Origin of the sequence: Streptomyces sp. P1-3 (assembly GCF_050613155.1) — a bacterium.
Classification (GTDB): domain Bacteria; phylum Actinomycetota; class Actinomycetes; order Streptomycetales; family Streptomycetaceae; genus Streptomyces.
The window spans coordinates 4,838,566-4,896,236 of the sequence record NZ_CP192512.1 but is presented as its reverse complement, the minus strand read 5'-3'; the positions used below and the strand labels follow the sequence as shown (position 1 = coordinate 4,896,236).

45 protein-coding genes and 1 other RNA gene (2 of these 46 only partly in view) are annotated in these 57,671 nt (G+C 72.4%); 12 read left to right on the top strand and 34 right to left on the bottom strand.

Features of this window, described 5'->3' with window-relative positions:
* From ACQUSR_RS21180 to ACQUSR_RS21165, 4 genes are all read right to left on the bottom strand, one after another.
* Positions 1–438: the beginning of a 2Fe-2S iron-sulfur cluster-binding protein gene (locus ACQUSR_RS21180; RefSeq protein WP_431044159.1), read on the bottom strand. It extends 3,324 nt beyond the left edge of the window; only the first 438 of its 3,762 coding nucleotides appear in the window; the start codon lies at positions 436–438; the stop codon falls past the left edge of the window.
* A complete protein-coding gene (locus ACQUSR_RS21175; RefSeq protein WP_431044158.1) occupies positions 435–1,418 on the bottom strand; it encodes an FAD binding domain-containing protein in 984 nt (327 codons plus the stop codon). The genes ACQUSR_RS21180 and ACQUSR_RS21175 overlap by 4 nt, the downstream gene beginning before the upstream one ends.
* A 274-nt stretch (positions 1,419–1,692) precedes the next feature.
* The gene (locus ACQUSR_RS21170; protein WP_431044157.1) at positions 1,693–3,357 is read right to left on the bottom strand and encodes a beta-N-acetylhexosaminidase; all 1,665 of its coding nucleotides are present in this window, start codon (positions 3,355–3,357) and stop codon (positions 1,693–1,695) included.
* A 79-nt stretch (positions 3,358–3,436) separates the two neighbouring features.
* Positions 3,437–3,838 carry a winged helix-turn-helix transcriptional regulator gene (locus ACQUSR_RS21165; RefSeq protein WP_431044156.1) on the bottom strand — a complete coding sequence of 134 codons (402 nt, stop codon included), beginning with the start codon at positions 3,836–3,838 and terminating at the stop codon, positions 3,437–3,439.
* A gap of 59 nt (positions 3,839–3,897) precedes the next feature.
* Here ACQUSR_RS21165 and ACQUSR_RS21160 point away from each other — a divergent pair, with 59 nt between their 5' ends.
* Together ACQUSR_RS21160 and ACQUSR_RS21155 are read left to right on the top strand one after the other, a co-directional pair.
* On the top strand, positions 3,898–4,836 hold the full coding sequence (locus ACQUSR_RS21160; protein ID WP_431044155.1) for an MBL fold metallo-hydrolase: 939 nt from the start codon (positions 3,898–3,900) through the stop codon (positions 4,834–4,836).
* 37 nt (positions 4,837–4,873) lie between these two features.
* Positions 4,874–5,308: a hypothetical protein gene (locus tag ACQUSR_RS21155; protein WP_431044154.1), complete on the top strand. Its 435-nt coding sequence runs from the start codon at positions 4,874–4,876 to the stop codon at positions 5,306–5,308.
* 55 nt (positions 5,309–5,363) lie between these two features.
* Here the strand turns inward: ACQUSR_RS21155 and ACQUSR_RS21150 are convergent, their stop codons facing one another.
* The 10 genes from ACQUSR_RS21150 to ACQUSR_RS21105 form a co-directional block, all read right to left on the bottom strand.
* Entirely contained in the window at positions 5,364–7,544 is a 2,181-nt protein-coding gene (locus tag ACQUSR_RS21150) for an ArnT family glycosyltransferase (RefSeq protein WP_431044153.1), read from the bottom strand.
* A 10-nt stretch (positions 7,545–7,554) separates the two neighbouring features.
* On the bottom strand, positions 7,555–8,865 hold the full coding sequence (locus tag ACQUSR_RS21145; RefSeq protein WP_431044152.1) for a glycosyltransferase: 1,311 nt from the start codon (positions 8,863–8,865) through the stop codon (positions 7,555–7,557).
* 25 nt (positions 8,866–8,890) lie between these two features.
* Positions 8,891–10,507: a HAMP domain-containing sensor histidine kinase gene (locus ACQUSR_RS21140; RefSeq protein WP_431047750.1), complete on the bottom strand. Its 1,617-nt coding sequence runs from the start codon at positions 10,505–10,507 to the stop codon at positions 8,891–8,893.
* Between the two features lie 74 nt (positions 10,508–10,581).
* On the bottom strand, positions 10,582–11,319 hold the full coding sequence (locus tag ACQUSR_RS21135) for a response regulator transcription factor (RefSeq protein WP_431044151.1): 738 nt from the start codon (positions 11,317–11,319) through the stop codon (positions 10,582–10,584).
* 73 nt (positions 11,320–11,392) lie between these two features.
* The gene (locus tag ACQUSR_RS21130) at positions 11,393–11,848 is read right to left on the bottom strand and encodes a MarR family winged helix-turn-helix transcriptional regulator (RefSeq protein ID WP_431044150.1); all 456 of its coding nucleotides are present in this window, start codon (positions 11,846–11,848) and stop codon (positions 11,393–11,395) included.
* Positions 11,849–11,944: 96 nt separating this feature from the next.
* Positions 11,945–12,604, bottom strand: coding sequence for a hypothetical protein (locus ACQUSR_RS21125; protein ID WP_431044149.1), 660 nt, complete (start codon positions 12,602–12,604; stop codon positions 11,945–11,947).
* Between the two features lie 21 nt (positions 12,605–12,625).
* A complete protein-coding gene (locus ACQUSR_RS21120) occupies positions 12,626–13,180 on the bottom strand; it encodes a hypothetical protein (RefSeq protein ID WP_431044148.1) in 555 nt (184 codons plus the stop codon).
* A gap of 113 nt (positions 13,181–13,293) precedes the next feature.
* On the bottom strand, positions 13,294–13,698 hold the full coding sequence (locus tag ACQUSR_RS21115) for a hypothetical protein (protein WP_431044147.1): 405 nt from the start codon (positions 13,696–13,698) through the stop codon (positions 13,294–13,296).
* 129 nt (positions 13,699–13,827) lie between these two features.
* Positions 13,828–14,121 (bottom strand): DUF3039 domain-containing protein, encoded by a 294-nt coding sequence (locus ACQUSR_RS21110; RefSeq protein ID WP_304462018.1) that lies wholly within the window; start codon positions 14,119–14,121, stop codon positions 13,828–13,830.
* Positions 14,122–14,196: 75 nt separating this feature from the next.
* A complete protein-coding gene (locus tag ACQUSR_RS21105; protein ID WP_431044146.1) occupies positions 14,197–14,802 on the bottom strand; it encodes a YqgE/AlgH family protein in 606 nt (201 codons plus the stop codon).
* Positions 14,803–15,052: 250 nt separating this feature from the next.
* On the opposite strand from ACQUSR_RS21105, the gene murA reads away from it, so the two are divergent.
* Entirely contained in the window at positions 15,053–16,387 is a 1,335-nt protein-coding gene (gene murA / locus ACQUSR_RS21100; RefSeq protein ID WP_431044145.1) for a UDP-N-acetylglucosamine 1-carboxyvinyltransferase, read from the top strand.
* Positions 16,388–16,551: 164 nt separating this feature from the next.
* Here the strand turns inward: murA and ACQUSR_RS21095 are convergent, their stop codons facing one another.
* The 8 genes from ACQUSR_RS21095 to ACQUSR_RS21060 all read right to left on the bottom strand — a co-directional run bounded on the left by ACQUSR_RS21095 (position 16,552) and on the right by ACQUSR_RS21060 (position 26,721).
* Positions 16,552–16,833: an HU family DNA-binding protein gene (locus ACQUSR_RS21095; RefSeq protein WP_016645140.1), complete on the bottom strand. Its 282-nt coding sequence runs from the start codon at positions 16,831–16,833 to the stop codon at positions 16,552–16,554.
* Between the two features lie 335 nt (positions 16,834–17,168).
* Positions 17,169–18,593, bottom strand: a complete 1,425-nt coding sequence (locus ACQUSR_RS21090; RefSeq protein ID WP_431044144.1) for an NAD-dependent malic enzyme — start codon at positions 18,591–18,593, stop codon at positions 17,169–17,171.
* Between the two features lie 407 nt (positions 18,594–19,000).
* Positions 19,001–21,424, bottom strand: a complete 2,424-nt coding sequence (locus ACQUSR_RS21085; RefSeq protein ID WP_431044143.1) for a HelD family protein — start codon at positions 21,422–21,424, stop codon at positions 19,001–19,003.
* A gap of 132 nt (positions 21,425–21,556) precedes the next feature.
* Positions 21,557–22,372 carry an anti-sigma factor family protein gene (locus ACQUSR_RS21080; RefSeq protein ID WP_431044142.1) on the bottom strand — a complete coding sequence of 272 codons (816 nt, stop codon included), beginning with the start codon at positions 22,370–22,372 and terminating at the stop codon, positions 21,557–21,559.
* Complete coding sequence (locus ACQUSR_RS21075) at positions 22,369–22,893, bottom strand: sigma-70 family RNA polymerase sigma factor (protein WP_431047748.1); 525 nt, start codon at positions 22,891–22,893, stop codon at positions 22,369–22,371. The genes ACQUSR_RS21080 and ACQUSR_RS21075 overlap by 4 nt, the downstream gene beginning before the upstream one ends.
* Before the next feature lie 209 nt (positions 22,894–23,102).
* Entirely contained in the window at positions 23,103–23,699 is a 597-nt protein-coding gene (locus ACQUSR_RS21070; protein ID WP_431044141.1) for a CGNR zinc finger domain-containing protein, read from the bottom strand.
* A 176-nt stretch (positions 23,700–23,875) separates the two neighbouring features.
* Positions 23,876–25,093, bottom strand: a complete 1,218-nt coding sequence (locus ACQUSR_RS21065; RefSeq protein ID WP_431044140.1) for a uroporphyrinogen-III synthase — start codon at positions 25,091–25,093, stop codon at positions 23,876–23,878.
* A 203-nt stretch (positions 25,094–25,296) separates the two neighbouring features.
* A complete protein-coding gene (locus ACQUSR_RS21060) occupies positions 25,297–26,721 on the bottom strand; it encodes a nitrate/nitrite transporter (RefSeq protein WP_431044139.1) in 1,425 nt (474 codons plus the stop codon).
* Positions 26,722–27,299: 578 nt separating this feature from the next.
* On the opposite strand from ACQUSR_RS21060, the gene ACQUSR_RS21055 reads away from it, so the two are divergent.
* The 4 genes from ACQUSR_RS21055 to ACQUSR_RS21040 are packed head-to-tail and all read left to right on the top strand — an operon-like array spanning position 27,300 to position 33,473.
* Entirely contained in the window at positions 27,300–27,824 is a 525-nt protein-coding gene (locus ACQUSR_RS21055; RefSeq protein WP_431044138.1) for a hypothetical protein, read from the top strand.
* The gene (locus tag ACQUSR_RS21050) at positions 27,824–32,791 is read left to right on the top strand and encodes a putative T7SS-secreted protein (protein WP_431044137.1); all 4,968 of its coding nucleotides are present in this window, start codon (positions 27,824–27,826) and stop codon (positions 32,789–32,791) included. Before ACQUSR_RS21055 ends, ACQUSR_RS21050 begins: the two co-directional genes overlap by 1 nt.
* Complete coding sequence (locus ACQUSR_RS21045) at positions 32,782–33,042, top strand: CopG family transcriptional regulator (protein ID WP_431044136.1); 261 nt, start codon at positions 32,782–32,784, stop codon at positions 33,040–33,042. The genes ACQUSR_RS21050 and ACQUSR_RS21045 overlap by 10 nt, the downstream gene beginning before the upstream one ends.
* Positions 33,039–33,473, top strand: coding sequence for a PIN domain-containing protein (locus ACQUSR_RS21040; protein ID WP_431044135.1), 435 nt, complete (start codon positions 33,039–33,041; stop codon positions 33,471–33,473). Before ACQUSR_RS21045 ends, ACQUSR_RS21040 begins: the two co-directional genes overlap by 4 nt.
* A 29-nt stretch (positions 33,474–33,502) precedes the next feature.
* Here the strand turns inward: ACQUSR_RS21040 and ACQUSR_RS21035 are convergent, their stop codons facing one another.
* Complete coding sequence (locus tag ACQUSR_RS21035) at positions 33,503–34,468, bottom strand: LysR family transcriptional regulator (protein ID WP_431044134.1); 966 nt, start codon at positions 34,466–34,468, stop codon at positions 33,503–33,505.
* A 99-nt stretch (positions 34,469–34,567) separates the two neighbouring features.
* On the opposite strand from ACQUSR_RS21035, the gene ACQUSR_RS21030 reads away from it, so the two are divergent.
* Complete coding sequence (locus ACQUSR_RS21030; RefSeq protein ID WP_431044133.1) at positions 34,568–35,857, top strand: MFS transporter; 1,290 nt, start codon at positions 34,568–34,570, stop codon at positions 35,855–35,857.
* Between the two features lie 91 nt (positions 35,858–35,948).
* Here ACQUSR_RS21030 and dacB read toward each other — a convergent pair whose 3' ends face one another.
* The 7 genes from dacB to ftsE all read right to left on the bottom strand — a co-directional run bounded on the left by dacB (position 35,949) and on the right by ftsE (position 42,982).
* Entirely contained in the window at positions 35,949–37,562 is a 1,614-nt protein-coding gene (dacB, locus tag ACQUSR_RS21025; RefSeq protein ID WP_431044132.1) for a D-alanyl-D-alanine carboxypeptidase/D-alanyl-D-alanine endopeptidase, read from the bottom strand.
* Positions 37,563–37,738: 176 nt separating this feature from the next.
* Complete coding sequence (locus tag ACQUSR_RS21020; protein ID WP_431044131.1) at positions 37,739–38,971, bottom strand: hypothetical protein; 1,233 nt, start codon at positions 38,969–38,971, stop codon at positions 37,739–37,741.
* Between the two features lie 135 nt (positions 38,972–39,106).
* Positions 39,107–39,476: a transfer-messenger RNA gene (gene ssrA / locus ACQUSR_RS21015) on the bottom strand.
* 106 nt (positions 39,477–39,582) lie between these two features.
* Positions 39,583–40,062, bottom strand: a complete 480-nt coding sequence (gene smpB / locus ACQUSR_RS21010) for an SsrA-binding protein SmpB (RefSeq protein WP_431044130.1) — start codon at positions 40,060–40,062, stop codon at positions 39,583–39,585.
* 18 nt (positions 40,063–40,080) lie between these two features.
* Positions 40,081–41,304: a S41 family peptidase gene (locus ACQUSR_RS21005; protein ID WP_431044129.1), complete on the bottom strand. Its 1,224-nt coding sequence runs from the start codon at positions 41,302–41,304 to the stop codon at positions 40,081–40,083.
* 67 nt (positions 41,305–41,371) lie between these two features.
* On the bottom strand, positions 41,372–42,283 hold the full coding sequence (gene ftsX, locus ACQUSR_RS21000) for a permease-like cell division protein FtsX (RefSeq protein ID WP_431044128.1): 912 nt from the start codon (positions 42,281–42,283) through the stop codon (positions 41,372–41,374).
* 9 nt (positions 42,284–42,292) lie between these two features.
* Positions 42,293–42,982: a cell division ATP-binding protein FtsE gene (gene ftsE / locus ACQUSR_RS20995; RefSeq protein ID WP_431044127.1), complete on the bottom strand. Its 690-nt coding sequence runs from the start codon at positions 42,980–42,982 to the stop codon at positions 42,293–42,295.
* Positions 42,983–43,333: 351 nt separating this feature from the next.
* Here ftsE and ACQUSR_RS20990 point away from each other — a divergent pair, with 351 nt between their 5' ends.
* Positions 43,334–43,522: a hypothetical protein gene (locus tag ACQUSR_RS20990; RefSeq protein ID WP_431044126.1), complete on the top strand. Its 189-nt coding sequence runs from the start codon at positions 43,334–43,336 to the stop codon at positions 43,520–43,522.
* Positions 43,523–43,746: 224 nt separating this feature from the next.
* Here ACQUSR_RS20990 and ACQUSR_RS20985 read toward each other — a convergent pair whose 3' ends face one another.
* From ACQUSR_RS20985 to ACQUSR_RS20970, 4 genes are all read right to left on the bottom strand, one after another.
* Positions 43,747–44,466: a hypothetical protein gene (locus ACQUSR_RS20985; protein ID WP_431044125.1), complete on the bottom strand. Its 720-nt coding sequence runs from the start codon at positions 44,464–44,466 to the stop codon at positions 43,747–43,749.
* A gap of 310 nt (positions 44,467–44,776) precedes the next feature.
* On the bottom strand, positions 44,777–45,883 hold the full coding sequence (gene prfB / locus ACQUSR_RS20980) for a peptide chain release factor 2 (protein WP_431044124.1): 1,107 nt from the start codon (positions 45,881–45,883) through the stop codon (positions 44,777–44,779).
* Between the two features lie 113 nt (positions 45,884–45,996).
* Positions 45,997–47,355 carry a serine/threonine-protein kinase gene (locus ACQUSR_RS20975; RefSeq protein ID WP_431044123.1) on the bottom strand — a complete coding sequence of 453 codons (1,359 nt, stop codon included), beginning with the start codon at positions 47,353–47,355 and terminating at the stop codon, positions 45,997–45,999.
* 172 nt (positions 47,356–47,527) lie between these two features.
* Positions 47,528–49,207, bottom strand: a complete 1,680-nt coding sequence (locus ACQUSR_RS20970) for a serine/threonine-protein kinase (RefSeq protein ID WP_431044122.1) — start codon at positions 49,205–49,207, stop codon at positions 47,528–47,530.
* Between the two features lie 574 nt (positions 49,208–49,781).
* Between ACQUSR_RS20970 and ACQUSR_RS20965 the strand changes: the two genes are divergently transcribed.
* The 3 genes from ACQUSR_RS20965 to ACQUSR_RS20955 form a co-directional block, all read left to right on the top strand.
* Positions 49,782–55,103, top strand: coding sequence for an FtsK/SpoIIIE domain-containing protein (locus tag ACQUSR_RS20965; protein WP_431044121.1), 5,322 nt, complete (start codon positions 49,782–49,784; stop codon positions 55,101–55,103).
* A 207-nt stretch (positions 55,104–55,310) separates the two neighbouring features.
* Positions 55,311–56,669, top strand: coding sequence for an ABC transporter substrate-binding protein (locus ACQUSR_RS20960; protein WP_431044120.1), 1,359 nt, complete (start codon positions 55,311–55,313; stop codon positions 56,667–56,669).
* 24 nt (positions 56,670–56,693) lie between these two features.
* Positions 56,694–57,671 carry the 5' portion of a carbohydrate ABC transporter permease gene (locus tag ACQUSR_RS20955; RefSeq protein ID WP_431044119.1) on the top strand. The gene runs 399 nt beyond the window's last position, so 978 of the gene's 1,377 nt are visible here — the first part of the coding sequence; its start codon is at positions 56,694–56,696; its stop codon lies off the right edge, out of view.

Here is a 57,671-nt window from a genome sequence, read left to right as displayed (position 1 = left end):
CGAACCGGAGGCCGTGTTCCCGGGCATGGCGGTGCCCCCGGGCATGCCCGTGTTCCCGGGCAGGGTCCAGTGCCCGGTGGCGGCCGGGTCCGCGGTCGGTGCGGAGGTCGCGGCCGGGTCCTGCCCGCCGTACCCCTGGACGTCGCCGTGCTCGCCGTAGGGCTGGCCGGAGAACTGGCCGTGTGCCTGCGCCTGCTGCCATGACCCGCCGTGTGCGGGGGTCGCCGACGGCGACGCGCCGGGGGTCAGGGGCGGCGGGGTGTACCCGGTGCCGGGCGCGGCCAGCGGGTCCCAACCGCCGGCACCGGCGGCCGGGTCCATGAGCTCGGGGGGAAGCTGCACGAAGGCCGTGCCCTCCGCGTCGTACTCGGGACCACGCGGGATCGGCTCCCAGCCGCCCCCGGACGCGGGCTGCTGCGGCCGCTGTTCGTCACTCACGCGAGTGCCCTCCCCAGTGCTCGGCGGGCCAGGGCTGCCACGGTACGCCTCAGGTGCAGCGCGGCGGGTGGCAGGGTCACCGGTTCCCCGCCGTCCTGCGGCGGTGCCGGGTCGGGGATGCAGGCGGCGGCGACGTACTCGCCGAAGGCCGTGCACACCTGCGGGTCCAGGCCGCGGTCGCCGTCCCAGTCGATCAGCGAGGCCACCCACGCCTCGGCGTCCAGCGGGCGCAGCGGCATCGGCGCCACCGCGCCCACGGCGCAGCGCACATGGCGCCGGGCCGGGTCGAGTACGACGGCGACGGAGGCGGTGGCGCGGCCGGGCCCGGTGCGCCCGGTGGCCTTCAGGAAGGACTGGGGGGCGTGCAGCAGCGGTACGCGGACGAAGCCGACGATTTCGCCGGGGCGCAGCATCTCGACGCCGGCGAGGAGGTGGCCGACGGGGATCTCGCGGGTGGCCGCCGAGGCCCCGGCGACTCCGGATCCGGCCGCGGATCCGCTCCCGGCTCCGGCTCCGGCCGCGGCATCGGTCCCGCCCTTGGTCGGGCCCTTCGGCCCGAAGACGACGAGCACGGCGTCGAGCGCGGCGAGTACGGGCAGTGCGTCACCGGTGGGGGCGGCGCTGACGATGTTGCCGCCGAGCGTGCCCGCGTTGCGGATCTGCGGCGGCCCCGCGGCGCGCGCGGCGGCGGCCAGCGCGGGGATCAGCGCGGCGAAGTCCGGGCGGCCCATCCGGGCGTGGGTGAGACCGGCGCCCAGCAGCGCGTGTCCGTCCTGGTACTGCCAGCCCCTGATCTCGCTGATCCGCCCCAGCCCCACGAGCCCCGCGGGCCGCAGCAGACCGGAGTTGACCGCTGCCATGAGATCGGTTCCGCCCGCGACGGGCACGGCGGCGGGCATGGCGGTGAGCGCCGCCACGGCCTCGTCGAGCGAGCCCGGCAACGTCACCGTGTGCCCCGCCTGCGGTGCGTGCGTGGTCAACCGCTGCCCCTTCCCCGGTTGTCCCGGCCTGTTCCGCCGTACGGTACGTGCTGACGGCCCGGACGTGGCAACTCTGGCACATCTTCGGAGCCCGACGTCGCGAGGGTCCATGAAGCGGGTATCCGCCCCCGACCAGGACGATGGTCCGCATTGACCCACCTCCGGCATCACGCACCGATTGCCACATTTCGGGGACCCTTGAGCGGCTTGTGACTTCGCATAGTGGACAACCGTCGCAGGGCGCACCGCACGGCGAGCGGCTTCCGCGCCCGGCTCACACGATCGGGGGTGATCCGTCGATCGGGCGTCCGAGCACCCCCGGCCGCCGCTGCCAGGGGCGCGGGCCGTCCGGCGGCCGGTAATCGACTCCGAGCGCCTCCAACCGCGCGTAGTGCGCCCCCATGCGCTCCAGGAAGCCGGTGACGTCCCGCGAGGCCGGGCGGGGCAGCGGGGACCACACGGTCTCGGCGAACGCGGCAAGCCGCGGGAAGGTCTGGTAGTCCACGCGCTGCGGGCTCTCCAGCACCTCGGTCCAGACGTTGGCCTGCGCTCCGAGCACATGGGCGGCCTCGGCCGCGGTCAACTCCGGCGGGACCGGCTCGAAGCGGTACACGTCCTCCAGCGTGCGGACATAGCCGATGGGGACGGGCTCGTCGTCGCCGGGCGCCTGCCGGTGGTCGAAGTAGACGTGTTGCTGCGGGCACATGACGACGTCATGGCCGGATCGCGCCGCCGCGACACCGCCGGCGTAGCCGCGCCAGGACGCCACGGCGGCGCCTTCGGCCAGACCGCTGGCCGTCGCCCCTTCCAGGATCTCGTCCCATCCGATGAGCCGTCGGCCGCGTTCGGCGAGCCACCGGCCGAAGTGCCGGATGAACCAGCTCTGGAGCTCGTCCTCGCCGGCCAGCCCCAGCTCCCTGATCCGCGCCTGCGCGGCCGGGGAGGCGCGCCACTGCTCCTTGGGGCACTCGTCGCCGCCGATGTGGACGAAGGCGGACGGGAAGAGTCCGAGCACTTCCTCCAGCACCCCCTCGTAGAAGCGCAGGGTGGTGTCAGTGGGGGCGAGTACGTTGGTCGAGACGCCCCAGGTGGTCCAGACGTCGAGGGAGGCGGTGTCGATGACGTCGGTGTTGCCCAACTCCGGGTACGCGGCGATGGCGGCCTGCGAGTGCCCGGGGATGTCGATCTCCGGTACGACGGTGATATGCCGCTCGGCGGCGTACGCGACGATCTCGCGGAGGTCGTCCTGGGTGTAGTAGCCCCCGTGCGGCCGCTCGTCCCACAGCGGTGAGGCACGGTGCCCGACCTTGGTCCGCGCCCGCCGGGCCCCCACCTCCGTCAGCCTCGGATACCGCTTGATCTCGACGCGCCAGCCCTGGTCGTCGGTGAGATGCAGATGGAGCACGTTGAGCTTGTGCGCGGCGAGCAGGTCGAGGTAGCGCAGTACGCCGTCCTTGGGCATGAAGTGCCGTGCGACATCGAGTAGCAGGCCGCGCCAGCGGAACCGGGGCCGGTCCTGGACATCGCACCCGGGCAGCTCCCACCGCGCGTCCCGCCGCACCGGCGCCCGCCGGAACGCGTCCGGCCCGAGCATCTGGCGGAGCGTCTGGGCCGCCCAGAAGAGCCCGGCGGGGTCCCCGCCGCTGACCAGCGCCCGCCCGTCGCGAACGATGATCCGGTACGCCTCGGGCGGCAGCCTGTGATCGATGCGCAGCTCAACGGAGTTCGCCGCTGCCCGGAGCCGGGGACCGGGCCTGCCGGGCCGCAACGGCAGCCCGGTGGCCGCGCCGAGCACCGACCGCAGCCAGTGCTCCGCACTGCCGGTCCCGGTGCCGGCGGTGAGCACGGTGTCGCTGTCGAGCGCGAACCCACCGTCGCCCCAGCGACCGACGTGGAGCGGCGCGGGGATGAGGTCCGGGCCCTGGTCCGTATCCGTCATGCGGCCATGCTGCCGTGCCCGGCCGCGTCCGGGGGCTCCCGCGCGCGAAACGGGCGTCAGGTGCTGGCACAGGAGCAGGCTAAGGGGCGGTCCGCCGCGCCGCGCCCCACTCCCACATGCTGCGCATCACCGGCTCAAGCTCCCGGCCCTGCGGGGTCAGGACGTAGCGAACCCGTGGTGGCCAGCCGGGGGTGCGATGGCGCTCGATGACGCCCGCGCCGGTCAACTGGGCCAGCCGGTCGGAGAGGACCTTGTCCGAGAGGACGGGCAGGGCGGCGGACAGCTCGGAGTATGTGGCCTGACCACGGCGCAGGAACTCACGGAGCACCAGCGGCGTCCATCGGCCCCCCAGCGTGGCGAGGGTGATGTCGACGGGACAGCTGGGTTCGCGGCCCGGCGGAACGAGGGCGCTCTCCGGACAGTCCGCCAGCGGGCCGCCCCGGTCACCCGGCGGTGCATGTCCAACCGTTTGGTGAGTCACGAAACCCCCTCCTAACGTCCCGTCACGAACGACCCGCCCGCTTCCCTCCAGGGGGTCTCATGCGCATCCACCACCTCAACTGCGGTTCTCTCCGGAAGATTCCACCGCTCGGCCGACAGCTCGCGGCAGGCACCGCGAACCGCGAACTGGCCATCGTCTGCCATTGCCTGCTCATAGAGACCGCCTCGGACGGGCTGATCCTGGTCGACACCGGCCTCGGCAGCGCCGACCTGCGGCACCCCGACACGACACTGGGCGCGGACTGGGTGGCCTACGCCCAGCCCGCGCTGGACCCCGGCGAGAGCGCGCTGCGGCAGGTCGTCCGCCTCGGGTACGCGCCGCAGGACGTGCGGCACATCGTGCTCACCCACCTGCACCGCGACCACACGGGAGGGCTGCCGGACTTCCCTCACGCACGGGTGCACGTGCACCCCGACGAGTACCGGGCCGTCACCGACCCCGCGGCACCGCACCACCGGCACAGCCTCGACCGCTTCATGCCGGCCCACCGGGCGCACGGCCCGCTGCTGACGCCCGCGTCCGCGGACGACCGTACAAGGTGGTTCGGCTTCCCGGGCGTGGCGCGCCCGCAGGGGCTGGCGTGCGAGCTGCTGCTGGTGCCGCTGCCCGGTCACTCGGCGGGACACGCGGGTGTCGCCGTACGCGACGACGACGGAAGGTGGCTGCTGCACGCGGGCGACGCGTACTTCCACCACGGCGAGATCGAGCACACCCCGCCCCTTTCCCACCCCGCTCTCGACCCGGTCCAGCAGGGCGCGCAGACCGACGCCGCGGCCCGCGTGGCCACCCGCGACCGACTGCGCGACCTCCGCCGCGACCATCCGGAAGAGGTCACCGTCTTCAGCGCGCACGACCCGTGGGAGCTGGCTGCTTTCGGCCACGCCGCCGTGAATCGGTCATCCTCGGCGCCCCGGGAACTCGGCCGATCCGGTGATCATCTCCCAGGGCAGCCCGACACACGCACAAATGACGGGTGATTCGCTAACTTTCGGCATTTTTCACAAGGAGTCCCTTATGTCTCGACGCAGTGCGCTGCGCGCCGCCGTCGCCTCCGCCGCCCTCCTCGGAGCCGTCATGGTCCCGGCCGCCACCGCCTCCGCCATCGCCGTCGGAGAGCCCGTCACCCAGCGCGGCGGTGGCGGCCAGGGGCCGGTGCTGCCGGTCGGCACCTGCGTGGTGAGCAAGGAGGTCAAGCTCGGCGGGGGCACCGTGGCGGTCATGCTCAACACCGACGTCGGCCCGTTCGCCTCCTTCAAGGACGGGATCGACCACATCCAGCTCACCGGCTGGCTCGACCGCCAGCACTCCAAGCTCCCCGAGTCCGCCGGCTTCCAGGGGGAGATCCTCAACGCCGACAGCGCACAGCCCAAGCTCCTGGTCAACTTGGAGGGCGGCGGCCACAAGCCGGGCATCATCGACTTCCCCAAGCTCCCGGCAAGCTGCCGCTGAGCGGCGGTGCCGCGCCCGGCTCCGGCCGGGCGCGGCACCATCTCGGCGTCGGCGGTTACGACGCCTTCCGGGTGAGGTCGTAGAGGGTCGTGCCGTCCACCGTGACCTTCTTGAAGGTGTCCTCGATCCAGGACGTGATCCGGGAGGAGGTGCCGTTGCCGCCACCGGGGCCACCGCCGTTGTCGCCGCCGGGGCCTTCGCCCATGCCGCCGCCCATCCCGCCGGACGCGATGAAGTAGTGGATCTTGCCCTGCTGCACATGCTCCTTGAACTGGGCGAGGGTCGGGGACGGGTCGCTGCCGTTGAAGCCGCCGATGGCCATCACCGGGTCCTCGGTGGCCAGCTGGTAACTGGCGGCGTTCTGCGAGCCGATGGCCGCGGCGACCCAGGTGTAATCGCCGGAGTTCTGCTCCAGCTTCGCCTTCACCTCGCCGCTGACCTGCTGGCCGTTGAGCAGACCGCCCATGCCGCCGCCGCGACCGCCACCGTCGCCCGTGCCGCCGGGACGGTTGCCCTGCTGCGGCGACTGGCCCTGCTGGTTGCCGCCCTGCGTTCCGGGCGGGCCGCCGTTCGGAACGCCATTCGGAGCGCCGTTGGGGGCACCGTTGGATGCGCCGTTCGGGGCACCGTTGGACCCGTTCGGGCCGCCCTTGCCGCCACCCGGGAATCCGCCCGGACCACCCCCAGGACCGGCCCCCGGCCCACCGCCGCCCGGACCGCCAATGCCACCCGCCACCGCCGGGCCCGCCGTGACGATCGAGCCGCCGTGCGGGGTGTCGACCGTGGTGAGCGTGTACGCGACCGGCCCGGCCAGCGCGGCCGCCAGCCCCAGGCCGGACGCGGCCAGCGCCAGCGCGCGGCCTGCCTTCGCCGCCGCCAGCAAACCGGCCGCGGCCACCAGACCGCCCACCAGTACCGCCTGGCGCAGCCACGGGTGCCAGTCGGCGGCGCGGCCCAGCAGCTCGTACGACCACCACGCGGTGCCCGCGACCGTGGCGGCGAGGAGCACCGACGCCGTGGCACCGGCGTTGCCGCCCTCCGCGCGCCGCTCCCACAGCGCCGTCGCGCCCATGCCCACGAGCGCCGCGATGTAGGGCGCGAGCGCGACGGTGTAGTACTCGTGGAAGATCCCGGACATGAAGCTGAACGTCACCCAGGTGACCAGCAGCGCGCCGCCCCACACCAGGAACGCCCCGCGCCGCACGTCCGTGCGCTTCGCCCGCCAGGTCAGCCACAGCCCGGCCAGCAGCAGGACGAGGGCGGCGGGCAGCAGCCAGGCGATCTGACCGCCGATGTTGCCGTCGAACAGCCGGGTGATGCCGGTCTCGCCCCATCGGCCGCCGCCCTGGCCACCGCCACCGCCGCCACCGCCACCGACGCTGCCGGTCTCCTCGCCGTTGAGGCGGCCAAGTCCGTTGTAGCCGAAGGTCAGTTCAAGGAAGCTGTTGTTCTGCGAGCCGCCGATGTACGGGCGCGAGGACTCCGGCCACAGTTCGACGATCGCGACCCACCAGCCGCCGGAGACGACCATCGCCAGCCCGCCCAGCAGCAGCTGCCCGATCCGCCGGCCCAGCCTGGGCGGGCCGCACACCGCGTACACGAGCGCGAGCGGCGGCAGGATCAGCCACGCCTGGAGCGTCTTGGTCAGAAAGCCGAGGCCGAACGCGGCGCCCGCCAGCACCAGCCACTTCGTACGGCCGTCCTCCAGCGCGCGCAGCACGAGGTAGACAGCGGTGACCATGAGCAGGCACAGCAGCGCGTCGGGGTTGTTGAAGCGGAACATCAGCGCCGCGACCGGCGTGACCGCGAGCGTGGCGCCCGCGATCAGTCCGGCGGCCGGGCCGAACCGGCGCCGGACGGCCGCGTACAGCACGCCCACCGTGGCCACGCCCATCAGCGCCTCGGGGACGAGGATCGCCCACGAGCCGAGCCCGAAGATCCGTACCGACAGGGCCATCGGCCACAGTGCGGCCGGGGGCTTGTCGACGGTGATGGAGTTCGCGGCGTCCGACGAGCCGAAGAAGAACGCCTTCCAGCTCTCGCCGCCCGCCTGGACGGCGGCCGAGTAGAACTGGTTCGCGTAGCCGGACGCCCCCAGGCTCCACAGGTAGAGCACGGCGGTGGCGGCCAGCAGCGCCCACAGTGCCGGGCGCGCCCAGGCCGGGTCCCGCGCCAGGTCCCGCGCCGGGGGCACGTCCCGTGCCGGGCGCGCGTCCGCGATGTCGTACGTGGTCATCGGGTGATCCTCAGTGGTTGTCGTGGGAGGCGGGGCGGTGGGCGACGGCGCCTTCGGAAGCCGTCTCCGCGGGGAAGACCCACGCCCGGAAGAGCAGGAAGCGCAGGACGGTCGCGGCGAGGTTGGCCGCGATCAGGACGGTCAGTTCGGTGCCGTGGCTCGGGGCGCCCGCGGCCGCGCCGAGCGCGGCGAGGGAGCCGCTGGTCAGCGCGAGGCCGATGCCGAACACGACCAGGCCCTGGGCCTGGTGGCGTACGGCGCGGTCGCGGCCGCGTACCCCGAAGGTGAGCCTCCGGTTGGCGGCGGTGTTGCCGAACGTGGACAGCAGCAGCGCCAGCGCGTTGGCGGCCTGCGGTCCCGTACCCATCCGGAACAGGGAGTACAGCAGCAGGTAGCACAGGGTGCTCAGGGCGCCGACCACACAGAACCCGACCAGCTGGCGGGGCAAGCCGCCCGGCACACCGGACAGTTCGCGATCCCGCGGATCGTCGCCGAAGGGGCGGCGCAGCCGGTCCAGCGGCAGCCCGCCGGTGACCAGCGCGCGCCCCACCCGCCACACCCCCTTCAGGTCGTCGGTCGCCGTCCTGACGATGTGGACTGTGCTGTTCGGGTCGTCGACCCAGTCGACGGGCACCTCGTGGATGCGGAGCCCGGCCCGCTCGGCGAGCACCAGCATCTCGGTGTCGAAGAACCAGCCGGTGTCCTCGACCATCGGCAGCAGCCGCTCCGCGACGTCCTTCCGGATCGCCTTGAACCCGCACTGCGCGTCGGAGAAGCGGGCGGCGAGCGAGCCGCGCAGGATCAGGTTGTACGCCCGCGAGACGAACTCCCGCTTCGGGCCTCGGACGACCCGCGAACCGCGCGAGAGGCGGGAGCCGATCGCCAGGTCGGAGTGGCCGGAGATGAGCGGGGCGACCAGCGGCAGCAGCGCGTTCAGGTCAGTCGACAAGTCGACGTCCATGTAGGCGAGAACGGGCGCGTCCGACAGCGACCACACGGTACGCAGCGCACGCCCGCGGCCCTTCTGCTCCAGCCGGACCGCCGTGACCTCCGGGACCTGGACGTCCAGTCGGGCGGCGACCTCGGGGGTGCGGTCCGTGCTGGCGTTGTCCGCGATGGTGATCCGGAAGGGGTACGGGAAGGTGCGGACGAGGTGGTCGTGCAGGCGGCGCACGCACGGTTCGAGGTCGGTTTCCTCGTTGTAGACGGGGATCACGACATCGAGCACCGGCTCGCGCCGGCCGACCGTCACGTGCTCCCGTGCGGGCAGGGTCTGCGGTGGGGTCCCGGGCGGTGCCGCGAGAGGGGTCTCGGTTCGCATGGGTCGAGACTCGGCGGCGGCGCTGTCATGGCTGTGTGGTCGGCCTGTGCCCCGCCTGTGAGTGCGTCTGTGAGTGCGTCCCGGGCAGGTGAACAGCGAAGACGGTGCGGCCGGGCGCGCTGTCGACGGTCACCCGGCCGCCGTGCGCCGCCACCACCGCGGCCACGATCGCCAGGCCCAGACCGGTGGATCCGGCGGCCCGCGAGCGGGAGGCGTCGCCGCGGGCGAAGCGCTCGAACACATGCGGGAGCAGGTCGGGTGGGATGCCGGGGCCGTCGTCCTGGATCTCCAGCGAGGCGCCGGGGGCGTACTGCCCGTACGGGGGACGCAAGGTGGACGACGCGCCGTACGGGGGACGCGCGGTGGACGACGCGCCATACGGGGCACGCGAGGTGGACGACGCGCCATACGGGGCCTGCCGCAGCACGCGCGCGGTGACCGTCGTCCCGGGCGGGGTGTGCGTACGGGCGTTGGCGAGGAGGTTGACCAGGACCTGGCGCAGCCGCGCGTCGTCGCCGGACACCGTCGCGGGGTCGTCGGGCAGCTCCAGGCGCCACTTGTGGTCGGGCCCGGCCGCCCGCGCGTCGCTGACGGCGTCGACCACCAGGGGTGAGAGATCGACTTCCGCGCGCGAGAGCGGGCGGCCGGCGTCCAGCCGGGCGAGCAGCAGCAGGTCCTCGACCAGGCCGGTCATCCTCGCCGCCTCGGACTCGACCCGGCCCAGGGCGTACCGGGTCTCCGGGCCGATCTCCTCGCGCCCGCGCCTGGTCAGTTCGGCGTAGCCGCGGATCGAGGCGAGCGGCGTCCGCAGCTCGTGGCTGGCGTCGGCGACGAACTGGCGCACCCGCGTCTCGCTCTCCTGGCGGGCGGCGAGCGCCGAACCGACGTGCCCGAGCATGCGGTTGAGGGCCGAGCCGACCTGGCCGACCTCGGTACGCGCGTCGGCCTCCGCCTGCGGTACGCGCTCGTGGAGGGCCACTTCGCCGCTGTGCAGCGGGAGTTCGGAGACGCGGGCGGCGGTCGCGGCGACGCGGCGCAGTGGGCGCAGGGCGACGGTGACCGTCGCGGCACCCGCGATGGCCGCGGCGACCAGCCCGGCGCCGGCGACGCAGACCTCTACGAAGATCAGGGTGTTGACGGTGTCCTCCACCTCGTACAGCGGGTACGCGAGGAGGAGCGTGCCGTCCTGGCCGACTTGGGCGCGGTAGCTCCCGAGGCCGGGCAGGTCGAGGGTGTGCACGGCACCGTCCAGCGGGACCGACCCGAGTGCCTCCCGCTGGGCGCCGGTCAGGGCGTCCAGCTGTTCCGAGGGGTTGAAGGTGGGGCCGGGGGCCGCGTCGTTGAGCTTCTTGGCGTCGATGATCGCGCCACCGGGCGACAGGCGGGCGCCGACCGTGCCCACAAGCTGACCGGGCCGCGCGACGAAGTTCATGTCGCTGCGGTTCGCCCCGTCGCGGTTCGGCCCACCCTGGGCGCCGACGACGGCCGTCCGCAGGTCGTCGTCCACCTGCCCCTGGAGGTAGGAGTGCAGGGCGATGGCCGTGACCGAGCCGATCACGGCGCAGACGACCCCGATCAGCACGACGGACGAGACGACGAGGCGGGTACGGAGCGACCAGCGCAGCCCTTTGCCGCGCTGCACGCGCGGGGAGCGGGGCGGGCGAGGCGGGGGCGCCGCCGCACGGCCGGGCCGCGGGATCGGGTGCGCCACGGCGCCTACTCCCCCGGCTTGATCAGGTACCCGGCTCCGCGCCGGGTGTGGATCATGAGGCTGCGCCCGGCGTCGATCTTCCGGCGCAGGTAGGAGATGTACAGCTCGACGACGTTGGCCTGGCCGCCGAAGTCGTACGACCAGACGCGGTCGAGGATCTGCGCCTTGCTGAGCACGCGACGCGGGTTGCGCATCAGATAGCGCAGCAGCTCGAACTCGGTCGCGGTGAGGTGGATCTCCCGGCCGGCCCGCGACACCTCGTGGCTGTCCTCGTCCAGGACCAGGTCGCCCACGGTCAGGAGCGACTCGCCGCGCGCGGCCGCGGCGCCCGAGCGGCGCAGCAGACCGCGCACCCGGGCCACGACCTCCTCCAGGCTGAACGGCTTGGTGACGTAGTCGTCGCCGCCCGCCGTCAGCCCTGCGATCCGGTCCTCGACCGCGTCCTTCGCGGTGAGGAAGAGCACCGGGATGTCGGGCAGCTCGGCGCGCAACCGCCCCAGTACGGCCAGCCCGTCCATGTCGGGCAGCATGATGTCCAGGATGACGGCGTCCGGGCGGAACTCGCGGGCGGTCCGGACGGCGTCGGCCCCGTCGCCCGCGGTGGCGGCGTCCCAGCCCTCGTAGCGCAACGCCATCGACAGCAGGTCGGCGAGTGCCGACTCGTCGTCCACCACCAGTACCCGGACAGGGCTCCCGTCGGGTCGCAGCAGCTCGGAACGCCCACGGGGCAAGGTCGCCTTCATGCTCCTCACCTTCGGGCGGCGACCTGAGAGCCTTCTTTGCCTTGTCTGTGAATCTCCTGAGAATCCCGTGCGACTACGGGAGGTCGCTGTCCCCGCCCAGGTTGGCGATCATGCGACGCAGGACGTTGAGCGCCGCCACGTACTCCTCCGTGGCGATGCCCTGGTGCATCTGCTCGTGCACCCGCACGTTGCGCTCCCTGGCGCGCAGCCGCCCCGCCTCTCCGGCCTCGGTCAGTGTGAGGGTCCCGCCCTCCTCCGTCATCCATCCGCGCGCGACCAGGTCGTCGAAGACCCCGCCGAAGTCGATGCCGAGGTCGTCGAAGCGGACCAGCTTCTCGGCGAGCGCGGCGCGGCTCCACGTACCGGGTGCGCCCGCGACGTGGTTGAGCGTCCACCAGTGCGGCTGGGTGAGCTGTTCCACGGCCAGCTGCGCGCGGAGGCTCCCCACGACGGCACGGCTGGCCTCGGCGCTCCAGTAGCCGATGGGCTGCGCGGCCAGTTCCTCTTGGGCGTATTCCTTGATGTCCATGCGAAGACCGTAGAAGTTCAACCAAGGTTGAGGTCAAGGCACGAGAGCGCCGGACGGGCTCGGGGACGCCCGGGAAGCCCGCCCGGCGCGGGGAGACTACGAGCCCGGGACCGCTGCCGCGCTCTTGGCGAAGACGTCCTCCACCGTCAGCGGCTCGTCCGCCACGGCCGTCCGGGGCCGCGCCTTGGCGGCGGGGCCGAGTTCCCGGGCCGCCTCCGGGTCGCGGGGCGTCTTCAGGGCGCCGTTCTCCACGCCGACCACACAGCCGGCGGCCGAGGCGCAGCGGTAGACCGGGCCGTCCGGGCCCTCGTACCAGGGGCTGAGGTAGAAGACGTAAGTCCCCTTGGGCAGGTCGTTCACGACGTCGGACAGGTCGTCGCCGGGGTGCCGGGTGAACTCCACCACGGCCCGCTTGACCCCCGCGTCGCTCGACCGCTCGACGTTGACGGCGATGTTGGACGTGCGGTTCGGCGGCTTGCCCTGCTCGCTGTAGTCCCGGCCCTCCGTGGCCCCCGAGACCGTACCGAGGACGACGAGGCCCGAACGCTCGGCGATGTCGGTGACACTCGCGGGCGGTTCGACCTCGACACCGGCGGCGCTCGCGTGCGCCTCCCAGAACCCGCTGTCGCGGGTGTCGGCCTTCGTCTCCTGCTTCGTCTCCTGCGTGCTCGACGAGCAGGCGGCCGCGCTCAGCATGACGGCAGCGGCAGCGGCGACCGCGCCGGCGACCGGAGCGAATCGCGTACGGATACGCATCAGATGCTCTCCCTCTCCGGCTCAGTAGTGACCGTTGATGTGGTTCTTGTCGTGCTTCGAGTAGTACAGGTGGTCGGGGTTGGCCCGCAGGCAGGAGCGGTTGGCGAACGAGTAGTCGCTGTTCTTGCCGGAGAGGTGGTGCAGGCCCACGCTGTGCCCGATCTCGTGGCACCCGACGGCCTTGTAGTTGCTGTGCGGTTTCTTGCGGTTGACCACGATGGAGTGCTGCTCGCACTTGTCGGAGCCCGGGGCGACCCGCTTGAGGCAGGTGGTCCAGGCGTACCAGCGGACCTGGTCCCCGGTGGGATTGAAGGTGCCGTAGGTCCAGACGTCGACCTTCGGGTCGTACGTGGTCGTCACGCTGGTCGTCATGTCGGTGGGCGCCAGCGCCTTGGTGCGCGCGTACTCGAACGCCGACTTCTGCGCCGACGTCAGGTCCTTGCCGTAGTAGAACGAGTGCGCCTTGTTGTCGGCGACCTTCGGACCGAAGTTGGTGGCCGAGGCCGACTGCGCCGTCGTCAGCGCCAGGCCGACGGCGGCGCCGAGTATCGCGAACGTACGTATGGGACGTTTCATTGGGTTCTCCCCCGAGATACCTCAGTTCAGGCACAGGGGGACGCACGCCTCGCGTGTCACGATCCCCCGGCTGAGCGAAGGGTACACAGCCCCGACACGCGCGGAACCACGGGCTAGTCGCGGGGGAACTCCTCGCCGGGGTAGGCGGGTTCGGGATACGGCGCCGCCTCCACCACCGCGCCCGCCGCGGCCAGCCGCGCCTCCACCTGGCCCCAGTCCGGCCAGTCGTCCCGGAAGCGGCGCAGGATCCGGGCGCTGGCGATGAGCACCACCTCGCACCCCGGCTCGTCGGCCCACTCCAGCACCCTGGCGAGCGTCGGCTGAGTCACGGAGAACACACTGCTGCCGACCGGCTCGTACCCCCGCTCGGCGGCCAGCCGCCCGCATCTGCCCAGCTGCGCGTCCCAGTCCTTCTCGAACTGGCAATAGGCCGTGATCCGGTCGTCGGCCTCGTCGACCTCCCGCGCCCCGAAGACCAGATAGGCCACCCGCACCCGCTTGACGGCGTCACCGCTCATGCCGGGAAACCCTACTGCCGCCGGGCACGGTTCGGCCCCCGCCATGTGGAGCAGTGTGGCGGGGGCCGACCGCGTGCGGTGCGAACGGGAGCGACGCCGCGGGCCGGACGGGACCGGGGCGCGGGCGGGCTACTTCTTGCCGCCGCCCTTGCCGTCCTTGTCGTTGCCGCCGCCGACGCCCATGCCCTCGAAGATCTCCTTGCACATGGGGCACACGGGATACTTCTTCGGGTCACGGCCCGGGACCCAGACCTTGCCGCAGAGTGCGACGACCGGAGATCCGGAGAGCGCGCTCTCCATGATCTTGTCCTTCTGTACGTAGTGGGCGAAGCGCTCGTGGTCGCCGTCACCGTGCGACACCTGGGGTGTCGGCTCAACGAGGGTCCCCGTACCTGCCCCGCGCTCGGGCTCAAGAGTGCTCATACGGACCAAGGGTACTCACGCCCGCGGTGTGCGGGGAGCGACCGCCGCGGCCCGCTCTCACGGGCGTGCCGCGGCTCAGTTCAGCGACGGGTCGTCCGGGTACGTCGCCACCATCGCCAGGTCGCTGCGCTGGCGGCGCAGCACCGAGCGCCACAGGTGCTCGGGGTCCGGTGAGGAGACGTCGCCGGGTTCGGACTCGACCACGTACCAGGCGCCCTCGGACAGTTCCTCCTCCAGCTGGCCCGGGCCCCACCCCGCGTACCCCGCGAAGATCCGCAGGCTGCCGAGCGCGGCGGCCAGGAGTTCCGGCGGGGCCTCCAGATCCACCAGGCCGATCGCGCCGTACACGCGCCGCCAGCCCAGCGGCCCGTCGCCGAGGATCGCCGACGGCTGGCCCCCGTGGTCCTCCCGACCCGCCTCACCTGGGACGACGGCCACGCCCAGCGCGGAGTCCAGGGACACCGGGCCGCCTTGGAAGACCACCCCGGGTTCGCCGGCCAGCGCCGCCCAGGACTCCAGGATGTCGCCGACTCCCACCGGGGTCGGACGGTTGAGCACAACCCCCAGTGAGCCCTCCTCGTCGTGGTCGAGGAGGAGCACCACCGCGCGGTCGAAGTTCGGGTCCGCCAGCGCGGGTGTCGCGACAAGCAGCCGTCCTGTGAGCGAGGACACCTCGGTCATGGCCACATGATCCCGCATATCCCGCCCCGGCGGGGAGTGGAAACCGGATGACGCCCGTCAGCACGGCGGGGGCGTACGACAGCGGCGGCGGCGCGCGTCACCGCCCGCCTCCGGCCGCGTACGCACCGTATCGAAAGGGAGCTTTCAGGCAACCTCCGGCACCTTTCCGGCCATCGATCCTGGCGGAGGGGGGCTTCGCGGCCATTACCCTTTTCTTCTGCCCCTGCCCATCCCAGGAACGCGAGACCAGATGACCGGCATCGATGACGTACTCCTCGTCCACGGCGGTACCCCGCTGGAAGGCGAGATCCGGGTCCGCGGCGCGAAGAACCTCGTGCCCAAGGCCATGGTCGCCGCGCTGCTCGGCAGCGAGCCGAGCCGACTGCGCAATGTGCCCGACATCCGCGACGTGCGCGTGGTGCGGGGGCTGCTGCAGCTGCACGGCGTGACCGTACGTCCCGGGGACGAACCCGGCGAGCTGGTGCTGGACCCGACGCGCGTGGAGAGCGCGAACGTCGCCGACATCGACGCGCACGCGGGCTCCTCCCGGATCCCGATCCTGTTCTGCGGCCCGCTGCTGCACCGCCTCGGCCACGCGTTCATCCCGGGCCTGGGCGGCTGTGACATCGGCGGCCGGCCGATCGACTTCCACTTCGACGTGCTGCGGCAGTTCGGCGCGACGATCGAGAAGCGGGACGACGGCCAGTACCTGGAGGCCCCGCAGCGGCTGCGCGGCTGCAAGATCCGCCTGCCGTACCCGTCCGTCGGCTCCACCGAGCAGGTGCTGCTGACGGCGGTGCTCGCCGAGGGTGTGACGGAACTCTCCAACGCGGCGGTCGAGCCGGAGATCGAGGACCTCATCTGCGTGCTGCAGAAGATGGGTGCGATCATCTCCATGGACACCGACCGGACGATCCGGATCACGGGTGTCGACAAGCTCGGCGGCTACAACCACCGCGCGCTGCCGGACCGCCTGGAGGCGGCGTCCTGGGCGAGCGCGGCGCTGGCGACCGAGGGCAACATCTACGTCCGCGGCGCGCAGCAGCGGTCGATGATGACCTTCCTGAACACCTACCGCAAGGTCGGCGGCGCCTTCGACATAGACGACGAGGGCATTCGCTTCTTCCACCCGGGTGGCCCCCTGAACGCCATCGCCCTGGAGACCGACGTGCACCCCGGCTTCCAGACCGACTGGCAGCAGCCGCTGGTGGTTGCGCTCACCCAGGCGGCGGGCCTGTCGATCGTCCACGAGACGGTGTACGAGTCGCGACTGGGCTTCACCTCCGCGCTCAACCAGATGGGCGCGCACATCCAGCTCTACCGCGAGTGCCTGGGCGGCTCGGCCTGCCGCTTCGGCCAGCGGAACTTCCTGCACTCGGCGGTCGTGTCGGGACCGACCAAGCTCCAGGGCGCCGACCTGGTCATCCCGGACCTGCGCGGCGGCTTCTCGTACCTCATCGCGGCACTGGCGGCGCAGGGCACCTCGCGGGTGCACGGCATCGACCTGATCAACCGCGGCTACGAGAACTTCATGGCCAAGCTGGTGGACCTGGGCGCGAAGGTCGAACTGCCGAACGCCCTGTAAGGCCCGTACAGCGGTTTTGGTCCCGTACGCGCTCTCCAATACCCCGGGGAGCGCGTACGGGCTTCTACGCCCCCGCCACGCCCCCTTATGCGCCCGTAAAGGGCTACCGGCACGTCAAAGGGCGGTCACCCTCCCGTGGGTGACCGCCCTTCACGCTTCGGGGCTTACTTGCCCTTGGCGGCTTCCTTGAGCTTGGAGCCCGCGGAGACCTTCACGCTGTAGCCGGCCGGGATGTTGATCGGCTCACCGGTCTGCGGGTTGCGCGCGGTGCGAGCGGCACGGTGGGTGCGCTCGAAGGTGAGGAAGCCGGGGATGGTGACCTTCTCGTCGCCCTTGGCGACGATCTCGCCGACGGTCTCGGCGAACGCGGCCAGCACGGCGTCGGCGTCCTTACGCGTCACCTCGGCGCGGTCGGCCAGCGCGGCCACCAACTCACTGCGGTTCATGTTGTACTCCCGTGTTCTTCTTGCCAATGAGGCGTGAGATCGAAGCCGATGCTGCCAGGGCCCTCGGACAGTCCCCGGACCCGGGTCTGACCTAATTGATCTTTCCGCGCCCTGGGGGTCCCCCCTGGACGGAGTCCTCGGGGGAGCATCCTGCCCCCACCTGTGGCGGGAAAGCCAATCCGGCGCCCGGGAAGGTCACACGAAGAGCGCCGTGAGGGCGGGTTTTTTCTGCCCGTCACCCTATGGGGACGGCCTCGGGCGCACGCCGCGCGACGCGCCGTGCCGATCCGGTACGGGCCTCGCCGGACCTCGTACCGGATCGGCACGGGCTCGGCTCAGAGCTCGTTGTCGATCGCGGTGACGGCCTTGGCGGCGTTCCGGACGGCGCCGGCGACCGCACCGGCCACCTTGTCGTTGAAGACGCTGGGGATGATGTAGTTGGCGTTGAGTTCCTCGTCGTGGACGACGTCAGCCAGCGCTCCGGCGGCGGCGAGCATCATGCCGGTGTCGACGGTGCGGGACTGGGCGTCGAGCAGGCCGCGGAAGACGCCGGGGAAGACCAGCACGTTGTTGATCTGGTTGGGGAAGTCCGAGCGGCCGGTGGCGACCACGGCGGCGGTCTGGCGGGCGATCGCCGGGTCCACCTCGGGGTCGGGGTTGGCCAGCGCGAAGACGATCGCGTCGTCCGCCATCGCGGCCACGTCCTGACCGCCCAGCACGTTGGGCGCCGAGACACCGATGAACACATCAGCGCCGCGCACGGCCTCCTTCAGGGTGCCGGTGACACCCTCGGGATTGGTGTTGTCGGCGATCCAGCGCAGCGGGGAGTCCGGGTCGGCGTCGACCAGGTCGGTGCGGCCGGCGTGCACCACGCCGTGGATGTCGGCGACCACCGCGTGACTGACCCCGGCGGCGATCAGGAGCTTGAGGATGGCGGTGCCGGCCGCGCCCGCCCCGGACATCACCACCCGCACATCGCCGATCTTCTTACCCACCACGCGCAGCGCGTTGGTCAGGGCGGCGAGCACCACGATGGCGGTGCCGTGCTGGTCGTCGTGGAAGACCGGGATGTCCAGCGCCTCACGCAGCCTCGCCTCGATCTCGAAGCAGCGGGGCGCGGAGATGTCCTCCAGGTTGATGCCCGCGAACCCCGGCGCGATGGCCTTGACGATGGCGACGATCTCGTCGGAGTCCTGGGTGTCCAGACACAGCGGCCAGGCGTCGATGCCCGCGAACCGCTTGAACAGCGCGGCCTTGCCCTCCATCACCGGCAGCGCGGCCATGGGGCCGATGTTCCCCAGACCCAGCACCGCGGAGCCGTCGGTGACGACCGCGACACTGTTGCGCTTGATCGTCAGCCGGCGGGCGTCCTCGGGGTTCTCCGCGATCGCCTGGCAGACCCGGGCCACACCGGGGGTGTAGACCATGGACAGGTCGTCACGGTTGCGGATCGGATGCTTGGACGACATCTCGATCTTGCCGCCGAGGTGCATCAGGAACGTACGGTCGGAGACCTTGCCCAGCGTGACGCCCTCGATGCCGCGCAGCTTCTCGACGATCTCGTCGGCGTGCGCGGTGGAGGTCGCGGCGATGGTGACGTCGATACGGAGCTTCTCGTGGCCGGAGGCGGTCACGTCCAGGCCGGTGACCGAACCACCCGAGGACTCCACCGCGGTGGTCAGCTGGCTCACGGCCGTGCCGCTCGCCGGAACCTCAAGCCGAACGGTCATCGAGTAGGAGACGCTGGGCGCCGTTGCCATGGCCGACTTCCTCTACTTTCCCTGTTCCACGTTGCTGTCCTCAGATCGTCGCACCTACCTGCCGGTACGGGGTAACCAGGGGTTAATTTTGAAAATATTGTTCTGCGATACGGAAGCCTCGAAAGGGGCGTAAAACGGCATCAGGTCCGCGTCAGAGACTGACGCGGACCTGATGCCTGTCGCATAGAGGTGGCACCGACCCGCCATGCTCGCCTCGCGGCAAGTGGTCGCTCGAAGCGACGAAGGTTGGGCCCGGGGGCTTGGATCGGGCCGGTGCCGTACTCAGGCTAACAAAGGATCGCCGGATGCGATTCCCATCGTGGCGGTCCGCACAGCACGTGCACCGGACGGACCACCGCGGGGCTCCGGACGGACCAGCGCGGGGCTCCGGACGGACCAGCGGCCGGTCAGTCGCGGAGCAGGTCCGGCACCCCGGCCGCGTCCGGCTCGTCCCGCTCGCCCGACACGACCGTCAGCCGCTGGGTCGCCCGTGTGAGCGCCACGTACAGCACCCGCAGCCCCGCCGGGGACTCGTCGGCGATCTCGGCGGGCGAGACCACGACCGTCGCGTCGTACTCCAGGCCCTTGGCCTCCAGGCTGCCCAGCGGCACCACCCGGTCGCCTAGCCCGGCCAGCCACTGGCGGGCCTGCTCCCGGCGGCCCATGGCGACGACCACGCCGACGGTGCCGTCCACGTCGGCCAGCAGCCGCCGCGCCTCGGCGCGGACCCGGTCGCCCAGGTCGCCGTCAGCACCGCCGTCCGCGCCGCCGTCAGCGACAGCACTGTGTCCATCGTTCGCTACCGCAAAACGGGGCACCAAGCCGGTGGAGCGGACCGCCTCCGGAGCGGTCATACCGGGCATCGCCAGCGCCAGCACCTTCGATGCCAGGTCGGCGATCTCGGCCGGGTTGCGGTAGTTGACGGTCAGGGTGAAGCGGCGGCGCGGGCGGTTGCCCAGCGCCTCGGCGCGCGCCTCGGCCGCCTCGTCCGGGTCGGACCAGGAGCTCTGCGCCGGGTCGCCGACGACCGTCCACGTGGCCTGGCGGCCGCGCCGCCCCACCATGCGCCACTGCATCGGGGTCAGGTCCTGCGCCTCGTCGACGATGACGTGCGCGTAGTCCGTACGGGCCTCGTCCCGCAGCCGCTCCAGCCGCTCCTCGCGCGAGCGCCGCCCGCCCTCCAGCCGCTCGGCGTAAGTGGTCAGTTCGTCCAGACCGGTGAGCTGGTCCAGCGGGTCGGCCTGGCGGCGCTTGGGGCGGGCCGGGGCGCCGAGCACGGTGTGCAGCTCGTCCAGCAGCGCCACGTCGTGCACCGACAGCGGGCCGTGCCCCCCGGGCCCCAGCCGTCTGAGGGAACGGGCCAGCAGCCGGGTCTCGCGGGGCGTGAGCACCCGGCGGGCCCAGCGGCCCAGCCGCTTCTCGTCGGCCATGGCGGCCAGTACGGCACGCGGGGTCAGCTCGGGCCACCACGCGGAGAGGAAGTCGGTGAACTCCGTCTCGGTGGAGATGTCCTCGTCGAACGCGGCACGGGCCTCGGCGGCCAGTTCGGGATCCGAATAGCGCCGGTCGCCGCCGGATCTGCTCCACAGGGCGTCGAGCAGCAGCCGCCGGGCCCGCGGCCGGAGCAGGTTGACCGGCGCGGTGCCGCCCAGCGCCGTCTGCCGGATGCGCCGCAACTGGTCGGCGTCCAACTCGACGCGCTGCCCGAACGCGACGACGCGCAGCCGGTCGGGCACCCCGCCCCCGGCGGCCCCGGCGGCGGTGCCGCCGCCGGGCAGCGTCTCCAGGGCTCCGCGGGCCGCCCTCCGCAGCAGCTTCGCCATGCGCGCCGAACCCTTGATCCGGGCCACGGCGGGTTCGTCGTACTCCGTCGCCTCCGCGCCGTCCACCAGCGAGCCGACGGCGCGGATCGCGACCTGCCCCTCCTCGCCCAGCGACGGCAGCACGCCCTCGGTGTACGCGACGAGGAGAGGGGTCGGGCTCACCACGAGGATGCCGCCCGCGTACCGCCGCCGGTCCTGGTACAGCAGATACGCGGCTCGGTGCAGCGCGACCGCGGTCTTGCCGGTGCCCGGACCGCCCTCGACCTCGGTGACGGAGGCGGCGGGCGCCCGGATCACCAGGTCCTGCTCGGCCTGGATGGAGGCGACGATGTCCCGCATGGTGTGGCTGCGGGCCTGGCCGAGCGCGGCCATCAGCGCGCCGTCGCCGACGACCGGCAGCGGCGCCCCGTCCAGGGTGGCGGTCAGCTCCGGGCGCAGCAGGTCGTCCTCGACGCCCAGCACCCGGCGCCCCTTGCTGCGGATGACCCGGCGCCGTACGACGCGGCCGGGGGCGACGGGCGTGGAGCGGTAGAAGGGCGCGGCGGCGGGCGCGCGCCAGTCGATGACGAGCGGCGCGTAGTCCGCGTCGAGGACGCCGAGACGGCCGATGTGCAGCGTCTCGGCGATCTCCGCCCGGTTCTCCCGGACGGCGTCGTCGGCGGGCTCCACGGACGTGTACGCGCCGTCCGGCCCGCGCTCGCCGTCCTTGCCGAGCAGCAGGTCGACGCGGCCGAAGAGGAAGTCCTCGAACTCGCTGTTCAGCCGGTTGAGATGGACCCCGGCCCGGAACACCTGGGCGTCGCGCTCGGCGAGCGCGCCCGGGGTCCCGACCTGGCCCCGTTTCGCGGCGTCGTCCATCAGGAACTCCGCCTCGTGGATCTTCTCCTCGAGGCGCCGGTACACCCGGTCCAGATGCCTCTGCTCGATCCGGATCTCACGGTCGCGGAGTCCGTCCCCGTCCCGCGTCGCCGCCGTTGGTGCGGTGTGCGTGGCGTTCTGCGCAGCCACCAGGCCCCCTTCTCCTGTGCATAGGGCAGCCGTCAACCGTACGCGAACCAGGGCATGTGCGCACCTGTCCGGACGACCCGACCTGGACGGCCCGTCCCGGACGACCGACCCGGGTGGTCAGAGCCGGGCAAGTCAGAGCCTGACCGTGGCCAGCCGCTCGCCTTCGAGCGTACGGACCTCGAACCGGTCGATCTCATCGCGGTCCAGGGCCGCGCCACCATGGGCGTACAGGGGTTTCCTGCTCCATTCGCTGTCGCCGTCCGGCAGGCCGTAACCGGGCCGGGGCACGCTCCAGGTGGTGACCGTCTGCCGCTCGCCGTTCTTGCCGACGGCGACCAGGCCGCACCGCTCGGGGCCCCTGACGTTGGCGAGCCTGAGGACGACGTGCGTACCCCAGGGCTTCTGTTCGAGCGCGACCGTGGCGGACACCTTGGTACGAGGGTCGGTGGCCCCGGTCTTCTCCCCGTGCCGGTACATCTCCTCGGCGAGGCTCTGGACGGACGGGTGGCGGTCCGCTCCGGAGGAGCCGGAGGTGAGCGCGGCGGTGGCGACGGGCCCCGCGATGATCAGCGCGGCGGCCGCGCCGACCAGGTACAGGCGCCGCCTGCGCGACCTGCGGCGGCTGGCGCCCGCCTCGGCCAGGAGCCGGTCGAGCATCTCGGGGCCGGGCCGGGCGGTGATCGTCTGGGGGTCGGGCGCGGACGCGGCGAAGTCGGCGAGGAGCGGGGGCAGGCCCATGAGCCCGTCGAGTTCGGCGGCGCAGCGGTCGCACCCGGCGAGGTGCGCTTCGAAGCGGGTGGCGTCGGCGTCGTCGAGGATGCCGAGCGCGTAGGCGCCGACGTCGGTGTGCGGCGAGTCCGGCGCGGCCGGCGGGCTCGCCGAATTCGGCGAGCGCGGCGGCTGCCCCTGGTTCGCCGAGTCCCCCCGGTGATCTGCGGGCGGCGTCATGCCGTCACTCCTCGTTCTTCGAGCGAGAGCTTCAGGGAGCGCAGGGCGTAGAAGACGCGGGACCGTACGGTCCCGGCCGGCACCCCCAGCACCTCCGCGGCCTCACTCACCGTGCGTCCCTTGAAGTACGTCTCGACGAGGGCGTCCCGGTGCGCCTCGGTGAGGTCGCCGAGCGCGTCGGAGATGGTCATCAGGCGCAGCGCGCGGTCGATCTCATCGGCCGCGGGCAGCAGGTCCAGCGGCGCCGGGTCCACCTCCTGGGGCCTGGCCTGCCGGCTGCGGTGCCCGTCGATCACGATACGGCGGGCCACGGTCACCAGCCAGGGACGCACCGAGCCGGTGGCCTTCTGCAACTGGTCGGCGTTGCGCCAGGCCCGCAGCAGCGTCTCCTGGACCACGTCCTCCGCGCGGTGGCGGTCGCCCGCCACCAGCCGGAGGACGAACGCGAGGAGTGGACCGGCGTGCTCGTCGTAGAGCGCCCGCATCAGCTCGTCGTCGGGCGACGTCCTCTCGGTCACCATGGCATCCTGGCGCACCCGGCCCTCCTGGGTCGATAGGGCGTTGCCATTGTCGTCGTGGGTACGGATCGGGTACGCGGTCTGTTCAACGGCGAGACGGGTTTTCCCCAGTCCCTCCCTCCAGTCCTTGCGGGGGTAGAGGGGACCCCCACCTTCCCGAAACCGGGGGCTGCGCCGCACATCGGTTGGTAGGGGGAACCCCTCGGCGCGACCTACGCCCGGGCGCCACCCACGCGGCGGCGGTGCCGGGCCACCCGTTCGCGGTTGCCGCACACCTCGCTGGAGCACCAGCGTCTGCGCCGCCCGCGCGAGGCGTCCAGGTAGACCAGCGAGCAGGTCTCCCCCTCGCACCGGCGCAGCCGGCCGCGCGCGACGGGGTCGGTGAGCAGTTCCACGGCGTCCCGGGCGACCTGGGCAAGCAGCGCCCCGCAGTCGGGCGCGGCGGCGAGGGAGCGGACGAGGGTGCCGCCCGCGTCCCGTACGGCGCGCGGGGCGGGCGGGGCGGTGGCGGCGAGGGCGTTGACGCGTTCCAGGTCGGCGCCGGTGGCCCGGCCGTCCACTTCCGTGTGCACGACGCGGTGCAGCAGATCGCGCGTGGCCCGGAACCGGGCGAGCCAGCCGCTGTCGACGGCGTCCAGCGGTGTCCCGTGGGGCACCAGACCCGAGCCGAGCAGCCAGTCCTTGAGCCGCTCGGGCCCGTCGAGGTGTTCGACCGGTTCCGCGCTGAGCCGTCCGCCGAGCGTGGCGACCAGATCCAGGCAGATCCGCCCTGCGTCGAACCGCAGCGCGTGGGAGGCCGCCGCCGTCATGCTTCCGTCACCCCTTCGGTGCGCGATGCCGGGTGCGTGCGTGCCACTCCAGGGTGCCCTTGGGGGGCGGGGCCGGGAAGCCCGCGGCGGCTGTGACTCCGTAACGGCACTCCCGTAACCGTGGCCGCGCGACTAACGCCCCACAGGGGGCCCAAGCCCGAGGCCCGGTCCCAGGCCTACGCGTAGTCCGCGTACTTGCTGTCCGCCGACGGGTCCAGCGCCAGCCGGTAGCCGCGCTTGACCACCGTCTGGATGAGCTTCGGCGCGCCGAGCGAGCTCCGCAGCCGGGCCATCGCCGTCTCCACGGCGTGCTCGTCGCGCCCCCCGCCGGGCAGCGCGCGCAGCAGGTCGGCGCGCGCGACCACCCAGCCCGGGCGGCGGGCCAGAGCCCGCAGCAGGGCCATCCCCGCCGGGGGTACGGCGCGCAGTTCCCCGTCCACCACGACCGCGTGACCGCGGATCTCCAGCCGCCGCCCGGCGACGGGCAACTGCCGTGCCCTGCCCGGCAGTTCGGCGGTGAGCAGCTGGACGAGGGGACCGAGCCGGAAGCGTTCCGGCTGGCTGGTCGGCACGTCGTGGGCCTGGAGCGGCAGCGCGGTGACCGGACCGACGCAGGCGGGCAGCACGTCGTGGCGCAGCGCGTCGAGGAGTTCGCCGAGCATGCCGCGCCGCTGGGCCCGGTCCAGCAGGCTGGCGGCGGCGGGGGCGCTGGTGAAGGTGACGGCGTCCAGGGCGCGGGCCACGGTCGCGTCCAGCAGCCGGTCGACGGGGCCGATGTCCTCCGGCGGCATCCAGCGGTACACCGGTACGCCGACGACCTCGGCGCCACCGGCCCGGAGCGCTTCGACGAAGCCGGGCAGCGGCTCGCCGTGCAGTTGGATGGCGATCCGGCGGCCGCTCACGCCGTCCTCCAGCAGCCGGTCCAGGACCTCGGCCATCGACTCGGAGGCGGGCGACCACTCCTCGGTGAGCCCGGCGGCCCGTATCGCGCCGCGCACCTTGGGGCCGCGGGCCAGCAGCCGTACGCCGCGCAGCCGGGTCAGCAGCGCGTCGCCCACCCCCCAGCCGTCGGCGGCCTCGATCCAGCCGCGGAAGCCGATGGCGGTGGTGGCGACGACGACGTCGGGGGCGTCGTCGATGAGCTGCTTGGTAGCGATCAGGAGCTCGGCGTCGTCGGGGAGCGGGACGATGCGGAGGGCGGGCGCGTGCAGCACGGCGGCACCGCGCCGCCGCAGCAGGGCGCCGAGTTCGTCGGCGCGGCGGGCGGCTGTGACACCCACGGTGAACCCGGCGAGCGGGCCGGGCCCGGCGTCACCGTACAGACTGGTGGCACCGCGCGGCCCGGCGTCTCCGTGACTGTCCTGCCGCGTCTGTCGGTCTTGCTGTCCGTGCATGGTTCTCGTCCCGATCCGCTGTGGTCAGCGCGCGTCCTGACGGGGTCCGCATTCCTAGCGAAGTTCCTGGCGAAGTCCGCAATCCTGCCGACGGGGCGTGTCGGACGCGGTTCCGCCCGGTTTCCCCGGTGTTACGGACGTACGGTCCGGCCGAGCGGCCGGACCGTACATCCCCCTCCTGCTACGCCCGCGTCTCGCGGGACTCAGACGTCCGCGTAGGCGGGCTGGCGCGGCGCCGGGGCGCCCTCGGCGACCTCGGCGGCGGCTTCGGCCGCCCCGGCGGCCGGTGCGACCTGTGCGGCCGGGACCGCGGCCCGCCGCAGGTATACGGCCCAGGTCACCACCGAGCACACGGCGTAGAAGGCGAGGAAGGAGACGAAGGCGGCCGTGCCGGAGTGCACGGTGAGGAAGGACTGGCGGAAGGCGAGGTTGATGCCGAGCCCGCCGAGCGCGCCGACCGCGCCGATCAGCCCCATGGCCGCGCCGGAGAGCCGCCGCCCGTACGCCGCGGCCTCCTCGCCCGCCATGCCGCGTGCGACGGCCTTGGCCTGGAAGATGGCGGGGATCATCTTGTACGTGGATCCGTTGCCGAGGCCGGTCAGGACGAACAGCGCGATGAAGCCGACCAGGAATACGGGCAGGGAACGCTCGGCGGAGGCGTAGACGACCACGAGCGTCGCGGCGGCCATCGCGGCGAAGTTGCCCAGGGTGATCCGGGCGCCTCCGTAGGCGTCGGCCAGCCGCCCGCCGACCGGCCGGATCAGCGAGCCCAGCAGCGGCCCGATGAAGGTGAGCGAGGCGGCCTGCAGCGGGGTGCGGTCGAACTGGTTCTGCAGGACGAGCCCGAAGGCGAAGCTGTAGCCGATGAACGACCCGAACGTACCGATGTAGAGGAGCGACATGATCCAGGTGTGCGGGTCCTTGGCCGCGTCCTTCACCGCCCCCGTGTCGTTCCGCACCGGCGCGAGATTGTCCATGTACAGCGCGGAGAGCACGGTGGCGAGGACGATGAGCGGGATGTAGCAGCCGAGCACGATCCGCGGGTGCGCGGCCCCGGCCGTGCCGATGACCAGCAGCCCCACCAGCTGGATCACCGGCACCCCGATGTTCCCGCCGCCCGCGTTGAGCCCGAGCGCCCAGCCCTTCTTCCGCAGCGGATAGAAGGAGTTGATGTTCGTCATGGACGAGGCGAAGTTGCCCCCGCCGACCCCGGTGAGCGCCGCGACCACCATGAAGGTGGTGTACGAGGTCCCCGGCTCCATCGCGAGCGCGGCGGCGGCGGTGGGCACGAGCAGCAGCGCGGCGCTGACGATCGTCCAGTTCCGGCCGCCGAACCGGGCGACGGCGAAGGTGTACGGCACCCGCAGCACGGCCCCGACCAGGGTGGGCACGGCCACCAGGAAGAACTTCCCGGCGGGGTCGATCCCGTACTCGGGCCCCATGAACAGCACCATCACCGACCACAGGCTCCAGATGGAGAACCCGATGTGCTCGGAGAGGATCGAGAACACCAGATTCCGCCTGGCGACCCGCTCCCCCTTCTCCCGCCAGAACTCCTCGTCCTCCGGATCCCACTGCTCGATCCAGCGTCCCCTCGTACGTACGGCGGTGATACTCGACCCGGTCATCGCGCCTCCAGAGGGCTGTTCGCAGCTCGTTCGTGGGGGGTGTCGACGTCCGACGCTAGGAACGGCGCGTTACCGGGGCTGTGGCGGCAGGTGACGCGGACGAAACCTTGCTCTCACGGGGTGCCGGGAGCCGCGGTGAGCCGTTCCAGGCCGGGCGCGTCGCGACACGCGGAGCCCGCCACCCAGCGTGAACGCGCGATGACGCTTGTCGTATTGTCTGACTGATCTGCGAGCGGTGAGGGCGGGGGCCGACGTGACCTTGTCGGACGAGATAGCGGCGATACGGGCAGGGGAAGGCGACCCGGGAGCGCTGGTCGGGGAGTTCCGGCGTACGGCGGTGCTGGTACCGGTCCTCGACGACGGCGGACTGATGACGGCGATCCGGGACGGGATCCGCTGGATCTACGCGTTCACCGACGAAGCGGCCATGGTGCGTTTCGCGGTGCGCCGTGGCGCCACGGCCGATGACGACGATGGCTTGCCGTACCGGACAGTGCTGGGCGCGCGGCTGCTGGACGAGGTGATCCCGGCGCTGGACGGCCCGGCGGGGGTCGGACCTGGCGCTCGATCCGGCGTCGGTGAAGAAGCTCACCCAAGGAATTCGGGGCGCGATCAACGAGCTCAGAGAGATCGGCTCGGAGACCGACGCGCTCATGGGAGCCGGGTTCGAGGAGCTGTCGCTCACCTCGATGGAGGCCGGACACAACCAGCTCGCCAAGGACTTCGAGAGCTTCGTCGAGCTGTGGGAGTGGGGCGTGCGCGCGCTGATCCAGGACGCCAGCGTGCTGGCGGAGAAAGTGGACCTGGCGGCCGGTCTGAACTGGGAGGAAGACCAGTACCGCGCGACCACCTTCAAGGTGGCGGCCAACGCGGTGGCGGGCAATCCGCACCTCAGCGAGGAAAAGGTGCAGAAGAAGGACCTGGACGAGCTGTTCTCGGCCGACACCTACAGGCCCGACTACAGCGCGGAGTCCTTCAAGCAGGCCGGGTCGGACATCAAGGAGACCTGGCAGACCACCAGTGACGGACTGTCCTCGAAGGCTTCCCTCAAGGGACTGATCGACCCGCAGCAGCAGTCGCCCGCAGCAGGGGGTGCGGGCTGATGGGATGGGACATCACACCCGATTTCGTCGATGACGCCGTCGAGGATGTCGTCGAGGGAACCGGCGAGGTCATCGAGTGGGGCGGCGACAAGGTCGCCGACGGTCTTGAGAAGGTCGGCGCGGACGGCGCTGCCGACTGGGTCCGCGACAAGTCCAAATCGGCCGCGAACTACCTGGGCGCGGACGTCTCCGAGCTGGAGCTGGGGCAGACCGACGACCCCAAGAAGCTGGTCTACGGCAGCGTGTCGAAGATCAGGTCGACGGCACGTCATCTTGAGGACTTCCAAAAGGCCTTCGACAAGGTGGGCAACGGCCTCAAGGCCCTGGACTCGGAGCATTGGAAGGGCAAGGCCGCGGACGCCTTCCGGGAGGAGGTCTCGGTCAAGCCGAAGGCGTGGTTCAAGGCCGCGGACGCCTGCGAGAAGGCCGCCAAGGCGCTGAGGACGTTCGCCAGCACGGTGAAGTGGGCGCAGGACGAGGCCAAGCTCGCGCTTGAGGCGTACAAGAAGGCCGAGGAAGCCTCCAAGGCGGCCAGGAAGGCGTACAACGCCAAAGTTGAGGCGTACAACACGGCCATCGACAACGACGAGGACCCGGGCAAGAAGCCCGGCGAGTTCCACGATCCCGGTCCCGCCAAGGCAGAGCGGGCCCAGGAGAAGCTGGACGAGGCCCGCAAGCAGCGCAACGCCGCGGCCGACGCCGCCCGCAAGAAGATCAAAGAGGCCCACGACGCGGCTCCGCCCAAGCCGTCGTACCGCGAGCAGCTCGACGACGCGAAGCTGGGCCTCAAATTGGACGCGGAGCATTTCGCCGGCGGCATCATCAAGGGCACCGCGGGCATCGTCGGCACCGTACGAGCCCTGAACCCGACGGACCCGTACAACCTCACACACCCGGCCGAGTACGCCACCTCACTCAACAACACCGCGGCCGGACTGGTGACGGCGGCCAGTGACCCGGTCGGCACCGCCAAGAACCTGGCCCACGCGTTCGCCGAGGACCCGAGCGAGGGGTTCGGCCGCGCGATCCCGGAAGTCTTCGGGGCCAAGGGGCTGGGCAGCGCCAAGGTGGGGGTGAATGCGGCCAAGCACTCACGGCTGCCCAAGGGCCCGGGGCGCGAAGCCCTTGACAGAGGTCCCCGCGAACAAACGACCCCCAACAAGGGCCGCTGCAAGAACGGCACGGACCCGGTGAACCTGGCCACCGGGAAGATGTACCTGCCGCAGACGGATGTGGCACTTCCCGGTGCGTTGCCGCTGGTCTTCAAGCGACAAGCCGAATCCGGCTACGCGATCGGCCGCTGGTTCGGCCCGTCGTGGACGAGCACGGCGGACCAGCGGCTGGAGATCGACGCCGAGGGAGTCGTCTTCGTCAGCGAGGACGGCCTGCTGCTGGCGTACCCGCATCCGGCCCCCGGTGTGCCCACGCTCCCCGAGGCAGGCCCGCGCTGGCCGCTGGAACGGGACGCGCACGGCGACTACACCCTCACCGAGCCGGAGACCGGGCGGGTACGGCACTTCGCGGGCCCGGCGGACGCGGAGAACAGCGGCGACGGCGTCGCACGTCTGGAGCAGATATCCGACCGCGGCGGACACTGGATCACCTTCGAGTACGACAACGGGGGTGCGCCGACCGCCATTGCCCACAGCAGCGGATACACGCTGAAGCTCACGACGGCGGACGGTCGGATCACCGCCCTCCACCTGGCGGGCGCCGGCCCCGACGGCACCGACCAGGAGCTGATCCGCTACGCCTACACCGACGGCAGCCTCACCGAGGTCATCAACTCCAGCGGCCTGCCCCTGCGTTTCGCCTACGACGACGAGCACCGCGTCATCTCCTGGACCGACACCAACGACCGCCGTTACGACTACGTCTACGACAACAAGGACCGATGCATCGCCCAGGGCGGCGAGGCGGGCCACGTTTCCGTGCGGATCGCATACGACGGGGCAGCCGAGCAACCCGGCGACCGCATCACCACGGTCACCACGGCAGAGGGCGATGTCAGCCGCTACGTGGTCAACGAGCTCTGCCAGGTCGTGGCGGAAATCGACCCGCTGGGCAACACGGCCCGTACCGAGTACGACCGCTTCGACCGAGTTCTGTCGCGCACGGATGCGCTGGGCCAGACCACGACGTATGAGTACGACGGGTCCGGACACCTCACAGCGATCACCAATCGCGACGGCGGCCGGTCCACGGCCGAGTACAACGACCTCGGCCTCCCGGTATCGCTGACCGGCTTCGACGGCACCACCTGGCACCAGACGTACGACGAAGCGGGTCGCCGCACATCAGCGACCGATCCGGCCGGCCACACCACCCACTACGCGTACGACGAGATGGGCCACCTGACGGCGGTCACCGACGCGCTGGCGGCGACGACGCGGATCCGCTGCGACAAAGCGGGCCTGCCCGTCGAGATCACGGACGCGCTGGGCGGTACCACGACCTACCATCGCGACGGATTCGGCCGCCCCACGACCATCGTGGACCCAACAGGCGCGACGACGCGGCTCACATGGTCAGTGGAGGGCAAGCTGACCACCCGCACGGCGGCGGACGGCTCGCAGGAGCGGTGGACGTACGACGGCGAGGGCAACTGCGTCACGCACCAAGACGCGGTAGGCGGCGTCACGGGCTACGAATACACCCACTTCGACCTGATGAGCGCCCGCACGAGCCCAGACGGCGTGCGGTACGAGTTCACCCACGACGCGTCGCTGCGCCTGACAGAGGTCGCCGGCCCCCAGGGCCTGACATGGCAGTACGAATACGACGCCGCAGGCCGCCTCCTGTCGGAGACGGACTTCGACTCCCGCAGGGTGGCGTACGCGTACGACGCGGCGGGACGCCTCGCCACCCGTACGAACCCGATGGATCAGACGGTGACGTACGAGCGGGACGCAGCGGGACGCACGATCCGCAAGGACACCGAAGGGGCCGTCACCACCTTCACCTACGACGCGGCGGGCCGCCTGATGACGGCGTCGGGACCGGACGCGGAGGTGGTGTACCAGCGCGACCGCTTGGGCCGGGTGAAGGCCGAGATGGTGGCGGGCCGGGTTCTGACGCACACGTATGACGCACTGGGCCGCCGCACACGTCGCGTCACGCCGACAGGCGCGATCAGCACGTACGTCTACGACGAGGCGGGCAACCGCACGACGCTGACGGCGCAGGGCCACACCCTGGCCTCTGACCACGACTCGGCGGGCCGCGAAACGATCCGCCGCATAGGCGACACTCTGACCCTGACGAACACCTGGGACCCGCTGGGCCGCCTCACGGCACAAGAACTGACCGGTGCGTCCGAGGCCAGGGTCCAGCACAAGACGTACACCTACCGCGAGGACGGCCACCTCACAGGGATGGCCGACCACCTGAACGGCCCCCGCACCTTCGACCTGGACACGGCGGGCCGCGTCACAGCGGTCCACGCGGATGGCTGGACGGAGACCTACGCCTACGACGAGACCGGCAACCAGACCCAGGCGGCCTGGCCCACCGACCACCCGTCCCAGGAGGCAACGGGCACCCGCGCCTACACGGGCACCCGCATCACCCGCGCGGGCGCCTACCGCTACGAACACGACGCCGCGGGCCGCCTCATCCTCCGCCAGAAGACCCGCCTGTCGAAGAAGCCGGACACCTGGCGCTACGAATGGGACACCGAGGACCGCCTACGGCAGGTGACCACCCCGGACGGCACGAGGTGGCGCTACCTGTACGACCCGTTCGGCCGCCGCGTGGCCAAGCAGCGCCTGAATGCGGATGACGAGGTCACCGAGGAAGTCACCTTCACCTGGGACGGCCCGACCTTGGTGGAGGAATCCACGACAGCCCCGGGATTGCCGAACCCGGTCACGCTGACCTGGGACCACGCGGGCCTGCGCCCGATCTCCCAAACAGAACGCATCACCGACGCCACAACCCAACGCGAGATCGACGCCCGCTTCTTCGCCATCGTCACGGACTTGGTGGGCGCCCCGACAGAACTGGTCGACGAGACGGGCGACATCGCGTGGCGCACCCGCAGCACGCTGTGGGGCACGACGACGTGGGCGGCGGACAGCACGGCGTACACCCCACTCCGCTTCCCGGGCCAATACTTCGACCCGGAAACGGGCCTGCACTACAACGTCCAGCGCTACTACGACCCGGCAACAGCCCGCTACCTGTCAGCGGACCCGTTGGGTCTGGCCCCCGCCCCGAACCCAGCGACCTACGTCCGCAACCCTCACACTTGGATGGATCCACTCGGGCTCGCGCCTGGCTGCGATGACGAGATCCCAATCTACCGAGGGACTGATCGGTATATGGAGAACGGCATCGCGGAAGAAACTAATTACATAATGAGTGAAGCCGCTCAACACGCCTACGCAGACAGCGGATCCATAGACACCGCCCTTCGCGCGTCTCAGGATGCACACGCCGCCGCATTGCGGGAATGGGGTAGCGAGGATGACCTCGCCAGAGCGCACGGCGAATTTGGCACAGATATGCAGCAATACGGCCCAAGATCCGTCAGTTCTTTCACCACAGACCCGGAGGTTGCCAGGAATTTCGCAAACGGCGGCCCTATATATCAGGCCACGATATGTCAACGCTCCTTGTCAGCGCTGGCCGTACGCCCGGGCCGTTCGGAGCCAGACGCAGCTCGGCGAGCGGTGGGCCTCGCACAGCCGGATGTCGCCGGCATCGAGCGGGGAAGCCGCCGAGGCCCTCACCGTCGCGCTGCGCTGCCTGCCGGACGCCTCCGGCGTCGGCCGACCCCACTCCTGGAACGAGTTGCACACCACTGCCGCCATGCTGCTGCGCCAGGGAGCCAAGGAAGGGCGGGAGCTGGTTGCAGCACTCAAGGAGCACGGCTGAGCCGCGTGGGACCGAGATGGGGCGGCCTACGCCCGGTGATGACAGGCCTGACCATTGCTGGTGGAGGTACCATAACCACATGGCTTTGAAGAAGACGACCGTCATGGTCGACGAGGAGTACCTCCAGATCATCAAGGACGCGGCCGCGCGCGAGGGCCGCCCGGAATCCGAATACTTCCGGGAGGCGTTCCGCATCGCCGCCCTACGCGCTCGCCGCTGGTCCGGCGACTGGGATATCCCTGAACTCGGCCTCGGCGGCCGCGTCACCGACGACGACATCCACGAAGCAGCAGCAGACGCGGCCAGCCGCAAGTACGGCAGGACCGGCAACGCCGCATGATCGTCATTGGTGACACCTCCGGCCTCGTCGCAGCCTTCAACACTGACGACCCCGAGCACGCGGCTGCCCGCGCAGCCTTCCGCGAGGCGTCGGCGACGGTGATCTCGCCCCTCGTCTTCGGCGAGATCGAGCACATCATCACCCGGAACGTCGACCGGAAGGCCGCGCACGCCGTCATCGACTGGCTACTGTCGCAGGAACACACCATGCGCGTACTGGTTCCAGAATTGGCTGCCGCCACACTCCACAGAGCCCGCACCGTCCAGACGCAGTACATGGAACTCCGCCTGGACCTCGCGGACTGTGTGAACGTCGTCCTGGCGGAGCAGTACGAGACGGAGACAGTACTGACGCTCGACAGACGCGACTTCCGCGCCATCCGCCCCCTGACGCAGCACAAAGCATTCCGGCTCCTGCCGGATGACCTGTAAGGCGCCGCCGAAGCCCGAGAGCCCCTGGCTCACCGCCCCGCGGACATGAGCCGCGCATCCGGCTCCGGGAGCCACGTGTCCCCCGGCCGCTCCAGCCAGCCATCCACCGCCGCCAGCGTCCCCACCGTCCCGTGCAGCGCCTCCAGGCCCGGGTGGCGCAGGCCCCGTCGCCAGACCATCGAGATCGGGGACAGCGGGACGGGGTCCACGATCGGGCGGAGCACCATGCCGGGCAGTTCGATGAATTCCACGCTGGCCAAGACCGACCAGCGGCGTTTGCGGACGACCCTGATGAACTCCTCCTCGCCGTCGATCTCCGGGAACGGCTCCGCGACGTGGATGCCGCGGCCCGCGAAGAGGCGTGTCGCGAGGTCGGTCCATTCCGCCGTCTGCGGGTTGCCGGCGGCCGCGTAGAGGGTTTCGCCGGACAGGGCGGAGAGGGGGATCTCCGCGCGGGACGCCAGGCGGTGGTCGTCCGGGAGCAGGACCGTCATCGGTTCGTAGCGGACCGGGCGGTGGTCCAGGCGGGACAGGACCGACGGGGCGAGGCCCGCCACCCGGCCGAAGGAGACGTCCAGGCGGCCCGCGAGGATCTCCGCCGCCGCGCCCGTCAGGCCGCTGTGGAAGCGGGCCACCAGTTCCAGGTCGGGGGCCGTCTCGCGGGTGCGGGTCAGGATCCGGTACGCCGTGCCCACCTTCGCGCCCACGTCCACCAGCAGCGGGCGCTCGTCGCGTACGAAGGCCGCCGTCAGGTCGTCGTGGGCCGCCAGGACCCGCCGGGCGTACGGCAGCAGGCGTTCACCGGCGGGCGTGAGGGTGACCTGGCGGGTCGTGCGGACGAACAGGTCCGTGCCCAGGGCGCTTTCCAGGCGGCGGATGTCGCGGCTCAGGGCCTGCTGGGCGATGAACAGGCGGGCCGCGGCCCGCGTGAAGTGCAGTTCCTCGGCGACGGCGGCGAAGGCACGCAGCAGGCGCGGGTCTATGTCCTGTGGCATCCGGCCATCTTTCCCCCTGGCGCATTCACAACGCCAGTGCGTCAATCGGTGCTGATCAGGTGTTGGACCGAGGGGTCGGACCGCCATGAAGGTTGTTCCATGATCCTCTTCCTCGCCGCCCGGCCCGTTGTCCGCCGTCCCGCCCCCGCCCCCGCCCCGCGCGTACGGCCCCGCCGTGCGCGGGCCCGCCGCGCCTCGCTCCTCCGTCCGTACCGGCGGCTCTTCGCCACGCCCGGCGCGCTCTCCTTCACCCTCGCCGCGCTCGTCGCCCGGCTGCCGGGGTCGATGCTCGGCGTGAGCACCGTGCTGATGGTCGCCCTGAGCCGCGACTCCTACGCGCTCGCCGGAGCGGTCTCCGCGACCGGCGTCGCGGTGACGGCCGTCTGCTCGCCGCTGCTCGGGCGGCTGGTCGACCGGTACGGGCAGGCGAAGGTGGCCGTCCCCGCCACCGGGGTGTTCGTCCTCGGGGCGGCGGCGATGCTGCTGTGCGTGCACTACCGGGCGCCCGACTGGACGCTGTTCCTGTGCGCCGCGGGCTCCTCCGGCGTACCGGGCATCGGGGCCATGACCCGCGCCCGCTGGGCCGTCATCCACAAGGACGACGCCGCCCTGCGGCACACCGCCAACTCCTTCGAGCAGGTCGTCGACGAGGTCTGCTTCATGCTCGGTCCCGCGCTGGCGATGGTGCTGTGCACGGCCGTCTTCCCCGAGGCCGGGCTGCTCACGGGCGCGGCGCTGCTGGCCGTGGGCACGCTCGCGTTCGCCGCCCAGCGCGCCACGGAGCCGCCGCCGCACCCGCGCGACGGCGTCGGCCCCGCGGCCTCCCCGCTGCGCGCCGGCGGGGTACGGGTCGTGCTGGCCACCTTCCTGGCGACCGGCGCGGTCTTCGGCTCGATGGAGGTCGCGACGGTCGCCACCGTGGAGGCGTACGGGAGCGGCTCGGCGAGCAGCGCGGTGCTGGCGCTCCAGGCCGGCGGGTCCTGCGTGGCCGGGCTGGTCTTCGGCGCGCTGCCGGTGCGGGGGTCGGCGATGGGGCGGTTCGTCGCGGGGGTCGCCGCGATGGCGGTGGCGATGCTGCCGCTGCTCGCCGCGGACGGGCTCGGCTCGCTGGCCGCGCTGCTGTTCGTCGCGGGCATGGCCACCGCTCCCACGATGATCACCGGCATGACGCTCGTTCAGCGGCTGGTGCCCGACGGTCGGTTGAACGAGGGCATGACGACCGTGTACACCGGTCTGCTCGTCGGCATATCGGCGGGGGCGGCGACCGGCGGCTGGGCGGTCGAGCGGCTGGGCGCGGGCACCGCGTACGCCGCTCCGGCCGCGGCCGCCGCGCTCGCCCTGGCCATCGCCCTCACGGGGGCGCTGGCGGGGGCGCGGCGGCCCCGCTGAGCGGCGACCCTGCTGAGCGGCAGCCCACTCGGCGGGGCCCCTCGCCCTCGTACCCCCTCAGCCTTCGCGCCGTCTCAGCCCTCGTACCCCCTCAGCAGTGCGCCGGTTTCCGCCACGCGCACTCCAGGTCCCCCGGCGGCTCCCCGGCCCGGTCCACGCCACGCTGGCCACGCGGCCGGGCCGGGTCCGCACCGTCCCCACCCCACGACGCCAGCGTCACCACGATCGCGTCCTCGACGCTCTTGACCGACGCCGCGAGGTGGTTGTTGAGGACGATCGCGTACACCAGCTCGCGCCCGTCCGCGTCGGTCACGTACCCGGAGAGCGCCGAAGCCCCGGTCAGCGAGCCGGTCTTGGCGCGCGCGTTGCGCTCCGCCGCCGTGCCGCACATGCGGCTGCGCAGCGTGCCGCCGGTCAACCGGTCCGGGGCACAGGCCACCGGCAGCGCCGCGTACCAGTCGGCGTACCACGGCTCGTCCCGTACGGACAGCAGCAGTTCGGCGAACGCCCGCGCCGGGACGGTGTTCACCCGCGACAGCCCCGAACCGTCCACCTGGCGCAGCGTGCCGGTGTCGACGCCCGTGCGCTTGAGATAGCCACCGATCGCGGTGAGGCCCGCGCTCCAGGTGCCCTGGCCCGTCGTCTCGTAGCCGATGGCCTTCGTCAGTACCTCGGCGTGGTTGTTGTTGGACAGCTTCATGAACGGAACCAGGAGCTTCTTGAGCGGCATGGAGCGGTGCGCGGCGAGCCGCTCGGCATCGCGCGGGGTGCGCAGCCCGAGCCGCGTCGGGCCGCCGATCCGTACGCCGTGGTCGGCGAGCGCGTCGGCGAAGACGGCGGCGGCGTACCCGGTGGGCTCCCAGACGCTGACCCACTCCTTGGCGGTGGCGCCGCCGACCGGGATGTCGCCGGTGACGGTGATGGTGTTGCGGCCGTGCCGGCGCTCGACGGTCAGGGTGTCGCGGCCGCCCTCGGCCACGGTGGTGGCCCGGTTGTCGACCCGTACGTAGCCGTTGGCGGGGGTGACCGTCACCTTCGGCGCGGCACCCGCGCGGGCGCCCGGAGCCACCTCGACGATCACGGTGCCCGCGTCGTAGTCGGTGTCGGGCGCGACGGTGAGCGGCGAGATCTGCGCCGAGTAGTACACGGACTCGTCGTCGGCCGCCCACGAGCGGCCGAGCCGCCGGGTGTCGAACCGGGTGTCGTCGGCGATCAGCCGTCCGGTGATCCGCTTGACGCCGGACCGCGCGAGGTCGGCGGCCAGCCGGTCGTAGTCCTTGGCGAGCATGGTCGGGTCGCCGGTGCCGCGCAGGTAGAGGTCGCCCGTGAGGACGGAGCCGCTGCGGCGGCCGTCGGTGAGGACGTCGGTGGTGAAGCGGTAGCCGGGGCCGAGCAGTTCCATGGCGGCGGCGGAGGTCGGCAGCTTCATGTTGGACGCGGGCATCAGCCGGTCGGCGGGCCGGTGCTCGTAGAGGGTGTCGCCGGTGGTGGCGTCGGCCACCACCACGCTCGCGGCGCCACCCGCCAGGCGGGGGTCGGCGAGGACGGCGTCGATGGCCTTCCCCAGGTCGTCGCCGGTCCGGCGGGAGGTGTCCGCACCGGCCGGTGAACTCCAGGTGAGGGTGGCGGCGGCCAGTCCGAGTACCAGCGACAGGATCCAGGCGCGGGCCGACCCGCGCCTCACACTACGCACACGTCTCGTCATGCCATGTGAGGATTCCGCAGGAAGGCCTCGCGGAACAGGGGGCGGGCGGCAACGGGCGGCGGCCCATCGGTCGGCTGGCTCGCGACCCGTCGACCAGCCGGCTCCCTGGCTCCGGCCGCCGAAGTCAGGGCGAAGCCCAGGAGCCGGCCGCCGAAATCAAGCCCCGGCCGCCAACGTCAGGTGCCGGAGCCGGACATGCGCCTGCGCTTGACGATCAGGAAGGCGGCGGCAGCGACCAGGAGCACGGCGCCGCCGCCCGCGCCCGCCCCCACACCGCGCGGCACTCCGCCCCCGTCCTCGGCCTCCTCGTCCGCCGCGGAGCCCTCGGTGACGACGAGATCGGCGGTCTTCTTCACCCGCCCGTGGTGGCTGACGACAGTGACCGGATACGTCCCCGGCTCCAGCCCGCGGCGTATCCTCGCCGGCCCGTAGAAGCGCCTGTGGTCATCACCGTCGGCCGCCTTGCTGTCGTCGAGCCTCAGCTTCGCGGGGGACTCGAACGCCGGGGAAGTGGCCGTGAGCCGGTACTCCTCGCCCACATCCGGGGTGACGTCGCGCAGGAGCACGTTCACCACTCCCCCGGACGCGACGCGGAAGCCTTTCGCACGGGACTGGTCCGGGGACCCGTTCCGCCCGAAGAACCGGAGCTGCCGCACCTCGCCCACGTAGTCCCCGTCACCGGGCCGGGCCGCGCGGACCGTCATCTTCCGCTCGGTGATCCGCTTCCCGTCGGGACCGGTGAGCGTCACCGCGTACGTGCCGTCCCGTACGTCCGACGGCAGGTCCGGCCGCGCCGTGAACAGCCGCGGGTTGTACCAGTCCCGCTCCTTGTCATGCGTGAGCCGGACGGGCGCGGTGAACGCCTTGGAGCGGACGGTGAAGTCCGTACCGGTCTCGCCGGGGTAGAGGTCGTCGAATTCCAGGTACAGCCGCTCTCCTGGCCGGGCCTCCTCGTGGAACGCGGACACGTCGAAGGTCGGCCGCTGCGAGGCGACCACCTTGACCTCGTCCCGGGCCACTTCCTTGCTGCCGACCTTGACCACGACCGGATACGTGCCGGGCCTGGCCGTCATCGCGAGCGGCTCCCGTGCCGCATAGGAGGACACCACCACGTCCCCCTCGGTGCCCTCGGAGACCACGTCCTTCTTGTGCACGAGGTGGACCTTGTCGCCGAACGCCGGCGAGGAGGCCACCACCTTCGCCTGACCCCGCTCGGGGCTGATGCCCTCCAGCCGCAGATCGACGATCTCCCCGGGGCGGGCGTCCATCGCGCCGTTGAGGATCAGGGACACCGACGGGTCCCCCTCACCGGCCGGGCCCGCCCCGTCCGCTGCCGCCGGGCCCGCCGCGACCGCGCAGCCCAGCACCCCGCCGCACACCGCCACGGCCCATACCCGCGTCCAGCTCATCGTCTCCCCCTCCAGTCACGGGAAAAGAGTCCATGAGCGGCCCGGCGGGTTGCCTCCCCTCATGACCACAACATCATGACCACACGACGAAGGCCCCGCTGTCGTTGACAGCGGGGCCTTCGCCTCACATGGGATGAGTGGAGATGGCGGGAATCGAACCCGCGTCCAACGGTGCAGAACCAGGGCTTCTCCGTGTGCAGTCCGCTGCGATTTTCTCAGCCCCGGAGATCACGCGGACAAGTCTCCGACGGGCTCAGTCACTGTTTGATTTCCTTCCAGGCCCCGTGACCGGGTCTAGAAGTTTAGTTCCCTAGCTGATGCCAGGATCCGGGTCGGGAACAGCCCCGGGCTGACACTTCGCAAGTCGCTACTTAGGCAGCGAGGGCGAAGGAATCGCGCTTGGTGTTGGCGATTATTGTTTGCGACATATGGTTTACGAGATCATTGCCGCTTCCTCGACACGCTTCCCCTGCTTCGACAGCCGCTGTCGAAACCGATCATCCCCATGTTGATTTTTCAAAAGGTGCTCCACACCCGCTCGGGGTGCAGGAGTCATCGTACGGGATCAACACCGACCCTTGCCAGCTTATTCCCGCTGCCTGATGTACCCCTCAGGCCCGGGCCCGCCGCCGCGCCGCCGAGATCGCCCGGTCCGCCTCCCGCCGGTCCTGCTTCTCCCGCAGCGTCTGCCGCTTGTCGTACTCCTTCTTGCCCTTGGCGAGCGCGATCTCGACCTTCGCCCGGCCGTCCTTGAAGTACAGCGACAGCGGCACGATGGTGTGCCCGGTCTCCTGCGTCTTCTGCTCCAGCTTGTCGATCTCCGCGCGGTGCAGCAGGAGCTTCCGCTTCCGTCGTGCGGAGTGGTTCGTCCACGTCCCCTGGCTGTACTCGGGAACGTGCACGTTGTGCAGCCACGCCTCATGGCCGTCGATCTGCACGAAGCCGTCGACCAGCGAAGCGCGACCCTGGCGCAGCGACTTCACCTCGGTGCCGGTGAGCACCAGCCCGCACTCGTACGTGTCCAGAATGTGATAGTCGTGCCGCGCCTTCTTGTTCTGCGCGATCAGTTTGCGACCCGTTTCCTTAGCCATAACGCGGCCATTGTCGCACTAGGAGCCACCCCCGAGGCCACTTAATACCGTACGGGCCCGGCGCTCGGCCCCGCCGCCGTTCGCGCCGTCGACGCGCAGGTCCGGAACGATGCCGGCGCCGTCCACGCTCCGCCCGGACGGGGTCTTGTAGTGCCCCACGGTCAGCTCGGCGACCGAGCCGTCCGGCAGCTCGCTGGGCATCTGCACCGAGCCCTTGCCGAAGGTGCGGGAGCCGACGACCACCGCGCGGCCCCGGTCCTGGAGCGCGCCGGTCAGCAGCTCGGCGGCGCTCATGGTGCCGCTGTCGACCAGCACCACCACCGGGGTCCTGGTGTCGCCGCCGGGCGTAGCCTCCAGGACCCGCTGCTCGCCGCGGTCGTCATAGGTGGCCACGAGACCACCGTCGAGGAAGGCGGAGGCGGCGGTGACGGCCTCGGTGACGAGCCCGCCGGAATTGCCGCGCAGGTCGAGCAGGATGCCGTCGCCCCGCGGGGCCTCGCGCACGGCTTCGCGGACCCGCTCGCCCGTGCCCCTGGTGAAGGACTCGACCTTGACCCGGGTGGTGTCGGGCTCCCGGTCGGTGAGCCGGTCGACGGTCACCGGCTCGGTCGCCAGCCGCGCTCGGCGCAGCGTCTGGCTCCAGCGCCGCTCACCGCGCTGCAAGCCCAGCACCACCCGCGATCCGGGGATGCCGTCGCGCCCGCCGCGCAGCCAGGAGACGACCTCGGTGACCGGCCGGCCGGTGGCGGAGGTGCCGTCGACGGTACGGATCCGGTCGCCGGACCGGATGCCGGCCCGGGCGGCGGGGCTGCCGGGCTGTACGCGGTCCACGGCGATCTGGCCGCCGGACGCGCGCCGGGCGGCCACTCCCACGCCCACGTACGCGCCGTCCAGATGCCTCCGGAAGCCCTCGTACTCACTGGCGCTGTAGACCGCGCCCCAGCGGTCGCCGCTCCGGCTGACCACGTCCCGGGCGGCGGCGGAGGCCGACTTGCCGTCCTGCTCGGCGGCCACGGCCGCGGCCTCGACCGCGTCGGCGTCGGCCGCGGCGGCCACGGGGCGGGACGGGATCCGGGCCGTGGCCTGGTGCCGGCCGGAGGGGGTGTCCCCCCACGACCCGGCGGCCGCCCCGGTCGCCAGCACGCTCGCGAAGACCAGTGTCAGGGCTGCCGCGCGGCGGGTACGGCGGGGGGTCCCGCCACCGGAGGCAGCGGGTGGGACGAACAGACACGGGCCCGGCATGGCGGTGAGTCTAGGCCACCACCGGGCGCCGCAACGGGTGTTGACCGCACGGCGCCCGGGGCGAAACTCACACCTTGAGGTACTTGCGGAGCGCGAAGAACGCCGCGAGCGCCGGCATCATCAGCCCGATCGCCAGGACCAGCGGCAGCTTGGCGAGCACCGCGTCCCAACCGATGAAGTTGATGACGTCTATGCGCTCCGCCAGCCATCCCTCGACCAGGAACTTCTGCCCGCTGACCAGGAGTACGCAGGCGAAGCCGGCGCCCATCAGGCCCGCGATGGCGGCCTCCATGATGAACGGCATCTGGATGTAGAAACTGGAGGCGCCGACCAGCCGCATGATGCCGGTCTCCCTGCGGCGGCTGAACGCCGACACCCGTACGGTGTTGACGATCAGCATCAGCGCGACGACGAGCATCAGCGCCATCACCCCGAGTGCGGCGTAGTTCATGCCGTTGAGCAGGTTGAACAGGTTCTCCAGGGTGGCCCGCTGGTCCGTGACCTCCTGGACGCCCGGACGTGCGGCGAACGCGCTGGAGATGACCCGGAACCGTTCGGGGTCCTTCAGCTTGACCCGGTACGACTCCTGCATCTGGTCCGGGGTGAGGGAGCTGGCCAGCGGCGAGTCGCCGAACTGCTCCTTGTAGTGCTTGTACGCCTCTTCGCTGGTCTCGAACTGGACGGACTCGACGATCTTCATCTTGTCCAGTTCGGCTTTGATCTCCTTCTTCTGCTCCTCGGTGGCCGCGCCCTTCTCGCAGTTGGGCGAGGTCTCCTTGTCGTTCTTGTTGCACAGGAAGATCGAGACGTTGACCTTGTCGTACCAGTAGCCCTTCATCGTGCTGACCTGCTCGCGCATCAGCAGCGACCCGCCGAACAGGGCGAGCGACAGGGCGACGGAGACGATCACCGCGAAGGTCATCGTGAGATTGCGGCGGAGACCGACGCCGATCTCCGACAGGACGAACTGGGCGCGCATGGCGTCCTTTCAGTGCTGGTAGCCGTAGACGCCGCGGGACTGGTCGCGGACGAGACGGCCCTTTTCAAGTTCGATCACGCGCTTGCGCATCTGGTCCACGATCTGCTGGTCGTGGGTGGCCATGACCACCGTGGTCCCGGTCCGGTTGATCCGGTCCAGCAGCTTCATGATCCCGACGGATGTCTGCGGGTCGAGGTTGCCCGTCGGCTCGTCCGCGATCAGCAGCATCGGCCGGTTGACGAACGCCCGCGCGATGGCGACCCGCTGCTGCTCACCGCCGGACAGCTCGCCGGGCATGCGGTCTTCCTTGCCGCCGAGCCCCACGAGTTCCAGCACCTCGGGAACGGTCTTGCGGATGGCGCCGCGCGGCTTGCCGATCACTTCCAGGGCGAACGCCACGTTCTCCCCCACCGTCTTGTTGGGGAGCAGCCGGAAGTCCTGGAACACCGTCCCCAACTGGCGGCGCATCTGCGGCACCTTCCAGTTGGAGAGCCGCGCGAGGTCCTTGCCCAGCACATGGACCGCGCCGTGACTGGCGCGTTCCTCGCGCAGGATCAGTCGCAGGAAGGTTGACTTGCCCGACCCCGAGGACCCCACCAGGAAGACGAACTCGCCCTTCTCGATTTCGAGCGAGACATCCCTCAGGGCGGGGTGGTTCTGCTTGGGGTAGGACTTGGAAACGTTGTCGAATCGGATCACTTAAAGCACCACGGTCGACCTGGGTAGGGGTACGGGCTGCCACTGGCGCGGCTCCCGTCGGTGAGCGTGACCATACGCGAACCGCGCGCGGACGCGCAGTCGTGACTCCGGGTTGGTGCGTTTATTCACGGCGCATCGGGGACAAACCGAGGAGAAACGCCTGTCGACCGGCCTGAGGATGCTACAGCCCAGGCACAGTCCGGGCGCGGAATCGTACGGGGCGCGCCGAACCGGTCGGAAGCTGGCACAGTAGAAGGGGGGAATCGTCCCCGAAGGGGGAACCATCCCCGGCCCCAAGGCGTTGACACCGTGTCGATCCAGCGGCAGCGCCGCGCGGGAGGAGGAGTGCGCATGACGTATGACAGGCTCGTCTGCGCCAACTGCGCGAGCCCCGTAAGCGAGGGCCGCTGCCCGGTCTGCCGGGCCAGCAGGGAGCGGCTGCAGCACGAAGGGCTGTTCGCGGGGCTGACCCCGGCGGCGCTGGTCGCGCTGCTGCTGGCCCTGCTCGCGGTGGCCCTGCTCGCCCACCAGGTCGTCTGAACCGGCCGTAGACACACGACACCGTCCGTAAGCATGCGACGCCGCGCAGTCGTCGTCGCGTATATGGGGCGTTGTACGGGTTACGCAGTTGTTGTGCGGGTTAGGTATACGGCCGCGCGCATACGCCACACCAGCACGGGCCGGCACATATACGCCAGCGCGCATACGCCGAGGGCCCGGAGCGCCGCAGCGCTCCGGGCCCTCGCCGGTGTCTGTCGCTGGGATCAGGCGACGGTGTTGCGGTTGATCAGCCGCGGCATGAGGCGGAAGCCGATGCCGCCCGCGATCATCGTCGCGGCGCCGACCAGCAGGAACGTGGTCCCGGAGGCACCGGTCTCAGCCAGCTCCTCCTTGGCCTTGCCCTGCTGCACCGGCTTGCTGCCGACGCTGTCGGTGTCGGTGTTGTCGTCGCCACCGGTGTCACCGCCGGTGCCACCACCGTTGCTCGGCGGGGTGGTCGGCGTGCCGGTCGGCGGGTCCGTCGGCTTGCCCGTGGGCGGGTCCGTCGGCTTGCCGGTCGGCGGGTCGGTCGGGTCCGTCGGCGGGTCCGTGGGAACCGTCGGCGGGTCCGTCGGAACCGTCGGCGGATCGGTCGGGACGGTCGGCGGGTCGGTGGGAACCGTCGGCGGGTCCGTCGGGATCGTCGGCGGGTCGGTGGGAACCGTCGGCGGGTCCGTCGGGATCGTCGGCGGGTCCGTCGGGATGGTCGGCGGATCGGTCGGAATGGTCGGCGGGTCCGTCGGAATCTCCGTCGGGTCGTCGACCGGCGCCTTCAGCCCGACCTCGACACCGCTCTCGTCCGCGCCGGCCTTGACGCCGACACCGCCGACGTTGACATCGATGCCGACGGCCGAGGCGGCGCCGGCCGCGGTGAGCGACGCACCGGCCGCGATCACGGCACCGGCCACTATCCGCACGACGCGCAGCCGCGTCTTTTTGGTCATCTGACTGCTACCCCCAGTAGCTGTTCTCGTCCATGGAGCAGCGTCCGGGGCAACGGACTCGAAGGGGGTACCGAGTTGCGGCGCCGACTGCGAAAGCGCGGCCCGCCTGCCCCCCATCACACGCGCCCCAGATATACGCATGCCGCGCGTCAGCTTTCCCAGTTTCCCGAAGCCCGTCAAGGGCATTGCGCACGGAATGCCCGTTATGCGGGCGCTTGACGGCTCTACGGGTACGTGACTGTGACGAAACAGGTGGTCAGGAGGTTTGACTTCACGTCGGGCGGGCTCGCGGACGAGCCCGCGAACAGGCTTACTTCTCCTGCTGCTTGCGCCAGCGGATGCCCGCTTCCAGGAAGCCGTCGATCTCGCCGTCCAGCACGCCCTGCGGGTTGCCGACCTCGAACTCGGTGCGCAGGTCCTTGACCATCTGGTACGGGTGCAGGACGTACGAACGCATCTGGTTGCCCCAGGAGTTGCCGCCGTCGCCCTTGAGCGCGTCCATCTTGGCCTGCTCCTCCTGGCGGCGGCGCTCGAGGAGCTTGGCCTGGAGGACGTTCATGGCGGTGGCCTTGTTCTGGATCTGCGACCGCTCGTTCTGGCAGGAGACCACGATGCCGGTCGGAATGTGGGTCAGCCGCACCGCGGAGTCGGTGGTGTTGACGCCCTGACCGCCCGGCCCCGAGGAGCGGTAGACGTCCACCCGGAGCTCGGACTCGTCGATCTCGATGTGGTCGGTCTGCTCCACCACGGGCAGCACCTCGACGCCCGCGAAGGACGTCTGGCGGCGGCCCTGGTTGTCGAACGGCGAGATGCGCACCAGCCGGTGCGTGCCCTGCTCCACCGAGAGCGTGCCGTACGCGTACGGGGACTGGACGGCGAAGGTGGTCGACTTGATGCCGGCCTCTTCCGCGTACGAGGTCTCGTACACCTCGGTCTTGTACCCGTGCCGCTCGGCCCAGCGCAGGTACATGCGCTGGAGCTGCTCGGCGAAGTCGGCGGCGTCGACGCCACCGGCCTCCGCGCGGATGTTGACCAGGGCCTCACGGGCGTCGTACTCGCCGGACAGGAGGGTGCGCACCTCCATCTCGTCGACGGCCTTGCGCACGGAGTCCAGCTCGGCGAGGGCCTCGGCGCGCGCGTCCTCGTCGCCCTCGGCCTCGGCGAGCTCGAAGAGCACCTCGACGTCGTCGATCCGGCTGCGCAGCTCCTCGGTCCGGCGCAGGTGCCCCTGGAGGTAGGAGAGCTTGCTGGTGATCTTCTGTGCGTTGTCCGGGTCGTCCCACAGGGACGGGGCCGCCGCCTGCTCCTCGAGCACGGCGATGTCGGCCCTCATCTTGTCCAGATCGAGGACCGCCTCGATCGACCCCATGGTGGAGGAGAGGGACTTCAGCTCTTCGGATACATCGACGACTGCCACGCCCCCAGCGTAACGGCTGGCGGGGCGATCTTGTCCCGCCCAGTCGAGCAGGCGTACCGAGGGACCCGCCACAGGCCCGTTCCGGACACATCGAAGGCCCGTCTCGGGATAGGTCAGCGGCCCGTCTCGGCTGGTGCGGAGTGTTCCGTTCCGTCCTTGGGCCCGCTCGACCCGCCGTCGTCGCCGAGCGCCAGCCAGCCGCCGATGCCCGCGACGGCGATCGCCGCGGCCGCGAGCCCGAGCCTGATCCGGCGGCGGCGCACCGCGTCGGACACCTGCCTGTTGCGGGCCGAGCCCGCCCGGCGCTGCCCGGCGGCGCGCGGTGCGCGGGCCGTGCCGTGGGCGCCGCCCGCCAGCTCGTCCGGGTCGGGCACCCGCATGCTGGTGTGCGTGTCGCGGTTGGAGTCCGAGACCGCGCCCGGGACCAGGGGCACCGCGCCGCGCCGGCGCTCCCCCGGGCCGCGTCCGGGAGGCGCCCCCGGGGGAGCGCCGGGCCGCGCGGCGCCGGGCGCACCGGGATCGTACGAGCCGTCGTACGGGCCCTCGTGCGAGCCGCTCCGCGGGGCCGCGGACCCGACCGGCCCCTCATCCTCCGGTTCGTCGATGTCCAGCGGCGGCATGCCCCGCAGGCCGGGCAGCAGCTCGCGCAGCCGCGCCGCCAGCTCGGAGGCACGCAGCCGGGAGGCGGGGGCCTTGGCCAGGCACTGGACCAGCAGCTGCCACAGCTCGTCGGGGATGCCGGGGAGCGGGGCGACGGTCTCGGTGACATGCCGGCGCAGCACCGCGCCGGGGTGGCCGCCGCCGAACGGGGTGAAGCCCGCCAGCAGCTCGTACAGCACCGTGGCCAGCGCGTAGACGTCCACGCTGGCGCGCGGCGGCAGGCCCTCGATGATCTCGGGGGCGAGGTAGTCGGGGGTGCCGATCACCCGGGCGGTGTGCTGCCTGCCCGCCGGCGGAGGCGGGAGGGCCCGGTTGGGGGAGTCCACGAGGCGGGCGATGCCGAAGTCGGTGAGGAGGGCCGGGTGGGAGCCGCCGGGACCGAGCGGCCCCTGCATGTCCAGCAGCACGTTCTCCGGCTTGACGTCGCGGTGCACGATTCCGGCGGCGTGCGCGGCGGCCAGCGCGTCGGCGACGTCCGCGGCGATGGCGACGGCGGCCTCGGGGGCGAGGCGGCGCTCGCGGTCGAGCCGGGAGCGCAGGTCGGTGCCCCGTACCAGGTCCATGACCAGCGCGAGGTCGTTGCCGTCGACGACCAGGTCGCGCACTCCGACGACGTTCGGGTGGTCGAGGCCGAGCAGCGCGGCCCGCTCCTGGACGAACCGTCCGACGAGCTCCTGGTCGGAGGCGAGGTCCTCACGCAGAAGCTTGATGGCGACCGGGCCCTCGGGGCCGTCGCCCAGCCACACCGTGCCGGCGCTGCCGCGGCCCAGGACCTGGTTGGCGGTGTACCGGCTGCCGATCTTCCGTGACAAGACTGCTTCGACTCCTCCGACAGGGGTCACGTCGGAGGCAAAACTACGCGGCCGAGGCCCTGCGAGGGCCCCGGCCGGTGACAACTGTCCCCTTCTGGGGTGGAAAGCACCCTTGGGATGTCGATAAATCCCCAAAGTCGATGGCTGTGGCAGCTGAGCCGTCAGCCGCCGGTCAGCCGCCGGCCTTGGAGAGCAGGTCGTCCAGACGGGAGAGCACGCTGTTGGCCGTGTCCCAGAGGTTCTTGCCGTCGGCGATCCAGTCCTTGACCGGGGTCAGCTCCCAGACCAGGAAGAGACCGACGATCAGCAGCACGAACAGGAACAGGCAGCCCTTGAGGCAGCCCATGCCCGGGATGCGCATCCGATTGGCGCTGCGCTGCCGCGGCTCGCGGCGCGGCGCGGGCTGCTGCGGCGCCTGCGGCTGAGGCTGCTGCGGCGCGTACGGCTGGTGGTGCTGGGGCGGCGGCGCGTACGGCGCGGGCGCCGGGGCCGGAGCCGGGCGCTGCTGCTGGTACGGCGGCGGCTGCTGCTGGTACTGCTGCTGCGGCGGGTACGGCTGGTACGGCGGCGGCTGCGGGCGCTGCGGCTGCTGCTGGTACGGCTGGGGCTGCGGCTGCGCGGGGCGGCGCTGCGGCCGGCGGCGCAGCGGGTCCTCGCTCGGGTCGAGGTACTGGACCTGCGTCTGGTCGTTGCGGTCCCGCGCGGCGCGCATCTGGTTCTGCCACGGGTGCGGCTCGTCCTCGCCGGAGCCGGAACCCGCGTGCCCGGGGCCCGGCGGTACGGGGGGCATGGCCCGGGTGGGGTCGGCGCCCGGCCCGCCCGTCTGCGGCAGCACGCTGGTCGCCGCGGCGGGGTCGTACGAGGAGGCGTTCGAGGGCAGCACCTGGGTCGGGTCGGCGGCACCCGCCGGCCCGGCGTCCGGCACCACGGCGGGCGACGGGTCCGGCGCGAGCAGCGCGGCGACGCCGAGCGCGGCCTCGGCCTGCGCGGACGTGGCGTGCACGCCGACGCCCTCGGCGACCACGCGCAGCGCACGGGCCAGGTTCTCGGCGCTCGGCCGCTCCTCGGGCCGCTTGCGCAGGCAGCGCTCGATGACCGTCCACAGCGGCTCGGGCACGGTGGTGGGGCGGCGCGGCTCCTCGCTGAGGTGCCGGTGCAGGACTTCGAGGGCGGTGTTGCCCGCGAACGGCGGACGCCCGGTGACCAGCTCGTACAGCAGGATGCCCGCGCCGTAGACGTCGACGGCGGAGGTCTGCGGCCGGCCCTCGGCGGACTCCGGCGCCACGTAAGCCGGGGTGCCGACGAACTCGTGGGTGCGGGTCAGCCCCGGGGAGTCGGCGAGGCGCGCGATGCCGAAGTCGGTGAGCATCGGGTGCATCTGCTCGCCCTCGCCGGTGCCCGCGAGCAGCACGTTGGCGGGCTTGAGGTCGCGGTGCACCACGCCGTCGGCGTGGCTGGCGGCGAGCGCGTCGGCGATCTGCGCGGTGAGCAGGGCCGCGGCGACGGGCGTGAGAGGTCCGTTGTCGCGCAGGTATTTGTGCAGGTCCGGGCCGTCGACCAGGTCCATGACCAGGGCGAGGAGATCGCCCTCGACGACCAGGTCGCGGGTGCGGACGATGTTCGCGTGGGTGAGCCGGAGGAGCACCGACCGCTCGCGCAGGAAGCGCATGACGATCTCGGCGTCGTTCGCGAGCTCCTCCTTGAGGACCTTGATCGCGACGGTCTCGCCGGGCTGACCGGTCACGGCGGCCTCGGCGCCCGCCGCCTCGCGCTGGCGGGCCCGCCAGACGGTTCCCGTGGCGCCGCGCCCGAGCGGCTCCTCCAGGAGGTACTTGCTCCCTACCGGCCGCACGTCATGCGCTCCCTGATCGTGGTCATTTCGGTGTGCTGCGTACCTGCGTGATGCGTACTGCGTGATGCGTGGTGCTGCTGTTGCTGGTGCGTGATGCTTCCCGATGTTCTCCGACGGGTTCTCCGACGGCCGGATCCGACCGGCCGCCCCACTCTAGTGCCGGTGCGCGGCGTCGTGGACGGCCCGCTGTGCGGCAGGGCCTGGCCGGACCGCCGCCGGGTCTCACAGGAAGACGCGGGATCCGGACAGATGGTTGCCACGACGGGACCGGCAAGCCGGGCCACAGGCTGGCACAAGGGGAAACGGCGCGATCTCAAGCGTCCAATTTCGGCCAGCCGACCGACCAATCAAGATCATGTACTGGTGGTCGCCGGGCGAACTGTCAGTGGCAGGTGCGAGGATGCACGCAGCACGGATGCCGTGAGGGAGCGAAGCGGGGGCGCGCGCCGTGCGCAGTACGACCCGGCCACGTGCCGGGTACGACGTACGACCTGTACGTGCCGACGCGCCTGAGGGCGGTGGGGGAGACGGCACCCCCTGCCGGTCCCCGGGGCAGAAGGGACCGTTGACGGCTATGCAGATTCGGCTGACCGTCCTCGGGCCGCGCAGCGCCCACCCCGGCCCGCACTCCGGACCGGTGCCCCGGCCCCGGTCCGGCCCCGGGCGGCAGGACCGCCCCGGCACGCCCGGCTGCGCCGTCGACGTCCTCGTGACCGCGCCCGCCGGCACCCCTCTCGCCTCCGTGACCGGCGGTCTCACCGCCGCCGCGGCCGCGGCCGGCGCCGACGTCGGCGGGGGCCCCGCCGTGCTGTACGCGGGCCCGGACCGGCTGGACCCGCAGCGCTGCGCGCTCGGCGAGCCGCCACTGGTGGACGGCGCGGTGCTCTCCCTCAACGCCCCGGCCGATCCCGACGCCCACCCCGGCGACCCGGCGGCCGCGGCGGTCGGCGCGCCCGCCCGGCTGGACGTGGTCGCGGGTCCCGACGCCGGCGGCGTCCACCTGCTGCACGGCGGCCAGATCCGGATCGGACGCTCGGGTGAGGCGGACGTCACCCTGGACGACCCGGACGTGTCCCGGCTGCACTGCGCCGTGACGGTCGCCGAGGACGGCGGGGTCAGCCTCGCCGACCTGGGGTCGACGAACGGCACCTCCGTGAACGGCGAGCGGGTGGGCGGCACCCCGATACCGCTGGCTCCGGGCGCCCTGCTGCGCATCGGCGAGTCCGCGCTCCGGCTGCGCGTCCCGGCGGCGGAGGCCGTGCGGGGCGGCCTGGCCACGGCCCCGGACGGCGAGGGGCATCTGCGGGTGGGCCCGTACGCCGGGGGTCCGGGTGCGCCGGGTGCGGGTGGCGCGTACGAGGGGCCGCATGGCGACGGGTACGGCCCGGCGTCCACTTATGCGGCGGGTACGGGTCCGGGCGCTGGTCCGGCGTACGCGCAGGGCACGGGCCCTGGCCGCGCTCCGTACGCGTCGGGCCACCCGGGCACGCAGCACGGCGGCGGCGATCCCGCCCGTGCGGGGTCTACGGGGTCTGCGGAGGACGGTCGGGGCACACCCCTGCGGGGGACGCCGGTTCCCCCCGACATCGCCGCGGCGGCGGACGGGTACTACGCCGCCGCTGGGTACGGGGCCACGACATCCGGTCACGGGACCGGGCAGCCCGCCTACGGAACCGGTCGGGGCGGATACGGGGCGGGAGCCGGGGCCGGTTACGGAGGCGGTCAGGCCGGACACGGCCACGAGACCGCCGCGTCGCAGTCCGGCCACTCCGGCCACCCCGGCCACCCGGAAGGCGCCCACCAGACCGACCCCACCGACCGCTCCCCCGCGTCTCCGCGTCGCCGCGGCATAGGGGCCTGGGCCCGGCGGCTCGCGGGAGGCCGGGCGACGGACCGGCGCGCGGGCACGGCGGACGGCTGGCTCGCGGATGACACCGACGCGGTACGGGCCCGGGCCGCCGCCGAGGCGGCCGCTCTGCACCAGCGGTCGCCGGACCTCGCCGACGTCCTGATGACCGTGCTCGGCCCCGGCCCCCGGCTGTGGGAGCGCGGACCGGGCCACCCGGACACGCTGACCGTGCGGCTGGGCGTGGCCGACCGGAGGACGGCCGACGGCCTGACGGTCCCGGCCGCCCCGGTCACCGTCGACCTGCGGCAGGACGGGAGTCTGGGGCTGGCCGGGCCGCGCACCCGGCTGAGCGGTCTGGCCCGTTCCGTCATCGCGCAGCTGGCGGCGCTGCACTCACCCGCGTCGCTGGAGATCGTCCTGATCAGCACGGACCGTTCGCGCGACGTGCGGGAGCGGCTGGCGGAGTGGTCCTGGCTCGGCTGGCTGCCGCAGGTGCACCCGGCACACGGCCAGGACTGCCGACTGCTGCTCGCGTACGACCGGGAGCAGGCGGCGGCGCGTACGGCGGAGCTGGTCCGGCGCCTGGACGACAGCCGGCTCGGCCCGGCGTGGGTGACCGCACCCCCGGCGGCGGTGGCGGCCGCGGCGGGCGACCACGGTGGTCCGTACACGCTGGTGGTCGTGGACGGCGATCCGGGTTCGCCCGCGCTGCGCGACACGCTGGCCCGCCTCGCGGCGGGGGGCGCGGGGGCGGGCGTCCATGTGATCTGCCTGGCCGAGACCCCCGCGGTCGAGTCGCCCACCCCGTTCCCGGCGGCCTACGAGGCGGCTTGCGCGGCGTCCCCGGTCTTCGCGGAGTGCGGCGTGGTCGCACTGCTCAGCGGCGATGTGGCGACCGGCCTGCACGTGGCTCGCCCGGACCGCGCCCACCGCCCCCCGCACGCCCCCGAACAGGGCGGCACAGGCTCCGCGGGGAGCGGCGGCCACACGGACGCACATGGGCCGCGCCTCGGCACGGGCGCGAGCGCAGGCATGAGCGCGGGTATGAGCCCGAGCACGAGCGCGGCGGAAAACGGGCGGACGCGCGCGGGCTCCGACACGGGTGGCGCCGACCGCGCCGGGTACGAGCGGCAGGCCGACGGGGCCTCCCCCCGCGGCATGGAAGCGTCGGCCGACCCGGCGCTCCGAACCCCACACGGCGGCGCACCCGACGACTCACCTGGAGCCCCGCGCCCCACCGCATCGGCCGCAGACGGGACCTCCCACCCCGGCACCGCCCAGCCGACGGGCCAGATCCCACGCAACGCCCCCGGCCCCCGTGTGGCCGACACCGGCATGAACACGGTCTACGGCCAGCCCGGCACGGCCCAATCGGCGGACCAGAACCCACGCCACACCCACGACCCGCGCGCGGCCGACGCCGACCTGAACACCGCGTACGACCATCCCGGCGGCGCACTCGGCGCCCCGGCCGCACCGTCCCGCCCCGGCGCACCCGGTCCCGACCAGACCGGCCGAGGCGCGCCCGCGGCACCCCGCACTCCGCACGGCGGCAGCGGCACCGCTGGTGCCCACCCCCCGTACGACGCCTCACCCGGCGGGTACGCGGGCACACCGCCGTCACAGCCGCGCACCATCGCGCCCGGCGCCCACGGCGCCGGACGAGCCACGGTTCCGGCGGACCATGCCCGGACCGGATCCCACGCGAACGGCACCATCGCGCCCAGCCCTTCCGACACCCCGGCGGGCCCGCACGTCGCCGCCTACGAGCAGCGCGGCGGCGCGCCCGCGACCCCGGCCGCAACGGCGCACTCGCACCCGCACCCGCACCACGGCGCGTACGGCGCTCCGGCCGGACCGCCGCGCCCGCGCACCGGTGCGCCCGACGCCGGGCACGCCCCCACGCCGACAGGCCAGAGCCCGCGCCCCGGCGACGCACCCGGCGCCGGGGCCCATCCCCCGTACGGCAGCCCGTCCGGCGCGAACACCGCCGACGCATACGGGCAGTCCACCGGCGCGCCCGGCGCCCCGGCCGGACCGGCGCACCCACGCCCCCGCGCATCCGGCGACACCGGAGGCGGGGACGGCACGCGGTCCCGCGCCCACAGCCCGTACGACCAGTACGACCCGTACGACACCGCGTCCGGCTCCGGCGAGCCCGGCGCGGGACGAGCCACCGTCCCGACGAGCCGGGACCCGCGCGTCGGCGGCGCGTCCGGCGGCACGGCGACCGGTTCGGCGCAGCCGTACGCCGCCACGCCCACCGAACCCGGCGGGCCCCGGGGCGGCGGGCCACAGGTCGGCGGGATGACCACGAGCGGCACCGGCACCGTGAACTTCACCGGTGCCGCGGGCGGATCGCCGCGGCCGCGCGGGAGTGCGTACGGCGACCATGCCGACGCCACATACGGGGCCCCTCCTGCCCTGGGGGTCCCCCTGGGTGCACCTCCCGGCGGCCGCGCTGGGGGAGAAGTCTGGGGGAAGGCAAGGAGGGAGTATCCCGTGCCCGTCGCGGGAGGCACGGCCGTCACCGTGGACGCGGTGTCGCCGGCGTGGGCCGAGCGGTTCGCCCGCGCGCTGGCGCCGCTACGGCCTTCCGGGCTCTCGCCGGCCGGTGGCGGCGCCGGGCGGTCCGCCGCCGCGTTGCCCGACTCCGCCCGGCTGCTGGACGAACTGGGGCTGGCCCGCGCCACACCCGCCTCGCTGCTGGCGCGGTGGGCCGCCGCCGCCGACGAGGTGCCGGCCGGCGGCCGGACCCTGGCCGTACTGGGCGCCGGTGCGGACGGGCCCATCGCCGTCGATCTCGCCGCCGACGGGCCGCATCTGCTGATCAACGGTGCCCCCGGCACCGGCAAGACGGAGCTGCTGCGTTCGGTCGCCGCCTCGCTCGCGGCCGCCGAACGGCCGGACCGGCTCGGGCTGGTCATGGTCGACGGCGGCGGCACGGAGCGCGGTGCGGGGCTGCGGGTCTGTACGGATCTGCCGCACGTCTCCACGTATCTGGCCGCCTCGGACCCGCTGCGGATGCGCGAGTTCGCGCAGGCGCTCAGCTCGGAGCTCAAACGCCGCGCCGAACTCCTCGGCCAGCTGGACTTCGTCGCCTGGCACGCCCGGCAGGGCTCGGAGTCTCGCATGGTCGCCCCGCGCCAGCCCGGCGACGTCCGTTCCGCGCCCGCACCCGCACCCACGCCCGAGGCGACGGCCGGTGGCGGAAGCGACGGCGACCGCGACCCGGTCCACGGCCAGGCACAGGCTCACCGCCAGGCCACAGGCCACGCCCAGGGCCGCGCGACCGGCACGGGCACCGCGCCCACTGCCACCACTGCTACCGCTGCCGGCACCGGGAACGCCCCCAGTGGCGCCGCGCGTCGTGGCGACGTCGACTCCGCCGCCGGCGGCACCCTCAAGCTGCGTACGCAGGAGCCGGGCGGCGGCGAAGCGGCCGCCCGGCTGACCGCGCGGACCGCGCTGCCCCGGCTCGTCGTCCTCGTGGATGACTTCGACGCCCTCGTGGCCCCCGCCCTCGGGAGCCCCGGCCGCCCGGCGGCCGGGTCCGTCGTCCGCGCTCTGGAGGCCATCGCCCGGGACGGGGCCCGGCTCGGGGTGCATCTGATCGCGGCGTCCGGCCGCCCGGACCGTACGGCGGACACGGCGGCGATGGAACGCGCCGGACTCTGGATCACCCTGGAGCCGACGACCAGGCCCACCGCCGCCGACGCGACCACCGGTGCGAGTGGCACGGGTGGCCCGGCATCCCCGGCGTCACCGGGGCCCGGTGAGCCCGCGCCGGGTCGTGGCCGGCTGCGCCGGCCCGACGACCACGCCGTCGTCCCCTTCCAGGCGGGGCGCGTCACGGGCCGTATCCCGCGTACGGCGACGCAGCGGCCGACCGTCGTACCGCTGGACTGGGAGCGGCAGGGAGATCCGCCGACCCGGCGCCCGCTGCGCGAACTCGGCAACGGTCCCACCGATCTGGCGCTGCTCGCGAGCGCGTTGCAGCGCGCCGCGCAGTCCGCTGACGCACCGACCATCCCCGCACTGGTCTGACCGCTGCCCCCGGCCGGCCCCACCGGCAACCCCGTCCAGCCCGCCCCGGCTCGCCCAGCCCGCCGCCGTGACTTCGCATCACATCCCGGTCACAATCGGCTAGTTGACCTTGATCACGGTATTGCGGCACCCGATGACGGGGCGTAGGACTGTGCGAACGGGACACGGCCGCGCGTGGGGACGGCCGTCACGGGAAGGACAACGGGGATGCGCACACGGCTTCACGCGAAGCGCGCCGCACGTCGGGCGGCGGGACTGTTATCCGTCGCCGCGCTCACCCTCACCGCCGCCGGATGCGGCAGCGACGACGGGGCCGGCAGCGTCGGCAGCCCGCCGCCCGCCACCGTCGAACTGCCCTCGCTGAAAGGCCAGAAACTCCAGGTCACCGCCGTGTGGACGGGCTCCGAGCAGGAGAACTTCACCAAGGTGCTGAACGAGTTCGAAAAGCGCACCGGCGCCGACGTGGCCTTCGTCCCCAGCGGCGATGACATGTCCGCCTTCGTCGGCTCGAAGATCGCGGGCGGCGACCCGCCGGACGTCGCGATGCTCCAGCAGGTCGGCGTCCTGCGGGAGTTCGCCGACAAGGGCTGGGCCAAGCCCGTCGGCGCGGACACCAGGGCGCAGCTCGCCAAGAACTTCTCCCGGGGCTGGCAGGACCTCGGTGCCCACAAGGGCAAGCAGTACGGCGTGTACTTCAAGGTCAGCAACAAGTCCCTGATCTGGTACAACGCCTCCGCCTTCGAGTACGCCGGGGCCAAGGAGCCCAAGACCTGGCGGGACTTCCTCACCCAGGCGCAGCTGATCTCCGACTCCGGCACCGACCCGGTGTCCGTCGGCGGCGCGGACGGCTGGACGCTCACGGACTGGTTCGAGAACGTCTACCTCTCCCTCGCGGGCCCCGAGAAGTACGACCAGCTCGCCCAGCACAAGATCAAGTGGACGGACCCCTCGGTGACCGAGGCGCTCACCACGCTCGCCGAGCTGTGGGGCGGCAAGGGGCTGCTGGCGGGCGGCAAGGACGGCGCGCTGCGGACCGCGTTCCCGGACTCGGTCACCAAGGCGTTCGGCAACGCCGCCGAGCCGGAGGCCGGGATGGTCTTCGAGGGCGACTTCGTCGCGGGCAACATCGCCGACGCCGGCGCGGACCTCGGCACCCAGGCGAAGGTGTTCCCGTTCCCGGCCGTCGGGGACAAGGCGCCGGTGGTCACCGGCGGGGACGTCGCCGTCGCGCTGAAGAACAGCAAGGCGGCGCAGGCGCTGCTGACGTTCCTCGCCTCGCCGGACGCCGCCCACATCTGGGCCCAGGCCGGCGGCTTCGTCTCGGCGAACAGGTCACTGGACGTGGACACCTATCCCAACGCCCCGCTGCGCGGCATCGCCAAGGCGCTCATCGCGGCGGGCGACGACTTCCGTTTCGACATGTCCGACCAGGCCCCCGCGTCCTTCGGCGGCAAGCCGGCGCAGGGCGAGTGGAAGGCGCTCCAGGACTTCCTGAAGAACCCGAAGGACGTGGCAGGCACGCAGCGCCAGTTGGAAGCCGACGCCGCCAAGGCGTACCAGAACTGATCACGCGACCGGGAGACCTCCATCATGTCGACCGCGACAGCGGGCGGCGCGGCCACACCTGGCTCGCCACCACCCGCCAAGGGACGCAAGCCCCCCGCCCCGGGGCGCGGGCGGAGAACCATCATGGGCACCCGGCCGTGGGTGGCGGCGCTGTTCCTGCTGCCCGCGCTGGCGCTGCTCGGCGCGCTCGTCGTCTATCCGATCGGCTACTCGGTCTGGCGCAGCCTCTTCGACGCGTCGGGCGACGGCTTCGTCGGGATGGACAACTACCGGGAGGTGTTCTCGGACGACACCATCCTGACCGCCGTCAAGAACAACGTCATCTGGGTGCTCGTCGCCCCGTCGGTGGCCACCGCGCTGGGCCTGATCTTCGCCGTGCTGACCGAGCGGATCCGCTGGGGTACGGCGTTCAAGCTGGTCGTCTTCATGCCGATGGCGATCTCGATGCTGGCGGCGGGCATCATCTTCCGGCTGGTGTACGAGCAGGACCCGGACCGGGGCGTGGCCAACGCGATGTGGACGACCGTGCACGACACGTTCGCCGACCGACCGCCGTTCCCCGGTGCGCATCCGCGCGCCGACGCCGGTCTGACGGCGGCCGAGGACGGCTCGTACAGCGTGCCGGCGGCGGCCCGCGCGGGCAGCCCGCAGCTGGTTCCGCTGGTCGGGGCCAAGCGCGGCGACGTGTCCGGGGCCGCCGAGGCCAAGGCGGCGCGGCCGGAGCCGGGGAAGGTCACCGGCACCGTGTGGTTCGACTTCACCCGGGGCGGCGGCGGGCGGCACGGCGCGCTGGACGAGGGCGAGAAGGCGCTGGCGGACGTGAGGATCGAGGCGGTCAGGGACGGCTCGGTCGTCGCCTCGACGACGACCCGCGCGGACGGCACGTACACCCTGCCCGCGAAGGCCGAGGGGGCGCGGCTGCGGCTGCCCGCCGCGAACTTCGACGAACCGTACAACGGGGTGGACTGGCTGGGTCCTTCGCTGGTCACCCCGGCCATCATC

Coding starts and splice junctions, on each gene's coding strand:
- ACQUSR_RS21020 (WP_431044131.1), bottom strand. CDS start 38,971: ATGAGCTGGACGCGGGTATGGGCCGTGGCGGTGTGCGGCGGGGTGCTG.
- dacB (WP_431044132.1), bottom strand. CDS start 37,562: ATGACGAGACGTGTGCGTAGTGTGAGGCGCGGGTCGGCCCGCGCCTGG.
- ACQUSR_RS21155 (WP_431044154.1), top strand. CDS start 4,874: ATGTCTCGACGCAGTGCGCTGCGCGCCGCCGTCGCCTCCGCCGCCCTC.
- ACQUSR_RS21120 (WP_431044148.1), bottom strand. CDS start 13,180: ATGAAACGTCCCATACGTACGTTCGCGATACTCGGCGCCGCCGTCGGC.
- ACQUSR_RS21035 (WP_431044134.1), bottom strand. CDS start 34,468: ATGCCACAGGACATAGACCCGCGCCTGCTGCGTGCCTTCGCCGCCGTC.
- ACQUSR_RS21070 (WP_431044141.1), bottom strand. CDS start 23,699: ATGACGGCGGCGGCCTCCCACGCGCTGCGGTTCGACGCAGGGCGGATC.
- smpB (WP_431044130.1), bottom strand. CDS start 40,062: ATGGCTAAGGAAACGGGTCGCAAACTGATCGCGCAGAACAAGAAGGCG.
- ACQUSR_RS20990 (WP_431044126.1), top strand. CDS start 43,334: ATGACGTATGACAGGCTCGTCTGCGCCAACTGCGCGAGCCCCGTAAGC.
- ACQUSR_RS21095 (WP_016645140.1), bottom strand. CDS start 16,833: ATGAACCGCAGTGAGTTGGTGGCCGCGCTGGCCGACCGCGCCGAGGTG.
- ACQUSR_RS21065 (WP_431044140.1), bottom strand. CDS start 25,093: ATGCACGGACAGCAAGACCGACAGACGCGGCAGGACAGTCACGGAGAC.
- ACQUSR_RS20965 (WP_431044121.1), top strand. CDS start 49,782: ATGCAGATTCGGCTGACCGTCCTCGGGCCGCGCAGCGCCCACCCCGGC.
- ACQUSR_RS21105 (WP_431044146.1), bottom strand. CDS start 14,802: ATGACCGAGGTGTCCTCGCTCACAGGACGGCTGCTTGTCGCGACACCC.
- ACQUSR_RS21145 (WP_431044152.1), bottom strand. CDS start 8,865: ATGCGAACCGAGACCCCTCTCGCGGCACCGCCCGGGACCCCACCGCAG.
- ACQUSR_RS21150 (WP_431044153.1), bottom strand. CDS start 7,544: ATGACCACGTACGACATCGCGGACGCGCGCCCGGCACGGGACGTGCCC.
- ACQUSR_RS21080 (WP_431044142.1), bottom strand. CDS start 22,372: ATGACGCCGCCCGCAGATCACCGGGGGGACTCGGCGAACCAGGGGCAG.
- ACQUSR_RS21130 (WP_431044150.1), bottom strand. CDS start 11,848: ATGGACATCAAGGAATACGCCCAAGAGGAACTGGCCGCGCAGCCCATC.
- ACQUSR_RS21045 (WP_431044136.1), top strand. CDS start 32,782: ATGGCTTTGAAGAAGACGACCGTCATGGTCGACGAGGAGTACCTCCAG.
- ACQUSR_RS21110 (WP_304462018.1), bottom strand. CDS start 14,121: ATGAGCACTCTTGAGCCCGAGCGCGGGGCAGGTACGGGGACCCTCGTT.
- ACQUSR_RS21090 (WP_431044144.1), bottom strand. CDS start 18,593: ATGGCAACGGCGCCCAGCGTCTCCTACTCGATGACCGTTCGGCTTGAG.
- ACQUSR_RS21125 (WP_431044149.1), bottom strand. CDS start 12,604: ATGCGTATCCGTACGCGATTCGCTCCGGTCGCCGGCGCGGTCGCCGCT.
- ACQUSR_RS21170 (WP_431044157.1), bottom strand. CDS start 3,357: ATGACGGATACGGACCAGGGCCCGGACCTCATCCCCGCGCCGCTCCAC.
- ACQUSR_RS21115 (WP_431044147.1), bottom strand. CDS start 13,698: ATGAGCGGTGACGCCGTCAAGCGGGTGCGGGTGGCCTATCTGGTCTTC.
- murA (WP_431044145.1), top strand. CDS start 15,053: ATGACCGGCATCGATGACGTACTCCTCGTCCACGGCGGTACCCCGCTG.
- ACQUSR_RS21075 (WP_431047748.1), bottom strand. CDS start 22,893: ATGGTGACCGAGAGGACGTCGCCCGACGACGAGCTGATGCGGGCGCTC.
- ACQUSR_RS20960 (WP_431044120.1), top strand. CDS start 55,311: ATGCGCACACGGCTTCACGCGAAGCGCGCCGCACGTCGGGCGGCGGGA.
- ACQUSR_RS20985 (WP_431044125.1), bottom strand. CDS start 44,466: ATGACCAAAAAGACGCGGCTGCGCGTCGTGCGGATAGTGGCCGGTGCC.
- ACQUSR_RS21135 (WP_431044151.1), bottom strand. CDS start 11,319: ATGAAGGCGACCTTGCCCCGTGGGCGTTCCGAGCTGCTGCGACCCGAC.
- ACQUSR_RS21040 (WP_431044135.1), top strand. CDS start 33,039: ATGATCGTCATTGGTGACACCTCCGGCCTCGTCGCAGCCTTCAACACT.
- ACQUSR_RS21160 (WP_431044155.1), top strand. CDS start 3,898: ATGCGCATCCACCACCTCAACTGCGGTTCTCTCCGGAAGATTCCACCG.
- ACQUSR_RS21050 (WP_431044137.1), top strand. CDS start 27,824: ATGGGATGGGACATCACACCCGATTTCGTCGATGACGCCGTCGAGGAT.
- ACQUSR_RS21030 (WP_431044133.1), top strand. CDS start 34,568: ATGATCCTCTTCCTCGCCGCCCGGCCCGTTGTCCGCCGTCCCGCCCCC.
- ACQUSR_RS21060 (WP_431044139.1), bottom strand. CDS start 26,721: ATGACCGGGTCGAGTATCACCGCCGTACGTACGAGGGGACGCTGGATC.
- ftsX (WP_431044128.1), bottom strand. CDS start 42,283: ATGCGCGCCCAGTTCGTCCTGTCGGAGATCGGCGTCGGTCTCCGCCGC.
- ACQUSR_RS21005 (WP_431044129.1), bottom strand. CDS start 41,304: ATGCCGGGCCCGTGTCTGTTCGTCCCACCCGCTGCCTCCGGTGGCGGG.